This window comes from Herbiconiux sp. VKM Ac-2851 (assembly GCF_013205105.1).
GTDB lineage: Bacteria > Actinomycetota > Actinomycetes > Actinomycetales > Microbacteriaceae > Herbiconiux > Herbiconiux flava.
The window spans coordinates 114,571-170,664 of record NZ_JABMLJ010000004.1; the positions used below are offsets into that span (position 1 = coordinate 114,571).

The following is a 56,094-nucleotide window of genomic DNA, read 5'->3' on the forward strand; positions in this document are numbered from 1 at the left end:
GGCCAGTCCACCGGCGAGACCACCGTGCTCTCGTTCGCGAGCCCCGAGCTCGCGGGCAACGGCGTGATCACCCAGCAGCTCCAGGATGCGGTGGCCGGCGACACCGACGACCAGCAGTACTGGCAGTCGGTGCCGCTGCCCAACCAGACGGGCGGCACCGACCCGGGCATCGTGGTCGGCTCCCCGCTCACCATCCCGGGCGCCGGGCAGTTCGAGCTGTACATCGGCTACAACCTCGCCGAGGCCGAGCAGACCCTCGTGTTCGTGCAGCAGACCCTGCTGCTGTCGAGCCTCGCTCTGATCCTCCTGATCGGACTGATCGCCGGGCTGATCGTGCGGCTCGTCGTGAAGCCCATCCGCACCGCCGCCGAGACGAGCGAGAAGCTCGCCGCGGGGCAGCTCGAGGTGCGCATCCCCGAGCGCGGTCAGGACGTCATCTCGACGCTGGCGCGCTCCTTCAACGGGATGGCCGACAGCATGCAGTCCCAGATCACCCAGCTGGCCGAGCTGTCGCAGGTGCAGCAGCGCTTCGTCTCCGACGTCTCGCACGAGCTGCGCACCCCGCTCACCACCATCCGGCTCGCCGGCGACGTGCTCTACGACCAGCGCGAGAGCTTCCCGCCCGCCACCGGCCGCACCGCCGAGCTGCTGCACACCCAGACCGAGCGCTTCGAGCTGCTGCTCGGAGACCTGCTCGAGATCAGCCGCTTCGACGCGGGCTCCGCCTCGCTCGACACCGAGCCCACCAACCTCGTGCGCCTCGCCGAGGACGCCATCGAGCAGATGGAGTCGCTCGCCGAGCAGGCCGGATCGCCCTTGCGCCTGGTGGCACCCGGCGGCTACTTCGAGGCCGAGGTGGATGCCCGCCGCATCCGCCGGATCGTGCGGAACCTCCTCGGCAACGCCATCGAGCACGGCGAGGGCAAGCCGATCGTGGTGAGCGTCGACAGCGACGAGCGCTTCGTGGCGCTGTCGGTGCGCGACTACGGCAGCGGCATGACCGAGGAGGAGGCCGAGCGGGTCTTCGACCGCTTCTGGCGGGCAGATCCGTCGCGGAAGCGCACAATCGGCGGCACGGGGCTCGGCCTCGCGATCTCGCTCGAGGACGCGACGCTGCACCGCGGCGCGCTCGAGGTGTGGTCGCGGCCGGGTGCGGGCAGCTGCTTCCGGCTGACGCTGCCGCGCGTGCAGGGGCGCGTCAGCACGGTCGCCGCGGGTGGGCAGTCGTCTCCGCTGCCGCTGGTGCCCGGCGACGCGTTCGGCGAGGCTCCGGCGGTGGCCGAGCTGCGCTCGCCCACCGGGTCGACGTCGATGGTGGGGGACGACCGTGGCTGAGCGTCTTCTCGCGGTGGGCGGGTCGCCGCGCATCCGCTCGTTCACCCGGTGGCTCGGTGCTCTGCTCGCCCTCGTGGTGCTGGCCGGGCTGGCCGCGTGCACCGGCATCCCGCGCTCGGGTGAGGTGCAGCCGGGCGACGCGATCGGCACCGATGACGACATCGACGTGGTGTTCCTCGCGGAGGGGCCGACTGCCGGGGCGTCGCAGCAGGCCATCCTGAACGGCTTCATCCAGGCGGCGAAGAGCCCGCAGGACGACTACGCCATCGCGCGCCAGTACCTCACGTCCGCGGCAGCGGCGAGCTGGAAGCCCAACGAGAAGACGCTCGTCGACTCGGGCACCCGGCCGACCAGCCGCGGCGACGACCTGACCCTCGACCTGTCGGCGACGCCGGTGGCGACCGTGGACGCCTCGGGCATCTACGCGGCCAGCCCGTCGAGCGCGCCCACCTCGCTGAGCTTCGGCTTCACGCAGCAGGACGGCGAGTGGCGGATCAGCCGGCTCGACGACGGCACCGTGATCGAGGACGTCTTCTTCGACCAGATCTTCAGCTCGTACGCGCTCTACTACTATGACCCGACGTTCACCTACCTCGTGCCCGACCTGCGCTGGTTCGCGACGTCGTCGGCCGTCGGCACGCGGGTGGTCAAGGCGCTGCTGAAGGGCCCGGTCGCCTGGCTCGGCAACGGCGCCGTCGTGACCGCCTTCCCGGAGGGCACCTCGACGACGTCGGTGGTGACCGCGTCGGGGCAGACCCGGGTGGAGCTGTCGAGCAACGTGCTGCAGGCCGACGAGACCGATCTGCGGCGCATGCAGGCGCAGCTGCGCTCGAGCCTCAGCGGGCTCGCCTCGGCCTCGTCGGTGGTGATCTCGGTCGATCAGAACGTCGTGCCGATCCCCGGCTCCGACTCGAACGTGGCCGACGCCACCCCGCGCGTGAACTCGCTGCCGCTCGTGGTCAGCGAGGGTGAGTTCGGCTACCTCAGCGGGGGCGGTGTGAGCCCGATCGACGGCATCAGCGAGGGTGTGCAGTCGGTGCAGCCGCAATCCGCGGCCTACTCGGCCGTTTCGGGAACGGTGGCGGTGAAGGCCGGAAACGGTGCAGTCGTGGCCGTGCGCGAGACCTCGAACGGTGTGCCGATCGTGCAGCAGGTCGACACCCGGCCGGGGCTGATCGACCCCGCCGTCGACCCCTGGGGCTACGTCTGGTCGATCCCGTCCGGCGACCCGACCGCGGTGGTGGCCGCGGGGGCGTCGAACGACGCTCCCCTCAGCATCCCGACCACGTGGGACGGCGCCTCGAGCATCACGAGCTTCGAGATCTCGCGCGACGGCACCCGGGCGCTCGCCTTCCTCGAGGTCGCGGGGGCGCCGAAGCTCGTGGTGGCCGCGGTGATCCGCGACCAGAACGGGGTTCCGCAGCAGCTCGGCCAGGCCGTCGAGCTCGACACCGGGCCGGGCTCGCCGATCGACGCCACCTGGGTCGACCAGTTCTCGGTCGCCTCGGCCACCGGGCTGCCCGGCGAGGTGCGGGTGGTGGCGCAGCAGCTCGGCGGGCGCACGACGAACCTCGGGGCGCCGGCGTCGGCCGTGTCGCTGTCGGGGTCGAACGACCTCGACGGGCTGCGGGTGCTCGGCACCGACGGCAGCCTGCTGCAGCAGCGGGGGAGTGCGTGGCAGGCGACGACGGGCGGGGTGTCTGAGCTGGGGGTGCAGAACTAGGGTTCTGGTTCTGGTTCTGGTTCTGCACATCTCCTCGGCGGTGTCACTTCTGCACAGAATCGCGGATGCGCGGCTGCGCTGATCTCGTCTGCTGCAGCCTGGGCGCATGACGTCCTCTCCTGCTCTTGGCGGCTGGCTCGCCGAGGCCGCCGCCGTACTGTCGCCTGTGTGCTGTGCCGGATGCGGAGCTGCCGATGTCGGCGTGTGCCCCGAGTGCCGCGTCGCGCTCAGGCCGTCGCTGCAGCGGGTGCGGGCGGGGCCGGTCTCCGTGCTGGTGGCTCTCGAGTACGGGGGCGTCGTCGCGCACGTGCTTGGGGCGGTGAAGGAGCGGGGACGCACGGATGCGCTGGGGGTGCTGGCGGCACCGCTGGGGGTGGCGCTCGCGTCGGCGCTGGCGTCGGCTGGTGGTGCTGCGGTGCTCGTGACGGTGCCGTCGGCGCGGGCGGCGGTGCGGCGGCGCGGGTTCCGGCCCGTCGAGGAGCTGGTGCGGCGATCCGGGGTGGGGCGCGATTCGGTGCGCCCGCGTGGGCGCCCGGTGCGCGGGGGCCTCGTGCTGGTTCGGGAGGTGGCGGATCAGGCGGGGCTGGGGGTCGAGGAGCGTCGGGTGAACCTCGAGGGGGCGCTCCGGGCATCCGCTCGTCTGGCCGGCCGGCACGTGCTGATCGTCGACGACGTGCTGACCACCGGAGCCACGCTGCTCGAGGCGCGGCGGGCCCTCGAGGCCGTCGGCGCGCGGGTCGAGGGGGCCGTCTGCCTGGCCTACACCAGGCGGCGCGACGGCCGCGGCGAACCCCAGGTGACACGGAGGCGACCGGCAGGGAGTTAACCGGTGACTATCCGGAGCGGGCGTACTACGGTGAGGGTCACAAGGCGCGAACGGTCCCGGCTTGTCGGGGCTGCGCCACCCAATATGGCTAGGAGGTCTCCATGGAAGTCAACATCACTGGAAGAAACCTAGGGATCACGGATCGCTTTCGCGAGTACGCGAGCGAGAAGGCGGAGAAGGTCGCGCATCTCGCCGACAAGGCTCTCGCCCTCGAGATCAAAGTGAGCCGCCACAACTCGGCCAACGGCACGCAGAGCGGCGACGATCGGGTGGAGCTCACGCTCATCGGCCCCGGCCCGCTGGTGCGTGCCGAGTGCGCCGCCTCCGACAAGTACGCGGCGTTCGACCTCGCGCTCGCGAAGCTGATGCAGCGGGTGCGCCGGGCGAAGGACCGCAAGAAGGTGCACCGCGGGCAGCACCGGCCCGTGTCGGTGCACGAGGCCACGACGGGGGCGTTCAACGCGCTCGACGTCGAGCCGGCCGGCGCCGACGTGCTCGTCGGGGTGCCGTCGAGTCGCACGGACGACGAGGCCGTGGCGTCGTCTTCTGCGTCATCTGCTGACGCCGAGGACGACTACTGCCCCGTGGTCATCCGCAAGAAGGTCTACGGGGCGGCGCCGATGACGGTCGACGACGCGCTCTACCACATGGAGCTCGTGGGCCACGACTTCTATCTCTTCATCGATTCGGAGACCAACCGGGCCAGTGTCGTCTACCGCCGCAAGGGCTGGGACTACGGCGTGATCGGCCTCGACGAGAACGCCGCCGCGTTCGCCGAGATCACCTCGGAGACCGTCGGAGCCGCCTCCCGCTGAGGTTCGCGCCCCGGCACTGGGGCCACGGAGCACTCACCGAATCTCCCGCCGACGCTCAGGGACGAGCAACTAGTATGGCTATCGCTCATGCGATCCGTACGAGCCCGAAAGCAGTGGGAGAGTCTCCGTGGCCTCAGTTCTCGAAAAGGTCCTTCGTGTCGGCGAGGGCCGCACCCTTCGCAAGCTCCAGGCCTATGCGAAGGCGATCAACGCGCTCGAAGAAGACTTCCAGGCGCTCTCCGACGAGGAGCTCAAGGACGAGACCCCCCGCCTCCGCGAGCGCTACGAGGCCGGCGAGAGCCTCGACCACCTGCTCCCCGAAGCCTTCGCCGCCGTGCGCGAGGCCTCGACCCGCACCCTCGGCCTCCGTCACTTCGACGTGCAGCTGATGGGTGGCGCGGCGCTCCACCTCGGCAACATCGCCGAGATGAAGACCGGTGAGGGCAAGACGCTGGTCGCCACGACCGCCGCCTACCTCAACGCCATCGCCGGCAAGGGCGTGCACGTCATCACGGTGAACGACTACCTCGCCGGCTACCAGAGCGAGCTGATGGGCCGCGTGTTCCGCGCCCTCGGCATGACCACGGGCTGCATCCTCGCCGGCCAGACGCCGGCCGAGCGCCGCGTGCAGTACGAGGCCGACATCACCTACGGCACGAACAACGAGTTCGGCTTCGACTACCTGCGCGACAACATGGCCTGGCAGGCCGCCGACATGGTGCAGCGCGGTCACTTCTTCGCCGTCGTCGACGAGGTCGACTCGATCCTCATCGACGAGGCCCGCACCCCGCTCATCATCTCCGGCCCCGCCTCGGGCGAGGCGAACCGCTGGTTCAACGAGTTCGCGGTCATCGCCACGAAGCTCGTGCCCGACGTCGACTACGAGGTCGACGAGAAGAAGCGCACCGTCGGCGTGCTCGAGCCCGGTATCGAGAAGGTCGAGGACTACCTCGGCATCGACAACCTCTACGAGTCGGCGAACACCCCGCTGATCTCGTTCCTGAACAACGCCATCAAGGCCAAGGCGCTGTTCAAGAAAGACAAGGACTACGTCGTGCTGAACGGCGAGGTGCTCATCGTCGACGAGCACACCGGCCGCATCCTGGCCGGGCGCCGCTACAACGAGGGTATCCACCAGGCCATCGAGGCCAAGGAGGGCGTGGCGGTCAAGGCCGAGAACCAGACCCTCGCCACGGTGACGCTGCAGAACTACTTCCGCCTCTACGAGAAGCTTTCGGGCATGACCGGTACGGCCGAGACCGAGGCCGCCGAGTTCATGAGCACCTACAAGCTCGGCGTGGTCGCCATCCCGACCAACAAGCCGATGCAGCGCATCGACCAGCCCGACCTCGTCTACAAGAACGAGCAGTCGAAGTTCGACCAGGTCGTCGAAGACATCGTCGAGCGCCACGAGAAGGGCCAGCCCGTGCTGGTCGGCACCACGAGCGTCGAGAAGAGCGAGTACCTCTCGCGCCTGCTCGCCAAGCGCGGGGTGCGCCACGAGGTGCTGAACGCGAAGAACCACGCCCGTGAGGCCGCCATCGTCGCGCAGGCCGGCCGCCTGGGCTCGGTCACCGTCGCCACCAACATGGCCGGTCGTGGAACCGACATCATGCTCGGCGGCAACGCCGAGTTCCTCGCCGTCGCCGAGATGAACGCCCGCGGCCTCAGCCCGGTCGAGACTCCCGAGGAGTACGAGGCGGCGTGGGACGACGTGTTCGCCGCGGTCAAGGCCGACGTCGAGACCGAGGCCGACAAGGTCATCGACGCGGGTGGCCTCTACGTGCTCGGCACCGAGCGTCACGAGTCGCGCCGCATCGACAACCAGCTCCGCGGCCGCAGCGGCCGTCAGGGCGACCCGGGCGAGAGCCGCTTCTACCTCTCGCTCACCGACGACCTGATGCGCCTGTTCAACGCCGGCGCCGCCGAGAGCCTGATGGGCCGCAACGGCGTGCCCGACGACCTCGCCATCGAGTCGAAGGTCGTGTCGCGCGCCATCCGCAGCGCCCAGTCGCAGGTCGAGGGCCGCAACGCCGAGATCCGCAAGAACGTGCTGAAGTACGACGACGTGCTGAACCGCCAGCGCGAGGCGATCTACAGCGACCGCCGCCACATCCTCGAGGGCGACAACCTCCAGGACCGCGCGCAGAAGTTCCTCGAGGACGTCATCGAGGCGATCGTCAACGACCACGCCGCCGCCGGCAGCGGGGACGACTGGGACTTCGACGCGCTCTGGGCCGAGCTGAAGACGCTCTACCCGATCTCGATCACCATCGACGAGGTCGTCGCCGAGGCCGGCAACAAGGGCCGCATCAACCGCGACTTCGTGCTGCGCGAGGTGCTCTCGGATGCGAAGCTGGCCTACCAGCGCCGCGAGGAGACCCTGGGCGAGCCCGCCATGCGCGAGCTCGAGCGCCGCGTCGTGCTCTCGGTGATCGACCGCCGCTGGCGCGACCACCTCTACGAGATGGACTACCTGAAGGACGGCATCGGCCTGCGCGCCATGGCGCAGCGCGACCCGCTGGTCGAGTACCAGCGCGAGGGCTTCGCCCTGTTCCAGTCGATGATGGGGCAGATCCGCGAGGAGACTGTCGGCTTCCTGTTCAACCTCGAGGTCGAGGTCAACGCGGCCCCGACCGCCGTCGGTGCCCCCACCGTCGAGGCCAAGGGCCTCGCCCAGCCCACCGCGCCGGCCGAGAAGCTCAGCTTCTCCGCCCCCAGCGACTCGGGCGGCGTCGAGGTGCGCAACCAGCGCGGCCAGATCGAGCAGGCCGCCACGGCGCGGGCGCAGCAGGCGGAGGAGAAGGCGACCCCGCCGGTCGCCAGCGCCTTCGCGCGCGGCGCGGGTTCGGGCTCGGGTGGTGGCGCCTCGGCGTCGTCGGGCGCGTCCTCGTCCGGCTCTTCGTCTTCGTCTTCGTCGAAGGGGTCGAGCTCGGGCTCCGGCTCCGCGGGTGGCGGCCAGAAGTCCTCCTCCGGCGGCCAGAAGTCGTCCGGCCCCTCAGCGGCGAACCGCGCCCAGCGCCGTGCGCAGGGCAAGAAGAAGTAGCCCCGCCCCATCGCACCCCGACGTCCCCACCCGCTCCCGCGGCGTGGGGACGTCGTCGTTCCGCCCCGTCCGGGACGCCGCTCGCCATCGCGCTGAGCCCCGCACCCCGCTTGCCGTCGCGCTGACCCCCGGGCCTCTCTCGCCGTCGTGCTGAGCCTCGGGCCCCGCGCGCCGTCGCGTTGAGCCTCGGGCCCCTCTCGCCGTCGTGCTGAGCCCCAGGCCCCTCTCGCCGTCGTGCTGAGCCCCGGACCCCTCTCGCCGTCGTGCTGAGCCCTGGACTCCACTCGCCGACGCGCTGACCCCCGGACCTCACTCACCGTCGCGCCACTCACCTTCGTGCCACGTGACCACGCGGCGTCGCGCAGGTGGTTGGCGAACGAACACGGGAGACCGACGCTGTAGAGCCACCGGTGGGCGGGATTCGTGCGGATGTCTGCCGCTGATGCGCGCGTTCCCGTCGCCGCTGCCTGCCCGCAAGGGTGGCGAGATGCGTGCGGGCTCGGGGGTGGCTCCCTGATCAGAGGACGTGGACGGCGCTTGCGCGCCAGCGGGGGCCGAGGGCCTCGAGGCGGAGGGCGACAGCGCGGGAGCGGGCTCGGCCGTGCACGATGACGACGGCCTCGACAACGCCGTCGCTCGGTTCGCAGAGCACGGTCGACCCCATGGTGAACGTCAAGCGACCGGGGGACTCGTCGCGGAGAGCGCGGGCCCGACGTGCCAGCACGACGCGCTTCATCAGGTGCGCGTGCACATCCGTCGACAGCCAGCGGGCGATCTGGTCGATGTCGCGAGTGCCGGCCAGCACCTCGACGACGCACCGCGCCAGCGTCTCGGCGAGCGGCCGCGGGTCAGGCAGCAACCCACCCTCGCCGGTACCACGACCCGTATCCGCGCTACGGCTCAGGCCGGCGGTCTCGAGTGGATCGACCTCGTCGTCGAGCAGGGGCGGGGCGGGGGCCGGCGAATCGCGACCCGCTGCGTCGCCCGGCACCAACGCGACGACGGGACTCCCGCCGCCCGGGGGAGCCGGCGCTCCGAACGCGGGCTCCACCCGCACGGCGGTGGCTGGAACCGGCGTCACCACTCTGGTGCGCTCGCGCACCGTCGTGGCGGCGAGGGAGGGAGAGGTCACGGTTGCTCCTTTCGCCCGCATGCTTGAAGTAAGCATTGCTCAACAAGGTGTCGGCGGCTGTACTCAACCAGTGTCGAGATTGCTTGTCCAGATGCGTTTGTGCCCTGTGGAATTCCACCGTCGGGCTTCAGCGCTGAGTGGAAATTGCTCATAACGCCCCCGAAGCTTCCGATGATGGACTGTGTCTCGGAACCACACAGGTTCAGATTTCCGGTCGGGGCGCCCGTTCCCCCCGACTGCCGCAGCCCCGGCCGGAATGAGACTGCTCCCGCGGTCGCTTCGTAGGGAAACGCGGCCGCGGGAGCGCCTTCCTCACCCGGGCCGGTGAGCGGGGCACGGGGTGTGCGGCGGGACCAGGGTGTGCGGCGGGGCACAGGGTGCGCGGCGGGGCACAGGGTGTGCGGAGGGTTCGCAGAGACGGCGCACCGTAGGCTAGAACGCGTGTCAACTCTCAGCGACCTCGTCACCACACACGGCCGTTCCACCGAGGCCGACGTCGAGTGGCTGCACCTGCTCGTCAGCGACTGCCAGCTGCTGGCCGACCTCGCCTTCGCCGACATCGTGCTCTGGGTTCCGACCCACGAGGGCACCTTCGTGGCCGTCGCCCACTCGCGCCCGTCGAGCTCGGCGACGCTGTTCTACCGCGACTTCGTCGGCCAGACCATCAAGCCCGAGTGGCGCAAGCAGGTCACCGACGCCTTCGAGAGTGCCCAGATCGTCGACACCGCCGCCCCCGACTGGTACGAGGAGACGCCCACGCGCGTCCGTGCCGTCCCCGTGCTCCGCCGCCTCTCCGTGAGCGAGCAGACCACGACCGAACGCCCGATCGCCGTCATCACCCGCCACACCAACCTCAGCGAGGCGCGCACCCCCAGCCGACAGGAGCTCACCTTCAACGAGTGCGCGAACGACCTCTTCGCGATGATCTCGGCCGGGGACTTCCCCGACCTCGGCGCACCGACCGGGCCGCGCCGCGGAGCGCCCCGCGCATCCGACGGTCTGATCAGGCTCGACGTCGACGGCATCGTGACCTTCGCCAGCCCGAACGGCCTGTCGGCGTTCAACCGCATGGGCTTCGCCGGGGAGCTCGAGGGGCAGTCGCTCGCCGAGGTCACCACCGGCCTCCTCGCCGGCCGGCTGATCGTCGACGAGTCGCTGCCGCTGGTCGTCACCGGTCGTGCACCGTGGCGCACCGACATCGAGGCGCGCGGCGTGACGGTGTCGCTGCGCGCGATCCCGTTGCGCACCCGCGGGCACCGCTTCGGCGCCATCGTGATGACACGCGATGTCACCGAGCTGCGCCACCAGGAGCGCGAGCTGATCACGAAGGACGCGACGATCCGCGAGATCCACCACCGCGTCAAGAACAATCTCCAGACGGTGGCGTCGCTGCTGCGCATCCAGGCCCGCCGCACCCACTCGGACGAGGCGCGCGACGCCCTCACCCAGGCCATGCGCCGCGTCGCCGCGATCGCCGTCGTGCACGACACCCTCTCGGAGGGCCTGAACCAGCGCGTCGACTTCGACACCGTGTTCGACCGCGTGCTGCTGCTCGTCGCCGAGGTGGCGTCGGCGCACAACACGACGGTGCACCCCAAGTCGACCGGAAGCTTCGGCGTGCTGCCGAGTGAGTACGCCACGCCGCTCGCGCTCGCGCTGACCGAGCTCGTCACGAACGCGGTCGAGCACGGGCTGGCCGGGCAGGAGGGCGAGGTCGAGATCGTCGCGTCGCGCACGGAGGAGACGCTCACGGTCGAGGTGCGCGACAGCGGCACCGGCCTGCCCGAGGGCAAAGTCGGCTCGGGGCTCGGCACGCAGATCGTGCGCACGCTCATCCAGGGTGAGCTCGGCGGCACGATCGACTGGCACACCATGGTGGGCACGGGCACGGTCGTGACGATCGAGATCCCGACGCGCTGGCTGAAGAAGCCGTAGCGGTCTCGCGGCTGCGGGCCGGCAGGCCAGAGCGGCTACGGGTTCAGGATGCGCGGCGGCGCGATCGAGGCCGCCCTGTGGTCGCGATCGTGCCCGCACGGGCAGATCCGCCTCGACGGAGTTCAGGATGCGCGGCTGCGCGGTCGCGAAACCGTCTCATCCCCCGGCACAGCGCTCGACATCGCGTGAGGTGAGCACTGGGGTGGGGTGGCGAAGGGTCGCGGAGATGACGACGCCCGGCCCCGGTGCGAGGTGGGCGACGGAGTGCCGAAGGTTCGCGCAACGAACGACGCCCGGCCTCGGTGCGAGGTGGGCGACGGAGTGCCGAAGGTTCGCGTAACGAACGACGCCCGGCCTCGGTGGTAGGTGGGCGTCGGAGTGCCGAACGGGCGCGGACGCGACGACGCCCGGCCTCTGCGTGAGGCCGGGCGTCGGGGCGACGGTGCGCCGAGTCGGTGTTCGGGAGCTAGGAGGCCCGGCGGGCGCGGGCTGCGCGGCGCTTGAGGGCGCGGCGCTCGTCTTCGCTGAGGCCTCCCCAGACGCCCGAGTCCTGGCCGGTCTCGAGTGCGTACTGCAGGCAGATCTCCGTGACGGAGCAGCGTGCGCACACGGCCTTCGCCTTGTCGATCTGGTCGACGGCCGGCCCGGTGTTCCCGACGGGGAAGAACAGTTCGGGGTCGGCTGTCAGGCAGGCGGCTTTGTCACGCCAATCCATAGCGGGAGCTCCTTTGTTGCAGGGTGCTGCGGTCGAATGACCGAGTGATTCGGGTAGAAGGTCAAAGGCACGGTAGACGTTGCAGTCAGATCAGACTGCACCCGCTCACGTCACTGTGAGCAACATTGACCTCAAATATGGTCGCATACTGGTATTTGCAAATCAAGGGTTTTCTCGGGAGTAACAGGCGTGGTGGACGAGGCGAACGACAGACGAACACCCGATGAACGTCTCTCCGAGGGGGGCGCGGCTCGCCGTCGGCGGCCTCCGCTGCTCACGCTTCTGGCGGTCATCGTGGGTGCTGAGGCCCTCGTCATGGCGGGCGTCGTCGTCTGGCTGTTGATCGAACTGCTGACCGAGCAGCCCGCCTCCTACGAGACCGCCTTGGCGATCGTGGTGCTCGCCGCCACCGCCGCGGTCTTCCTCGCCTTCGCGGCGATCCACACCCTGCGCGCCGCCGCCTGGACCCGCGCGGGCACCCTCACCTGGCAGCTCTTCCAGATCGTGATCGCGATCGGCTGCTTCCAGGGCATCGTGGCGACGCCGGTCGTGGGGTGGTGGCTGCTCGTCCCCGCGCTGCTCGCGCTGGTGCTGCTGTTCACGCCCTCGGTGGTGGCGGCGACCCGCCGCATCTGACGCATCGCCGGCCAGCCCCGCAGAGCAATCGGTCCGCCATGTCGGACGCGCCGACGCCCAGCAGCCGCGGGGCGGCAGGCTGCAGCGCTGCTACGCGTCGATCTTCAGCTTCTTGCGCAGTGACGCGACGTGCCCTGTCGCCTTCACGTTGTAGAGCGCGAGCGTCACGACGCCCTCCTCGTCGAGCACGAAGGTCGACCGCAGCACGCCCGTGACCGTCTTGCCGTAGAGCGACTTCTTGCCCCACGCCCCGTACAGCTCGTGCACGGCCTTGTCGGGGTCGGACAGCAGCGTGAAGTTCAGCCCCTGCTCCTCCTCGAAGCCCTTGAGCTTCGCCGGCTTGTCGCGCGAGATGCCGAGCACCGTGTAGCCGGCGCTCTTCAGCGAGTTCAGGTTGTCGCGGAAGTCGCACGCCTCCGTGGTGCAGCCCGGCGTGCCCGCCTCGGGGTAGAAGTACACGATGACCCGCTGCCCGCGGAAGTCGGAGAGCGAGCGCTCGACCCCGTCGGCGTCGAGCAGGGTGAAGTCGGGCGCGGGCTGTCCGGCGGCGATGCGCGAGGAGATGTCGGTCATGGCTCCAGTATTTCGCATCCCTCCGACACCGGGCCCCCTCGATCCCGTCGGCTGCAGATTGAGTAGCAACTACTCCTCACACCCAGCGGATGCTCGCCCCGACCATGTCTTCATGACCATTCGATCCCTACCTCTCGCCCTGGCCGCCGCAGCGGCAGCCCTCGTGCTCTCCCTCACCGGCTGTGCCGGCGGCGGCGCGTCCGACCCCACCCGCGCCGTCGGCGACCCCGGCGCGTCCCAGGCCGCCGACCCCGGAGTCAAGACCGACGTCTTCACGGTGAAACCCGGCGACTGCGTCGACGACACCGACGACGAGAACGTCACCGAGCTGCCGGTGGTCGACTGTGCCGGCCCGCACGACTTCGAGGCATTCACCTCCTTCGAGATCGACGAGGGGGAGTTTCCGGGCGACGACGAGGTGAACTCGCAGGCGCAAGACGCGTGCATCGTCGCGATGGGGGAGTTCGTAGGCCTCGACTACGCCGAGTCCAAGCTCGACGTGCAGTACCTCACCCCCTCCGAGGACTCCTGGACCAAGCGCGACGACCGCACGGTGGTCTGCCTCGTCTTCGACCCCGCCGGCAAGCTCACCGGCACGGTCGAGAACGCCGCGATCTGATCCCTCAGCGCCCCGTCGAGGGGCTCCCGAACCGTCTCCGGCGGGGTGCGCGACCCTGGTTCGCGAACCTCGCCGGAGCATGCTAATGTTGTCGACTGGCTCACCAAGAGCCACGCACCTCTAGCTCAATTGGCAGAGCAACTGACTCTTAATCAGTGGGTTCTCGGTTCAAGTCCGAGGGGGTGCACCACACCGAAACCGTCCGGCCTCGCGCCGGGCGGTTTCTTCGTTAACCAGGTCGTCGACGGCGTGCGTGACGATGCCGCGCCAGCGTCGTGCACAACGCCGCCCAGGGCGCAGCCCGAGTGCGGCACGGACACCCGTACGGGGGTGACCAGCGCAGGCGACTGCTGAGTAGTGCGGCGGGCACTACGCAACGCGGAGGCGAGCACTACGTAATAGCGGCGAAAGGCCCGCTGCGGGGTCGAGATTGTGAGTAGAACCTACTCAGGTGCACAGCCCATGCGCCTGAGAAGGAGAACCCACCATGGCACCTCGAACCGCCGCGACGCCGACGTCGCGCAGCACCAAGCAGACCCTCTTCGCCCAGGGTGGCCACCGCCTGCACGGCCGCGACCGCGCGTTCGCGCAGACCGTCTCGGCCCTCACCAACCGAGGCCGCCGCTCCGTCGTGCTCGTCACAGGACGGCCGGGCGTCGGCCGAACGGCATTCCTCGACGCGGTCGCCGAGGCCGTCGGGGCGGAGCGCACGGTGCACGTCATCCGCGGGCGCTCCGACCTCCGCGCCGTGCCCCTCGGCGCTCTGGCCCCCGTGCTGGCGGCCCTGCCCGTGAGCGGAGGCGACAGCGCCGCCGTGGTGGAGTTCCATCGCGCGATGAACGAGCCGGGCATCCTGCTGGTCGTCGACGACGCCGACCACCTCGACCCTGCCAGCCGCTGCCTGCTCGAGCAGCTCGTCAACGCCGGGCAGGCCTCGGTGCTGGTCGCCAAGGCGACCCGCGAGCTCCCCGGCGCCACCCGCGGTCGCCGCGGCGGCAGCTCCCGAGCCGGCGCCGCAACGCGGGGCACGAGCGCCCCCACGCCGCCCCCTGCATCCGAAGCGGCCGGGCCGGAGGCGATCGATGCCGTCCGAGCCGCCGAGGCCGCCGAGGCGGGGGAGGACGGCGGCAGCGACGCCGGGTTCTGGCGGCACGCTGGGGTCGTGGTCGATCTGCCACCGCTGTCGGCCGCCGACGCGCACGCGATCGTGAAGGACCGGCTGGGGCGCAGCGTCGGGTCGGCCGCCGCCGACGAGATGGTGCGCCTGTCCGCCGGCAGCACCCGCACGCTCGTCGAGCTGGCCGAGGTCGCAGTCGGCGTCTGCGACCTCGCCGACGACGCGGGCGAGTGGCGCACCGCGTGGACCGTGCTGTCCGAGGGCGTCGTCGCCTCGCTGCCCGTTGATCCGCTGGCCGCCGACGAGTTCGTCGGGGACCTCCTGGCGCTGCTCTCCGTCGCGGGTGAGCTCCCGGTCGAGCAGGGCGGGACGTCGGGCGTGAGTGCCCGGGCCACGCGGCTCGCCGAGGCGCAGGGGTACGTCCGGACGCGCACGGGGGAGGGGCGCGTGTGGGTGGGGCTCGCGCATCCGCTCTTCGCACCCGTGATGCGCAGCACGGTCTCCGAGGCCGAGCTGCCCGGGTTCTCGGCCGCCGGCGCGGACATGCTCGACGGCTACCCCGAGCACGTCGTGCGGCGCTCGCTGCTGCAGCTCGCCGCGGGTCAGCCGGTCGCGGCTCCGACCCTGCTCGAGCTGGCGCGGCGCGAGCTGAGCGAGCAGCGCTACTCCACCGCGATCACGCTGGGGGCGCACGCCGTCGCGGGCGGGGCATCCGAGCCGGTGCTGCGGGCGACCGGAGAGTACGTGCGGGCGCAGGCGCTGTCGCAGATCGGGCGCATCCGTGAGGCGAGCGAGTTCTTCGCCGCCGCCTGGCGGGCCGTCGAGCAGGCCGGGGCCGAGGCACCCGAGCTCTTCCTGGCGCAGCTCGCGCAGGCCGAGGGCAACCACCTCGCGTTCCGCACCCTGCAGCCCGAGCTCGCTGTCGCCCGGGTCGAACCCGTGCTGGCGCACATCGGCGACGCCTCGCTGCGGGCGCTCGTCGAGTCCGACCTCGTGAAGTGGCGGCTGATGGCCGGCCAGGGGCTCTCGGCCGAGCTGGAGTCGATCTCGGTGCTCGGGCCCGTCGAGACCCCCGCCGACCTCAATCTGCTGATCATGACGGCCACGCTGCACACCATGGGCGGCAACCTCACGCTCGCCGGCGAGGCGGTCGAACGCGGGCTGGCCGAGTGCGACCGCTTCCGCGACGTGCTGCCCAACGCCCGTGACCTGCTGCAGCTGAGCGAGGTGCTCGTGCTCTCGTTCACGGCGAGGTTCCCGGATGCTCGGGCCGCCGCTCGCGCCAACCTCGCCCGCGCGGAGGAATCGAACCCCAGCGCTCGCGGCATGTGGAAGTTCGCGCTCGCGATGATCGAGCTGCACACGGGGTCGCCCGCGCGGGCCTGGAAGTACATCCAGGAGGGGCGGCGCGACCTGGTCTGGCGGGACATCGCCGGCCTCCTCCCCACCGCCGACGCGCTGTCGGCGGCCGTCGCGGCGCGCACGGGGCGGTTCGCGATCGCGCGCAGCTGGCTCGATCAGCTCACGCCGGCCGAGGTGCGCGACCCCAAGGTTGAGCTGTACGCGTCGCTGGCTCGCGCCTGGGTGTCGGCGTCGGCGGGGCGGCCGGGGTTCGCCATCCGGAGCCTCGGGCCGGCGCTGCACAAGGCCGCCGACGGCGGGCAGCGGTACCTGGCGGCGCTCGTGGCCTACGAGGCCGTGCGGATCGAGCCGGTGGTCGGGGCGACCGTGATGCTGCCGCACCTGATCGCCGCTCGAAGTGCCTTCCCGATCTGCGAATCGCACGCGCGGGCCGTGATCGCCCGGAACGACGTGCTGCCGATCGCGAAGGAGCTCGCCGAGGCCGGGCTGCTCGGGCCGGCGATCGACGCGGCTCGGTGGGCGGCCGACCACTGCGACGGCGACCTCGTGCGGGCCTCGCGGGCGCACCGGCTGGCCGACTCGTGGACGGTGCGGGCGGGGGTGGCGATGGCGCACCGGCGGCGGCAGACGCATCCGCGGGTCATGCCCCTGACCGATCGGGAGTGGCAGCTGGCCTCGGGAGCGGCGTCGCACCGCACCAGCGCCGAGCTGGCCGCCGAGTACGGCATCTCGGTGCGGACGGTCGACAACCACTTGGCGCGCATCTACAAGAAGCTGGGCATCGCGAGCCGGCGGGAGCTCGCCGCCGAGCTGAGCGCGCTCCAGCTGGAGAACCCGTACGAGGAGTACTCGCTGACGGGGGAGTGAGGAGCGGGTGCCGGCAGGACGGTCGCGAAGTGGAGTAGGGATTACTCATCACACCCCCGACGGGTCGCCGCGCAGAATGACAGAGGCATCACGCCGGGTCATCACCGGCGCGGTCGTCGCCGGCAGAAGTCGGCGTAGCCCCGTTCAATCGTCAGCTCGGGGTGGTGGGCGATCGCGCGATGACCGACGGGTGGGGGCGGCCTTCGGGTGGTCGCCTCCGCCCGTCATCCTCCGCGCGTCATTCTCCGCGACAGCCACCCCGCCCGCGGGACTGGGTGGCTGGTCGTGCGCTGCATCCGGGTGTTGCCGTGGGTGTGCGGGGAGGGCGTTGCGGGAAAGGGGCGGGGCGATACTGTGAGAGCCATGACGCAACGTGTCGACACGCTCCTGATCTTCGGCGCCAGCGGAGACCTCACCGCCCGCCTCCTTCTTCCCGGGCTCGCCCAGCTGCTCACGGCTCAGCCCGATCGCACCCTCACCCTGATCGGGGCCGGCGGCGCCGAGTGGAGCGACGAGGAATGGCGGAAGGTCGTCACCGACTCCTTCGCCCAGGTCGACGCGAAGGGCGCCGCCGTCGAGAAGCTGCTCGCCGGCACCCGCTACGTCAAGGCCGACGTCACCGACGCCGGAGAGCTCACGAAGCTGCTCGGCATGGCGACCGGAACCCCGGCCATCTACTTCGCCCTCCCGCCCGCGGTGGCCGCGAAGGTCGTCACGACGCTGCAGGGCGTGAAGATCCCCGACGGGCTCACCCTCGCACTCGAGAAGCCCTTCGGCATGGACGTGGAGACCGCCGAGGCGCTGAACGGCGAACTCGCGAAGCTGGTGCCCGAGAACCAGGTGCACCGGGTCGACCACTTCCTCGGCCGGTCGACGGTGTTCAACATCCTGGGGCTTCGCTTCGCCAACCGCATCTTCGAGCCGCTCTGGAACTCCGAGCACATCGCGAAGATCGACGTCGTCTACGACGAGCAGCTCGCTCTCGAGGGTCGCGCCGGCTACTACGACACCGCGGGCGCCCTGGTCGACATGATCCAGAGCCACCTGCTGCAGGTCATGGCGGTGCTCGCGATGGAGCCGCCGTCGACACTCGGGCAGGACGACCTCCGCGACGCCAAGGAGCTCGTGCTCCGCGCCACCCGCGTCTGGGGCGACGACCCCGAGGAGTCCAGCCGCCGTGCCCGCTACACCGCCGGCACCATCGACGGCCGCGAGCTGCCGAGCTACGCGGACGAGAAGGGTGTCGACCCGGCCCGCGAGACCGAGACGCTCGCCGAGGTCACCCTCGAGGTGCAGACCTGGCGCTGGAAGGGCGTTCCGATCACCCTCCGCTCGGGCAAGGCCGTCGGAGAGCGCCGCCGGCAGATCGTCATCACCTTCAAGCCGGCCCAGCAGGTGCCGGTCGGGCTGACGGGGGAGAGCCGTCCGACGGTGCTGCGGATCTTCCTGGCTCCCGACGCGATGTCGCTCGAGATCGACATCAACGGTCCGGGCGACCCCTACGAGCTCGAGCGCGCGAGCCTCGAGGCCACGTTCGGCGACGGGCAGCTGCTGGCCTACCGCGAGGTGCTGGCGGGCATCCTCGACGGCGACCCCACGCTCGGGGTGCGCGGCGACTCCGCGGTCGAGGGCTGGCGCATCCTGGCGCCGGTCATCGCGGCGTGGAAGAGCGACGCGGTGCCGCTCGACGAGTACCCCGCGGGCAGCGAGGGCCCGAGCCGCTGGACGCCGCTGGGCTGAGGCGGGCAGGCAGAGGGCAGCCGCCAGAGCGAAAGTCGGAGGCCGAAGCCAGACGCCGAAGCCAGGGACCGAAGCCAGAAGCCGAAGGCTACGCCGTCGTGCGCGCCCCAGCGGTCAGCCGCTTCGCCGCCGCAGCCGCCTCGACCTCGGCGTGGTGCGCCACGAGGGCGCGCAGGGCGTCGTCGTCGCGCGGGTCGAGCGTCGGAGCATCCTGAACCGCACCCACCGACGCGACCATGCCGGCGAGCCGACGGTCGACCTCGACGCGGTCGACGGGAGCGAGCGCCGGCCGCACCGGCTGCGCGATGCGCGCCCGCGGCGTGAAGACGGGAGCGGCGACGGGTGCCGGAGCGGCGACCGCGGTCGTGGTCTTGACCGAGATGCCGTGCTCGGCGAGCGTCGCGACGATGTCGCGGGCGACCGAACGGGCCAGCGCGGTGTGGAAGATGTCGTCGGTGTCCACGGAGCTGCGGCGGGTGATCGCGTACGATCCCAGCGGGCCGAAGTTCTCCATCAGGGTCTGGTTGACGAGTTCGTAGAGGCGTTCCTGACTCACAACACTCTCGCGCTGAGCCTTCGCGCGACGCCTCCAGCCGATCATCGCAACTCCCTTCGCGCCACCCTTGTGTGAACAGTGTGCGGGCTGGGCATCCGGGGGGCCACTCGACACGCCGCACGCACGGTGTCGATGCCCTGATTAGGCTGGAATTCATGGCCATCGAACGAACCTGGACCGCCTTCGCCGTCGCGACCGTCTCCGCCCTCGTCGCGGCGCTCGTCGTGACCGCGCTCGTCGCGCTGATCGTGCGCGCCGCCGGTCGGCGCCGGAGGTGGCCGAACGCCCTGGTGCGCCGGGCGCGCATCCCCTTCCGCATCTTCCTGCTCGTGGTGCTGCTCTGGATCGGCGTCGACCTCACCATCCCCGTCGGCGACTACCAGCCGGTGGTCGACCAGCTCTTCCTGATCGCCACCATCGCCCTCGGCGCGTGGCTCGTCTGCATGCTCGCGATGTTCCTCGAGGACGTCGCGCTCGCCCGGTACACGATCGACCGGCCCGACAACCGCATCGCGCGGCGGCTGCGCACGCAGGTGCTGATCCTGCGCCGGCTCGGCATGGCCGTGGTGATCGTGCTCGCGATCGGCGCCATCCTGCTCACCTTCCCCGGAGCGCAGGCCGTGGGCACGAGCGTGCTCGCCTCGGCCGGGCTGGTCTCGATCATCGCGGGCCTCGCCGCGCAGTCGACGCTGTCGAACGTGTTCGCGGGCATGCAGATCGCCTTCAGCGACGCGGTGCGGGTCGACGACGTCGTGATCGTCGAACAGGAGTGGGGCAGGATCGAGGAGATCACGCTGACCTATGTGGTCGTGCACCTGTGGGACGACCGTCGCCTCGTGCTGCCGAGCACCTACTTCACCTCGCAGCCCTTCCAGAACTGGACCAGGCGCACCTCCGAGCTCCTCGGCGCCGTCGAGTTCGACCTCGACTGGCGGGTCACGCCGCACGAGATGCGCGAGGAGCTCGACCGCATCCTCGCGCGCACCGACCTCTGGGACAAGCGCGTCTCGGTGCTCCAGGTGACGGATGCGGTGGGCGGCTACGTGCGCATCCGCATCCTCGTGACGGCCGTCGATGCGCCCACGCTGTTCGACCTGCGCTGCTTCGTCCGCGAGGAGATGATCGTGTGGCTGCACCGGGAGAGCCCGCAGTCCCTGCCGAAGAGCCGCGTGCGGATGGTCGACGAGGAGCCCGACATCAGCCGCAAGCCGGCCCGGAACGCGAAGCGCGGCCAGGAGGCGTCAGGCCTCTTCCACGGCGACGTGGGCGCCGAGGGTCGGGCGAGCCTGTTCACCGGGCCCATCCAGACCGCCCACGTCGACCCCGACGAGCGGTAGGTTCAGGATGCGCTGGGCGGTGACTTCGGCTTGCGCGGCGTCTTGGGTGCCGCGGGTGCCCCGGGGGCATCCGGTGTCTCGTAGGGGCGGGTCTCGGTGAGGTCGGGCTCATCGGCGACCGGCGCTTCGGCATCTCTCGGCTCCGGCCCGCCGATCCGCGAAAGCGGCCACGTGAACCGCGGCGACTCCCCGTTCTTCGCCAGATACACCTGCGCGGCCCGGGTGCCGAACCACAGGAACCGCACCAGCAGCACGATCAGCGCCAGCACCAAGAGGAACGCGATCGCCCCCGCGACCAGTGAGAACACGCTGCCGATCACGTGCAGCAGAACGGTGAGCACGCCCCCGCCGGGCCCGTAGCTCATCTCAGCGGCCCTCGAGCTCTCGGGCGTCCTCGTCGCTCTGCAGCACGCTGCCGACCGCGAGCGCCAGCGTGATGCCCCAGCTCAGCCACATCAGGATCAGCCGCCAGTCGCGCGGGCCCTTGCGGGTGGTCTGGATCACCGAGAAGCCACCGATGATCGAACTGATGATGCTGCTGTTCAGGATGAATTTGCGCACGGTCTCCCCGTTCTCGGACGTCGTGCTGCCTACGCTACCCCGGGCCGCCCCGAGGTGCCCCTGGTAGGGTGATCGAAGGAGATCCGGCCCGGATCCGTGCGGATCCGCTCGCCTCCCGGACTCGCTGAACGGACACATGCCTTCCTCGACAGAAACCTCCGCCGAATCCTCCGCCGAAAGCCCCGCCGGCTTCCCCTTCGTCGTCGTCTCGAACCGGCTGCCGGTCGACCGGCAGGTGCACGCCGACGGCACCCTCTCGTTCCGCACCTCGCCGGGCGGGCTCGTCACGGCGCTCGAGCCGGTGATGCGCGAGGCCGACGGCGCCTGGATCGGCTGGACCGGCTCCGCCAATGACGAGACCGAGCCGTTCGAGCACGACGGCATCCACCTCATCCCGGTCACGCTCACCGCCGACGACGTCGAGCTCTACTACGAGGGCTTCTCGAATGACACGCTCTGGCCGCTCTACCACGACGTCATCGCGCCTCCGGCCTACCACCGCGAGTGGTGGGAGAGCTACGTCACGGTCAACCAGCGCTTCGCCGATCGCGCGGCCGCGGTCACCTCCGAGGGCGGCACCGTCTGGGTGCAGGACTACCAGCTGCAGCTGGTGCCCAAGATGCTGCGCGAGCAGCGGCCCGACCTCACCATCGGCTTCTTCAACCACATTCCGTTCCCGGCATACGGCATCTACTCGCAGCTGCCCTGGCGCACCCAGATCATCGAGGGCCTGCTCGGCGCCGACGTCATCGGCTTCCAGCGCACGGCGGATGCCGGCAACTTCACGAGGGCCGTGCGACGCCTGCTCGGGCACCAGACCAAGGGCACCGTGATCGACGTGCCGGTCGAGGCCGAGGCCGAGGTGAAGAGCGCGAAGCACCGCATCTCCCGGGTGCGCGACGACAAGCTCGTGCGCACCGTCGTGGCGAAGGCCTTCCCGATCTCGATCGACGCGGCCCGCTACGAGGAGCTCGCCCGCCGCCCCGACATCCAGGAGCGGGCCCGCGAGATCCGCGAGGGACTCGGCAACCCGAAGGTCGTCATGCTCGGCGTCGACCGCCTCGACTACACCAAGGGCATCGGCCACCGTCTGAAGGCCTTCGGCGAGCTCCTGGCCGACGGCACCGTCGAGGTCGAGGACGTCACGCTGGTGCAGGTCGCCAGCCCGAGCCGCGAGCGGGTGACTGCCTACCAGAACCTCCGCGACGAGATCGAGCTCACGGTCGGCCGCATCAACGGCGACTTCGGCACCATCAGCCACACGGCCATCAGCTACCTGCACCACGGCTACCCGCGGGAGGAGATGGTGGCCCTGTACCTCGCCGCCGACGTGATGCTCGTCACCGCGCTCCGCGACGGCATGAACCTCGTCGCCAAGGAGTACGTCGCCTCCCGCTTCGACAACGACGGCGTGCTCGTGCTGAGCGAGTTCGCCGGCGCGAGCGACGAGCTGCGCACCGCCCTCCGGGTCAATCCGCACGACATCGAGGGCCTCAAGGAGGCCATCCTCAAGGCGATCGCCATGCCCAAGGCCGAGCGGGCGAGACGGATGCGCGCCATGCGCAAGCGCGTGCAGGAGAACGACGTGGCGCGGTGGTCGTCGTCGTTCCTCGCCACGCTCACCACGCCCTCCGACGGGCTGGCGCTGCCGAAGGCGAACAAGGCGGCGGCCGCGCCGGTCGTCGATGCGGATACCGAGGCCGACGTGGACGTCGACGTCGACGAGGTCGGCGAGTGACCGGCGTCCCCACGGCCGAGGCCCTGCGGCGCCTCGCCGCGACCCCCGTGCTCCTGGTGGCCCTCGACTTCGACGGCACCCTGGCGCCCATCGTCGACGTGCCGGCGGATGCCCGGGCCCTCCCCGAGGCCCGCGACGCCGTGCTGGCGCTGCTCGATCTCCCCGCCACTCACGTGGCCTACGTCTCAGGCCGGGCGATGGAGAGCCTCGCCGCGGTCAGCGACCTCCCGGACCACGCCCTGCTCGCCGGGTCGCACGGGGTCGAGGTGCGCACGGAGGGCCGGGTGGCGCTCGACCTGAGCGATGCCGAGCAGGCCGAGCGCGACCGCCTCGAGCCGCTGCTGGCCGCCGTCGCCGAGCCGCTCGACGGGGTCTGGATCGAGGAGAAGCCGGCCGGCTTCGCGATGCACACGCGGCTCGCCGACCCTCCGACTACGGCACGCGCAGAAGAGCAGGCGCTCGCCGCCGCCGAGGCCGAGGCACGAGGCGTCACGGTGCGGCACGGCCAGGACATCCTCGAGTTCTCGGTGCGCGGCACCACGAAGGGCGACGCGGTCGACCGGCTGCGCGAGCAGACCGGCGCCACGGCCGTGCTGTTCGCCGGCGACGACGTCACCGACGAGGACGGCTTCGGCGCGCTGGGCGGCGACGACCTGGGCGTGAAGGTGGGCCCGGGGGAGACCCGCGCGGGCTCTCGGGTGGCCGGTCCGGCCGAGATGGCGGAGGTGCTCGCCGAGCTGGGGGAGCTCCGGCGCGGACGGCTCTGACCACTCCTGCACAGCCGGCGGCGGACGCCGATTCGTCACCGGCACGGCACCGGGTGCATGAGCATCCGTTCGGCGGTTCTAAACTACGTAACATGCCCGAAATAGACATGAAGCCTCGCAGCCGCACCGTCACCGATGGGATCGAAGCCCTCACCTCGCGCGGCATGCTGCGCGGCGTCGGCATGGGCGACGGCGACTGGGAGAAGCCCCAGATCGGCATCGCGAGCTCGTGGAACGAGATCACGCCCTGCAACCTCTCGCTCGAGCGCCTCGCCCGCGCCTCGAAGGAGGGCGTGCACGCCGGCGGCGGGTACCCGCTGCAGTTCGGCACCATCTCCGTCAGCGACGGCATCTCGATGGGTCACGAGGGCATGCACTTCTCCCTCGTCTCCCGCGAGGTCATCGCCGACTCGGTCGAGACCGTCATGATGGCCGAACGCCTCGACGGCTCGGTGCTGCTCGCCGGCTGCGACAAGTCGCTGCCCGGCATGCTGATGGCGGCGGCCCGGCTCGACCTCGCCTCGGTCTTCCTCTACGCCGGATCGATCGCGCCCGGCTGGGTGAAGCTCTCCGACGGCACCGAGAAGGACATCACGATCATCGACTCCTTCGAGGCCGTCGGCGCCGTGCGCGCCGGCCGCATGTCGATGGAGGACGCGCACCGCATCGAGTGCGCCTTCGCCCCGGGTGAGGGCTCGTGCGGCGGCATGTACACCGCGAACACCATGGCGAGCGCCGCCGAGGCGATGGGCATGAGCCTGCCCGGCTCGGCGTCTCCGGCCGCCGCCGACCGCCGTCGCGACTACTTCGCGCACCGCTCGGGCGAGGCGGTGGTGAACATGCTGCGCCTCGGCCTCACCGCCCGCGACATCATCACCAAGAAGTCGCTCGAGAACGCGATCGCCGTGGGCATGGCCTTCGGCGGTTCGACCAACCTCGTGCTGCACCTCCTGGCCATCGCCGCCGAGGCCGAGGTCGACCTCACGCTGGCCGACTTCAACCGCGTGGGCGACAAGGTGCCGCACATCGGCGACCTCAAGCCCTTCGGCCGCTTCGTGATGAACGACGTCGACCGCCACGGCGGTGTGCCGGCCGTGATGAAGGCGCTGCTCGACGAGGGCCTGCTGCACGGCGACGCCATGACCGTCACCGGCAAGACCATCGAGGAGAACCTCGCCGAGATGGACATCGCGCCGCTCGACGGCGAGGTGCTCCGCCCCCTGTCGAACCCCATCCACAAGTCGGGCGGCCTGACCGTGCTGCAGGGCTCGTTCGCCCCCGACGGCGCCGTGGTGAAGTCGGCCGGCTTCGACGCCGACGTCTTCGAGGGCCCGGCCCGCGTGTTCGAGCGCGAGCGCGCGGCGATGGATGCGCTGACCGAGGGCCGCATCAACGCCGGCGACGTGGTGGTCATCCGCTACGAGGGCCCCAAGGGCGGCCCGGGAATGCGCGAGATGCTGGCCATCACCGCGGCCATCAAGGGCGCGGGGCTCGGCAAAGATGTACTACTCTTGACAGACGGACGATTCTCAGGCGGCACAACCGGCCTGTGCATCGGCCACATAGCACCCGAAGCGGTCGACGCAGGTCCGATCGCCTTCGTGCGCGATGGTGATCTAATACGGGTCGATATCGCCGCTCGCTCGCTCGACCTACTTGTCGAGCCAGATGAGCTTGCAGCCCGCCGAGACGGCTGGGCTCCACTTCCTCCGCGCTATACCCGTGGCGTTCTCGCGAAGTACTCCAAGCTCGTGCACTCCGCTGCGGAGGGCGCGATCACGGGGTGACCCGCGCATCCATCTACCGTGCACTCTGACTGAGGAAACCACCATGTCCACGGACGCCTTCCCCGTGCCAACCAAGAAGTCACCGCCCAGCGCGGAGTCCTCGCCCGAGATCCTCACCGGATCGGGGGCGGTCCTCCGCACGCTCGAGCACCTCGGCGTCAAAGACGTCTTCGGGCTGCCGGGCGGCGCGATCATCCCGTTCTACGACGAGCTGATGACGCAGGACAAGATCCGCCACATCCTCGTGCGCCACGAGCAGGGCGCCGGCCACGCGGCCGAGGGCTACGCCTCGGCCAGCGGCAAGGTCGGCGTCGCCATCGCGACCTCGGGCCCCGGCGCCACGAACCTCGTCACCGCGATCGCCGACGCCTACATGGACTCGGTGCCGCTGCTCGCGATCACCGGCCAGGTGTTCTCGCACCTGATGGGCACCGACGCGTTCCAGGAGGCCGACATCGTCGGCATCACGATGCCGATCACCAAGCACTCCTTCCTCGTGAAGCGTCCGGAGGACGTTCCGGCGACCCTCGCCGCGGCCTACCAGATCGCCTCGACCGGCCGTCCCGGCCCGGTGCTCGTCGACATCACGAAGGATGCGCAGCAGAACAAGGCGCCCTTCATCTGGCCGCCGAAGATCGACCTGCCGGGCTACCGGCCGATCACGAAGGCGCACGGCAAGCAGATCCAGGCGGCGGCGCAGCTGCTCGCCGAGGCGAAGAAGCCCGTGTTCTACGTGGGTGGCGGCGTCATCCGCTCGGAGGCGTCGGCCGAGCTGCTGCAGCTCGTCGAGGCCACCGGTGCCCCCGTCGTCACCACGCTGATGGCCCGCGGCGCCTTCCCCGACTCGCACCCGCAGCACCTCGGCATGCCCGGCATGCACGGCACGGTGCCGGCGGTGCTGGCGCTCCAGGAGAGCGACCTGCTGATCTCCCTCGGCGCCCGCTTCGACGACCGCGTCACCGGCAAGGCGAGCGAGTTCGCGCCGAACGCGAAGGTCGTGCACGTCGACATCGACCCCGCCGAGATCTCGAAGATCCGCATCGCGGACGTGCCGATCGTGGGTGACGCGAAAGACGTCATCACCGACCTGACCGCGGCCTGGGCCGAGATCTCGGGCGCGCCGCTCGAGCTCGACGAGTGGTGGACCTACCTGCGTGGGCTGCAGGACGAGTTCCCGCTCGGCTACGCCGAGCCGACCGACGGGCTGCTCGCCCCGCAGTACGTGATCAAGCGCATCGGCGAGCTCTCGGGCCCCGAGGCCATCTACGCCTCGGGCGTCGGACAGCACCAGATGTGGGCGGCCCAGTTCATCAAGTACGAGCGCCCGCACGCCTGGCTGAACTCCGGCGGCGCCGGAACGATGGGCTACTCGGTGCCCGCCGCGATGGGCGCCAAGGTCGCCGAGCCGCAGCGCACCGTGTGGGCGATCGACGGCGACGGCTGCTTCCAGATGACCAATCAGGAGCTCGCGACCTGCACGATCAACGACATCCCGATCAAGGTCGCGATCATCAACAACTCCTCGCTCGGCATGGTGCGGCAGTGGCAGACGCTGTTCTACGACGGCCGACACTCGTTCACCGACCTGAACACCGGTCACGAGTCGCGCATGGTGCCCGATTTCGTGAAGCTGGCCGAGGCGTACGGCGCACTGGGCATCCGGGTCACCAAGCTCGAGGAGGTCGATGCGGCCATCAAGCTCGCGCTCGAGACCAACGACCGGCCCGTGGTGATCGACTTCGTCGTCTCGGCCGACGCGATGGTGTGGCCGATGGTGCCGCAGGGTGTCAGCAACAGCTTCGTGCAGTACGCCAAGGAGCACGCTCCGGAATGGGATGAGGAGTAGACCATGAGCACCCACGTCCTGAGCCTCCTCGTGGAGGACAAGCCGGGTCTCCTGACCCGCGTCGCCGGGCTGTTCGCCCGCCGCGCCTTCAACATCGAGTCGCTCGCCGTCGGCCACTCCGAGATCCCGGGCCTGTCCCGCATCACGGTGGTCGTCGACGTCGAGGACCTTCCGCTCGAGCAGGTGACGAAGCAGCTGAACAAGCTGATCAACGTCATCAAGATCGTCGAGCTCGACCCGGCGCAGTCCGTGCAGCGCGAGCACCTGCTCGTCAAGGTGCGCGTCGACAACACCACGCGCTCGCAGGTGCTCGAGGCCGTGAACCTGTTCCGGGCTCGGGTCGTCGACGTGTCGACGGATGCCCTCGTGATCGAGGTCACGGGCGACTCCGGCAAGACGCAGGCCTTCATCAAGGTGATCGAGCCCTACGGCATCAAGGAGATCGCCCAGTCGGGCCTCCTCGCGATCGGCCGCGGCTCGAAGAGCATCACCGAGCGCGTCTTCAAGAACTGACCATCTTCACCACTTCGCACTTCACCCAACACAAGGAGAGAAACACGTGACCGAGATCTTCTACGACCAGGATGCCGACCTGTCCCTGATCCAGGGCAAGAAGGTGGCCGTCGTCGGCTACGGCTCGCAGGGCCACGCCCATGCCCTCAACCTGCGCGACTCGGGCGTCGAGGTCGTCGTGGCGCTCAAGGAGGGGTCGAAGTCGACCCCCAAGGCCGAGGAGGCCGGCTTCAAGGTCGTCTCGGTCGCCGAGGCCACCTCGTGGGCCGACGTCATCGTCATCCTCGCGCCCGACCAGCACCAGCGCGGCATCTACGCCCAGGACATCCAGCCGAACCTCGCCGACGGCAAGACCCTCGTCTTCGGCCACGGCTTCAACATCCGCTTCGGCTACATCGAGGCGCCCGAGGGCGTCGACGTGATCATGGTCGCCCCCAAGGGCCCGGGTCACACCGTGCGCCGCGAGTACGAGGCCGGCCGCGGCGTGCCCGTCATCGTCGCCGTCGAGAAGGACGCGACCGGCTCGGCCTGGGCGCTCGCGTGGAGCTACGCCAAGGGCATCGGCGGCCTGCGCGCCGGCGGCATCAAGACCACCTTCACCGAGGAGACCGAGACCGACCTGTTCGGCGAGCAGGCCGTGCTCTGCGGCGGCGTCTCGCAGCTCGTGCAGTACGGCTTCGAGACCCTGACCGAGGCCGGCTACCAGCCGCAGATCGCCTACTTCGAGGTGCTGCACGAGCTGAAGCTCATCGTCGACCTGATGTGGGAGGGCGGCATCGCCAAGCAGCGCTGGTCGGTCTCCGACACGGCCGAGTACGGCGACTACGTCTCGGGCCCGCGCGTCATCGACCCGCACGTGAAGGAGAACATGCAGGCCGTGCTCGCCGACATCCAGTCGGGCGCGTTCGCCAAGCGCTTCATCGACGACCAGGACGCCGGGGCTCCCGAGTTCCTCGCCCTGCGCGAGAAGGGTGCCGCGCACCCCATCGAGGCCACGGGCAAGGAGCTGCGCGCGCTCTTCGCGTGGAAGCAGCAGGACGCCGACTACACGGACGGCAGCGCTGCGCGCTGACCCGCACCACCCTTGAGGGCCCCGGAGCATCGCTCCGGGGCCCTCTCCCGTTCGCCCGCTGATCGAACCGTCGCAAATCGCCCTCTCATGCCTCTGAGAGGGCGATTTGCGACGGTTCGTCGGGAGCTAGGGGGAGGGGGCGGCGGCGGCCGGGAGGGGCGCGGGGGAGCGGAGGACGAGGCGGGGGCGGACGAGGCGGTGGCGGGGGTCGGTCGTGGGGCCCGCGTCGGGGCGTCCGCGGTGGGCGCCCGTGAGGAGCTCGAGGACGCCGGAGGCGACCTCGTCGAGCGGCTGCTCCACGCTCGAGAGGCCGAGGGCCTGGGCGACAGGGGTGTCGTCGTAGCCGATCACGGGGATCGAGCCCGCCGAGGCGATCAGGGCGCCGAGCGCCAGGGAGTCCGAGGCGCAGACGACGGCGTCGACGGGGGCGACTCCGGGTCGGCCCGCCAGGAGGGCGCGGAGTGCCGCGCCGCCGGGGGTGACGCCGTCGGGGGTCGCGATCGCCAGGGGGGTCAGCTGAGCATCCGTGAGCCCGCCGGCGGCGACCATGGCGTCGTGCCAGCCCCGGCGGCGGTCGTCACCGGTGCCCGAGGGGCTCGGCCAGCCGATGTAGCCGATGCGGCGGTGACCCTGGGCGAGGAGCGCGGTGGTCGCCTCGTGCAGCCCCCACCAGCCGTCGACGTCGACCCAGAGGTGGGCGGGGTCGTTCATGTCGTCGATGCCCCAGGGGCGTCCGAAGGTGACGAAGGACTGGTCGTTGGCGATCAGCCACTCGGTGCGGGGGTCGCCGTGGAAGGTGCTCGTGAGCACGAAGGCGTCGACGTCGGCGCCGTCGCGGAGGCGCGCGAACTGGCGGATCTCGTCGTCGGGGTCGGTGGCCGTGAAGAGCATCACGCGGAGGCCCTGCGCGGCGGCCTGCTCGGTGAGGGCGTGCAGGAAGCGGTCGAGCACGCTGCCCGAGATGCCGTCGGTCATCGGGTCGATGCGGATGCCGATGGTCGAGCTCTTGCGGGTGCGCAGGCGCCGTGCGGACTCGTGCGGTCGGTAGCCGAGCTCCGCGATGGCGGTGGTGACGCGGTCGCGGGTGTCGGGGCGCACGATGCCGGGGGAGTTCAGCACGTTCGAGACGGTCTGGCGCGAGACGCCGGCCACGCGGGCGACGTCGTGGATGGTGGGGAGTGCGCCCATCGGTCCTCCCTCGACTCCGGAGCTTGATCGTTCCAATGAACTTAGCACCGGCAGTTGCCGCACCCGCGGCGGCGAGTTATGGTGGTGACCACTGGTTTGAACGATCAAATCGCGCTGAAGCACTAATTGGATCGATCAAAACACCCCCGCACACAAGGAGAACACCATGCAACGACGCAGCTCCCTCGCCGTCGCGCTCGGCCTCGCCGCCGCGACCGCACTCACCCTCTCGGCCTGCGGCTCGGGCTTCGACGACGCCGGCGAGACCGGCGCCGCCCAGGACGACAGCGCCGGCCTCACCGTGCTGATCGGCTCGAGCGGCGACGCCGAGACCCAGGCCGTCACCGACGCCGTCGCCGCCTGGTCGGAGGAGTCGGGCACGGAGGCCACCCTGAACACCGCCTCCGACCTCAACCAGCAGCTCAGCCAGGGCTTCGCCAGCGGCAAGCCGGCCGACGTCTTCTACGTCTCGACCGACGCGCTGGCCGGCTACGCCGCCAACGGCTCGCTCTACCCCTACGGCGACCAGCTCTCGAACAAGGACGACTTCTACCCGACCCTCGTCGACTCCTTCACCTACGACGGCCAGTTCTACTGCGCCCCGAAGGACTTCTCGACCCTCGCCCTGATCATCAACACCGACCTCTGGACGGCCGCGGGCCTGACCGACGCCGACGTGCCCACCACCTGGGACCAGCTGACCGCCGTCGCCCAGAAGCTCACCACCCCCGAGCACGTGGGCCTGGCGTTCTCGCCCGAGTACGCCCGCGTCGGCGCCTTCATGGCCGAGGCCGGCGGCAGCCTGCTGAACGACGACGGCACCGAGGCCACCGTCGACAGCCCGGAGAACCTGCAGGCGCTCGAGTACGTCAAGTCGCTGTTCAGCGCGGGCGTCGCGAAGTACTCCTCCGACCTCGGCGCCGGCTGGGGCGGCGAGGCCTTCGGCAAGGGCCAGGCCGCGATGACCATCGAGGGCAACTGGATCGCCGGCGGCCTGCAGGCCGACTACCCCGACGTGAAGTACACCGTCGCCGCCCTGCCCGCCGGCCCCGGCGGCGAGGGCACGCTGCAGTTCAGCAACTGCTGGGGCATCGCCGCCGACAGCCCCAATCAGGAGGCCGCTCTCGCCCTGGTCGAGAAGCTGACGAGCACCGACCAGCAGCTCGAGTTCGCCAAGGCCTTCGGCGTGATGCCGTCGGTGCAGTCGGCCGCCGAGCAGTGGAAGACCGAGAACCCCGACAAGGCCGCGTTCCTCGACTCCGCCGACTACGCCCAGGGCGTGCCGACCCTCGAGGGCTCGGCCGACGTGATCAAGGACCTCAACTCGCAGCTCGAGTCGCTGTCCACCGGTGACCCCGCCGCGATCCTCGAGACCGCGCAGAAGAACATGGAGGCGATCGTCCAGTAGGACGATCGGCCCGATGATCACGACGACGAGGTCGAGGAGGATCGCATGACCGCATCCGTGACGGTGCCGCCCACGGCGGCGGCACCCGGAGGGGCCCCGAAGAGCGCCGGGAGGCCGTCGGGCCGCCGGGCGCCGAAGGGCATCCGCAAGTCGGAGGGCATCGCGGGCTGGCTGTTCACGGCCCCGATGCTGATCATCCTCGGCCTCTTCCTCGTCGTGCCCGTGCTGATGGCCCTCTGGGTCAGCTTCTCGGACTGGTCGGGGCGGGGGAGTCCCTTCGCGTCGAGCGTCAACTTCGTCGGGCTCGACAACTACGACGAGCTGCTCGCCGGCGGCGGGCTCGCCGAGCGCGACTTCGGCGTGGCCCTCCGCAACAACGCCTGGTACGTGCTGCTCGTGGTGCCGATCCAGACGGCGCTGTCGCTCTTCCTCGCGGTGCTGGTGAACCGGCAGGTGCTGAAGGGGCGCGGCTTCTTCCGCACGGCGTTCTACTTCCCGAGCGTGACCAGCTCGGTCGCCATCACGGTGCTCTGGCTCTTCCTCTTCGGAGCATCCGGTGCCGTCAACAAGGTGCTCTCGTGGTTCGGGGTGAACGGCCCGAACTGGTTCCAGGACCCCTCGGGCGTCGTGCACAACCTGCTCGCCGCGGTCGGCATCACGCAGGGCCCGGCGTGGATGACCGAGAACACCACCCTCGGCGTCTCGTGGTGGGACTGGTGGGCGGGGCCGAGCGTGGCCATGTCGGCCTTCGTGCTGATGGCCGTGTTCACCACCTCGGGCACCTTCATGCTGCTGTTCATCGCGGCGCTGCAGAACCTCGGCGGCGACGTGCAGGAGGCGGCGATGATCGACGGCGCCAACGGCTGGCAGCGCTTCTGGCGGGTCACCCTGCCGCAGCTGCGGCCGACGCTGTTCACGGTGCTGACCCTCGGGCTCATCGGCACCTGGCAGGTGTTCGACCAGATCTACACCGGCACCCAGGGCGGCCCGGGCAAGACCACGGTCACCCCCGCCTACCTCTCGTACACCTCGGCGTTCGAGAGCCAGGACTGGGGCCGCGGCGCCGCGATCGCGTTCGTGCTGTTCGTGATCATCGTGGTGCTGACGATCATCCAGCGCATCGTGCTGCGCGACCGCCCCGTGTCCAAGCGACGGATGCGGGCGTACAGCATCGCGAGCAGCCAGACCGCGAACAAGGAGGGCCGGGCATGAGCGCCGCCACGAGCACCCTGAGCCCGGCGACGCCGACAGCAGCCGGCGGGGCACCCGAGCAGCCGCGCCGCCGCCGCAGCGGCCGCTTCATCGCGAGCACCTCCGTGCTCTACGCCATCCTCGCCGTCATCGCGATCGTCTACATCTTCCCGTTCCTGATCGACGTCGCCACCTCGTTCAAGTCCGACGCGGAAGCGGCGAGCGACCCGCTCTCGCTGATCCCGCAGACCTGGACGACGGCGGCCTACGAGCGCCTGTTCCTCAACTCCGACTTCCCGACCTGGTTCGCGAACTCGGCGGTCGTCACGGTGTTCGTCACCATCGGCCGCGTGTTCCTCGCCTCCCTCGCCGGGTACGCGCTGGCGCGCCTGGACTTCCGGGGCCGGAACGTGATCTTCGCCGGGCTCGTCGCGGTGATGTCGGTGCCGCTCGTGGTGCTGCTCATCCCGAAGTTCCTCGTGATCAACCAGCTCGGCATCTACGACTCCTACGCGGGCATGATCATCCCGCTGCTGGTCGACGCCGCCGGGGTGTTCATCATGAAGAACTTCTTCGAGTCGATCCCGGCGAGCGTCGAGGAGCAGGCCCGCATCGACGGCGCAGGCACCTTCCGCATCTTCTGGTCGGTGGTGCTGCCGATGGCCCGTCCCGCGCTGATCACCATCGTGATCCTGTCGTTCCAGGGCTCGTGGAACGAGCTCTCGCACTTCATCGTCTCGACCCAGTCGCCTGAGCTGACGACGCTCACCAAGGGCGTCGCCTCGCTCGCCTCCGGGCAGCTCAGCCAGGGTACGCAGTATCCGCTGAAGCTGGCGGCCGCGGCCATCATGACCGTGCCCGTCGCCGTCATGTTCTTCATCTTCCAGCGCCGCATCATGAACGCCAGCGAGGGGGCCGTCAAGGAATGACCGCCGTGCTCCCCTCCCCGTCGACCTCCCAGGAGATCCCCGCCATGTCCCACCCCCTGCAGCCTTTCCTCAACGACGCCACGGTGGTGCTCGCCGCGCCGACCCAGGCCTGGTCGGCGGCCTCGGGCGCGATGACGGAAGCCATCCACGGGGCATACCACTCCGACACGCGGGTGCTGCGCGGGCTCGCGCTCGAGGTGGGCGGGGCGGCACCCGAGACGGTGTCGCAGTCGTCCCGTGGCTCGTCCGACACGGTCTTCACGGCGCTCGTCCGCTCGATCGACGACCGCACGGCCGACCCGCGGGTGCGCCTCGACCGCCGCCGCACGGTGACGTCCGGCGGCTTCGCCGAGGAGCTGCGGTTCACCTCGGCGCTCGGCCACGAGATCGTCACCGAGGTGCGGCTGACGCTGGCGGCCGACTTCGCGCCGATGCAGATCGTCAAGGCGGGGCTCGCCGGCTCGGGGCTCGACGGGGCTCCGGATGCTCGCGCCGCCCTCGAGCCGGTCACCGTCGTCGAGCGCGCCGGCGCCGTGCTCCTCGCGTCCGGCACCTCGACCGGCCGGCTCTACGCCCCCGGCGCGGCGATCGCGGTGGCGGCGCCCGGATCGGCCGCCGCGGACGCGGCCGAGGGGCACGCCTCGACGGGGGGCGGCGCCGAGGCGGACGGCCGCGCATCCGTCGCCGACCCCGCCGCCCGGATCACGCTCACCTGGCCGCTCGTCGTGCCCCCGCATGGCACGGCCACGCTCACCTGGCGACTCGCCCTCGAGGACTCGGCGGCCGTCGTGACGGGCGCATCCGGAACCGCGGAGTGGGCCGACGCCCGCGTCGACGCCGGCGACAGCCGCCTCGCGCACTGGAACCGCCGCGCCCTCGACGACCTCGCCGCCCTGCGGATGGAGACCAGCCGCGCCCCCGGCGAGCCCTTCCTCGCGGCCGGCGCCCCCTGGTTCTTCACCCTCTTCGGCCGCGACTCGCTCTGGGCCGCCCGCCTGCTGCTGCCGCTCGGCACCGAGCTCGCCGCCTCGACCCTGCGCGTGCTCGCCGGGCTGCAGGGCGAGCGGACGGTGGGGGAGACCGCCGAGCAGCCGGGCAAGATCATGCACGAGCTGCGGCCCGGCGAGCTCACCATGCCGGGGGAGGACATCACGCTGCCCCCGCTCTACTACGGCACCGTCGACGCCACCGCGCTCTGGATCGTGCTGCTCGCCGAGGCCCGCCGGTGGGGGCTCTCCGACGACGAGGTGCGGCCGCTGCTGCCGAATCTGAAGCGCGCCCTGGCGTGGATGCGCGACCACGGCGACAGCGACGGCGACGGCTTCCTCGAGTACGCCGACACCACGGGGCACGGTCTCGCGAACCAGGGCTGGAAGGACTCCGGCGACTCGGTGCAGTGGCGCGACGGGCGCCTCGCCGAGGGGCCGATCGCGCTCTGCGAGGTGCAGGGCTACGCCTACCAGGCCGCCCGGGACGGCGCCGAGCTGCTCGACGCGTTCGGCGAGTCGGGCGGCGACGTATGGCGGGCCTGGGCGTCGGCGCTGGCCGAGCGCTTCCGGGCGTCCTTCTGGATCGAGCGGGAGGGCGGCCGCTACCCGGCGATCGCGCTCGACGCGGCGAAGCGACCGGTCGACACGCTGACCAGCAACATCGGGCACCTGCTCGGCACGGGCATCCTGAACGCCGACGAGGCCGCCGACATCGCTCGGCTGCTCGTCGACGAGCGGCTCGACTCGGGCTTCGGGCTGCGGACGATGGCCACCGACTCGGCCGGCTACTGGCCGCTGAGCTACCACGGCGGCTCGGTCTGGGCACACGACACGGCGATCGCGGTGCAGGGGCTCGCGCGGGAGGGCTTCCGCGTAGAGGCCGCCCGGCTCGGGCGGGGGCTGCTGCGCGCGGCCGAGGCCTTCGGGTACCGCATGTCCGAGCTGCACTCGGGCGACTCGGCGGCGGTCACCGCGGTGCCGGCGCCGTACCCCGCGGCGTGCCGGCCGCAGGCGTGGTCGGCGGCGGCCGCCGTGGCGGTGGCGGTGGCGGCGACGGATGCGCGTCCCGCGCCCGACCGCACGACCCTCCTCGTGGCGCCGCTCGCCGACGCCGCCCTCGGGCAGGTGACGCTCGACGGCCTCCGTGTCGCGGGCCGCCCGTTCCGCGTCGTCGCGACCCCGGACGCCGCCACCGCCACCCCTCTCGCCTGACCCGAGCCCCGGTAGGGTGAGGGCATGAGCGACGCGCGCGACGACGAGGCCCTGGGGTGGGCCGGTGACGACGATCCGACCCTCGCGCCCGAGGGGGCGGTGGGCGGCGCGGCCGCTCCGCGCGGGCGGGGCTCGCGCCGGGGCGAGACGGCGCCGGCCGCTGCACCCCGCACCGTGCTCGACGAGGCGGAGGACGCGGAGGACCGCGCGGCGGAGCGCGAGCTCGAGGACGCGGAACGCGCATCCGCTCAGCTGAGCTCGGCCGCGCTGATCGGTCTCGGCGTGCTCGGCGGGGTCTACCTGCTCTACACGATCGGCTGGATCGTTTTCTTCAGCCGCTACGAGATGGCGATCGACGTGACGTTCGGGGTGTTCAGCGACCTGATCGCCCGCACGCTCGCGATCGCCGCGGCGCCGCTGTGGTTCGTGGCGACGCTGCTGATCACCCAGCGGCGCCGGCGCTACCGCTTCCTCTGGCTCGTGATCGGAGTGCTCGTGCTCATCCCCTGGCCGTTCCTGATCGGGGGCACGGCGTGACCGCCGCGACGGCACCGGCCGCTCCCGCCAAGCGCGGGTTCCGCACCTTCGGCAAGGCCGGCTGGGCGGTGGCGCTGATCTTCGCGTTCCTGTACGCGTACCACCTGTGGGGCGGGCTGGCGAACCTGATCGGCGTCGTCTCGCTGCTGAACAGCTACGGCACAGCGCCCGACACCGGCCTCTGGGCGCTGATCATCGGCTACGCCGTCGTGCCGATCGTGGTCTACATCGCGGCGCTCCTCATCGGCCGCACCCTGCGCACCTGGGAGCGGGCGGTGGTCTTCGCCGTGGGATTCGCGGTGGTGTCGGTGGTCTCGCTCAGCCTGGTCTCGCTCTAGCGGGCCTGGCCGGCCGCAGCGGACCTCGTCAGAAGAAGGCCACCAGCAGGATCAGCGCCGCGAGCACGATCTGCGCGATCAGCCGCGGCACGAACGGCACGGCGAGGGCGCCGAAGCGGTCTCGCCGCGTCGCCGCGTACGCGTTCGCCGGGAACACGGCGGCGAGGAAGACCACGAGCGCGATTCCCGCCGCGATCCGCGTCGGCGGGAACACGAGCCCCAGCCCGCCCGCGATCTCGCAGGCCCCTGTGAGGTACACCAGGTTCAGCGGGGCCAGGATGCCCGTCCCGCGCATCCGGGGCGGCATCATCGCGGCCATCGTGCGGGCCGAGCGCGGCACGAAGTGGTTCACGCCCATGAGCACGAACACAGCGGCGATCAGCAGGCGGAGCACGTCGAGGACGACGCCCGACGTCATGAAGTCCATCGGGCCATTCTGCCTGCACTACGCTGGACGGGCTCCCCGCCGATGAACCGAAGGACCCGCCCCGTGTCGAAGCCGGTCGTGCTGATCGCCGAAGAACTGTCCCCCGCCACCGTCGACGCCCTCGGGCCCGACTTCGACGTGCGCTCCGTCGACGGCACCGACCGTCCGGCGCTGCTGGCCGCCCTCGCCGACGCCCACGCGGTGCTCGTGCGCTCGGCCACGAAGGTCGACGCCGAGGCCATCGCCGCCGCACCCGTGCTGAAGGTCGTCGCCCGCGCCGGCGTCGGTCTCGACAACGTCGACATCAAGGCGGCTACGACCGCCGGGGTCATGGTCGTCAACGCGCCCACCTCGAACATCATCTCGGCCGCAGAGCTCACGGTCGGGCACATCCTGAGCCTCGCCCGTCACATCCCCGCCGCGCACGCCGCGCTGGCCCAGGGGCAGTGGAAGCGCTCCGCCTACACTGGCGTCGAGCTGTTCGAGAAGACCGTCGGCATCATCGGCCTCGGCCGCATCGGCGCGCTGATCACCGCGCGCCTGCAGGCCTTCGGCGTCAACGTCATCGCCTACGACCCCTACGTCACGAGCGCCCGCGCCCAGCAGCTCGGCGTCACCCTGGTGACCCTCGACGAGCTGCTCGCGCAGAGCGACTTCATCACCATCCACATGCCGAAGACGCCCGAGACCACGGGCATGATCTCCGACGAGCAGCTGGCGCTGATGAAGCCCACCGCCTTCATCGTGAACGTCGCCCGCGGCGGCCTGATCGACGAGGATGCGCTCTACCGCGCCCTGACCTCGAAGACCATCGCGGGAGCCGGCCTCGACGTGTTCGTCAGCGAGCCGCCGAAGGAGTCGCCGCTGCTCGCCCTGCCGAACGTCGTCGTCACGCCGCACCTCGGCGCCTCGACCGACGAGGCGCAGGAGAAGGCCGGCGTCTCGGTCGCGAAGTCGGTGCGCCTCGCGCTCTCCGGCGAGCTGGTTCCGGATGCGGTGAACGTCGCCGGAGGGGTCATCGACCCGTACGTGCGCCCCGGCATCGCCCTGGTCGAGAAGCTCGGCCAGGTCTTCTCGGGACTCGCCGGCAGCCCGCTCACGAGCGTCGACGTGGTCGTCAAGGGCGAGCTCGCCGACTACGACGTCAGCGTGCTGAAGCTCGCGGCGCTCAAGGGCGTGTTCACCAACGTCGTCAGCGAGACCGTGTCCTACGTCAACGCGCCGCTCCTCGCCGAGCAGCGCGGGGTCGCCGTGCGGCTGATCACCGACCCCGAGTCGGCCGAGTACCGCAACGTCATCACGCTCACCGGCGCCCTCAGCGACGGTTCGCAGGTCTCGGTCTCGGGCACCCTGACGGGCTCGAAGCAGATCGAGAAGATCGTCGAGATCAACGGGTACGACGTCGAGGTGCCCTTCGCGAAGCACCTGATCGTCATGCTCTACACCGACCGGCCCGGCATCGTCGCGGTCTACGGCAAGGAGTTCGGCGAGGCGCAGGTCAACATCGCCGGCATGCAGATCGCCCGGCACGAGGCCGGCGGCAAGGCGCTCAGCGTGCTGACCGTCGACTCGCCCGTGCCCGACGGGCTGCTCGACGCGCTCCGGGTCTCGATCGAGGCCGACGTCATGGTCGAGGTCGACATCACCGCCTGAGTCGCGGCGCCGCCGCTCGGCGCGCTCACCGCCGCTCGGGGCGGTCGCCGCCCTCGCGCGGCAATAAGCTGGGCGCATGGAACGAACCATCAAGCTCGCGCTCATCCCCGGTGACGGCATCGGGCCGGAGGTCGTCGCCGAGGCCGTCAAGGTGCTCGACGCGGTCGCGACCGACGCGGGCGTGGAGTTCGAGAAGACCCACTTCTCGCTGGGGGCCGCCCGCTTCCTCGAGACGGGCGACGTGCTCACCGACGACGACCTGGCCGCCATCGCGGCGCACGACGTCATCCTGCTGGGCGCCGTCGGCGGCGTGCCCGGCGACCCCCGGCTGAAGAACGCGAACATCGAGCGGGGCCTGCTGCTGAAGCTGCGCTTCTCGCTCGACCACTACGTGAACCTCCGACCCACCGTCATCTACCCGGGCGTGCCCTCGCCGCTCGCCGAGCACGGCGACGTCGACTTCGTCGTCGTGCGCGAAGGTACGGAGGGCCCCTACGTCGGGAACGGCGGCGCCATCCGCACCGGCACGCCGCACGAGATCGCCAACGAGGTGTCGATCAACACCGCCTACGGGGTCGAGCGGGTCGTCCGCGACGCGTTCGCGCGAGCATCCGCTCGTCGCAAGAAGCTGACGCTCGTGCACAAGACGAACGTGCTCACCTTCGCGGGCGGGCTCTGGAAGCGCGTCGTCGACGAGGTGGGGGCCACCTTCCCAGAAGTGGCCGTCGACTACCTCCACGTCGACGCCGCGACCATCTTCCTGGTCACCGACCCTGCTAGATTCGATGTCATCGTCACGGACAACCTCTTCGGCGACATCCTCACCGATCTGGCCGGCGCGATCAGCGGCGGCATCGGCCTTGCGGCCTCGGGCAACATCAACCCCGACGGCGCGTTCCCCTCGATGTTCGAGCCGGTCCACGGATCCGCGCCGGACATCGCCGGCCAGCAGAAGGCCGACCCCACCGCCGCGATCCTCTCGGCGGCGCTGCTGCTCGACCACCTCGCTCTGACGGATGCGGCCGACCGCGTGCGCACCGCCGTGGTCGCCGACATCGCCTCGCGAGACGGCCGGCCGGCGCGCACGACCTCCGAGATCGGCGACGCGGTGGTGGCGGCCCTCGGCGCCTGAAGAATCCACTCCGACCCACTGACGAAAGACAGCCCATGACCATCGCAGAGTCCTCCACCTTCCCCCTGACGTTCGAGCTCACGCCCTCGCAGGCGGCTCGGGACGAGGCGGAGCGGGAGGTCATCCTCGCCGACCCCGGGTTCGGCAAGCACTTCACCGACCACATGGTCAAGATCGACTGGACCATCGAGGACGGCTGGCACGACGCCGAGGTCATCCCGTACGGCCCGCTGATGCTCGACCCCTCCGCTGCGGTGCTGCACTACGCGCAGGAGATCTTCGAGGGCCTGAAGGCCTACCGTCACGCCGACGGCTCGATCTGGACGTTCCGGCCGGGCAAGAACGCCGAGCGGCTGCAGCGCTCCGCCCGGCGGCTCGCGCTGCCCGAGCTCGCCACCGAGGACTTCATCGAGTCGCTGAAGCAGCTCGTGGCCGTCGACGGCTCGTGGGTGCCGAGCGCGCCCGAGACGAGCCTGTACATCCGCCCGTTCATGATCGCGAACGAGTCGTTCCTCGGCGTGAGGCCCTCGCAGCGCGTGGCCTACTACGTGATCGCCAGCCCGGCGGGCGCCTACTTCCACGGGGGAGTCGCCCCGGTGTCGATCTGGCTGTCGACCGAGTTCTCGCGCGCCGGCCGCGGCGGCACGGGAGCGGCCAAGTGCGGCGGCAACTACGCCGCCTCGCTTCTGCCCCAGCAGGAGGCCTACGAGAACGGATGTGCGCAGGTGCTCTTCCTCGACGGGGAGACCGGCCAGCACATCGACGAGCTCGGTGGCATGAACATCTTCTTCGTGCACGACGGCGGCACGAAGCTCGTCACCCCGCGCCTGACCGGCACCATCCTCGAGGGCATCACCCGCGACAGCATCATCCAGCTCGCGAAGGACCGCGGGATGACGGTGGAGGAGCGCGACGTGACCGTCGAGGAGTGGCGCCAGGGCGTCGCCGACGGGTCGATCACCGAGGTGTTCGCCTGCGGCACCGCCGCCGTCATCACGCCGATCTCGGCGCTGAAGTCGGCCGACGGCGTGATCGGCGACGAGAGCGCGCCGGCCGGGGAGCTGACCATGTCGATCCGGCGGGAGCTGACCGACATCCAGTACGGTCGCATCGCCGACCGTCACGGGTGGCTGACTAGGCTCGACGCATGAAGATCGCACGGTTCAGCCACCAGGGCGCCATCACCTTCGGCATCCTCGACGAGAGCGACGCGGGGGTGCCCGAGCTCGTCGTGCTGAACGGCGACCCGATGTACGCCGGCTTCGACACCACGGGGGAGCGCGTGCCGCTCGCCGACGCCACGCTGCTGGCCCCGGTCATCCCGCGCTCGAAGGTGATCGGCATCGGCAAGAACTACCTCGACCACGTCGCCGAGATGGGCACCGGCTCGGCGCCGGCCGAGCCGCTGATGTTCCTGAAGCCGAACACCTCGGTGATCGGACCGGGCGACCGCATCGTGCGGCCGGCCCAGTCGAGCCGGGTCGACTTCGAGGGCGAGCTCGCCGTCGTCATCGGCAGCATCGCCAAGAACGTGCGGGTGGCCGATGCCGCGAGCGTGATCTTCGGCTACACGATCGCCAACGACGTGACCGCCCGCGACCTGCAGAAGAGCGACGGGCAGTGGACGCGGGCGAAGGGCTTCGACACCTTCTGCCCGCTCGGGCCCGTGATCGAGACCGAGTTCGACCTCGCCGCGGCGACGGTCGAGACGCGGCTGAACGGGGTGCTGGCGCAGAGCGCGCCGGTGACCGACATGATCCACTCGGTGGCCGAGATCGTCGCCTACGCCTCGTCGGTGTTCACGCTGCTGCCGGGCGACGTCATCCTCACCGGCACGCCGGCGGGGGTCGCGGCGATCGAGGCCGGCGACACCGTCGAGATCGAGATCGCGGGCATCGGGGTGCTGTCGAACCCGGTGCTCTAGGCGGCGGAGGCGTGCGACGGCGGGTGCCGTCCGGCCCCTCCGCGTCGGTCGGCGGCGGGACGCTCTAGTCGGCGGTGGTGCTGTCGGCCACGAGCTCGAGGGCGTCGAGTGCCTCACCCAGGCGCTCGATCTGATCGGTGTCGAGCTCGTCGAACAGCGCGAGCACCCGCTCGGCACGCTGGCGACGGGCGGTGGCGATGGCGACCGTGCCGGCCTCGGTGGCGCTGACGAAGAACGAGCGGCCGTCGTCGGGGTCGGCGCTCCGGGTGATCAGGGCACGGTTCTCCAGCTCGGTGAGCAGCCGCGTGATCGTCGGCGCGGCCACCCGCTCGGCGCGGGCGATGTCGCCGGGCCGGATCGGGCCCTGCCGCACGATGATCGACAGCGCCGAGACCTGGCCGGGCGTGAGCTCGCCGGCGGGGCGGATGCGGCGATTGAGTCGCCCGACGGCGACCGCGAGTCGCGCGGCGATCTCGGCTCGGTCGGAGCCGGCGTGGTTCGTCATTCGGGAGGCCTTCGGTCACCGGTGCAGTACCGGAAGTCTCCCACACGCCTCACCCGATCGCGGTCTGCCGCTCGAGAAAGGCCAGCACCTCGTCGGCGACCGTTCGCCATCCGGAGTCGATGGTGAGCGAGTGGCCGCGGTTCGGGATTTCGATGAACTCGGTCAGCCCCGGGTTCTTCTGCTGCAGCCGGTAGACGGCATCGGTGATGGCGCGGGGCACCGTGTTGTCCTTCTCGCCCGAGACGATCAGCAGCGGGCCGCGGGCCGGGTTCTTCGTGTCGACCTTGGTCTCGGTGAAGGGGTTGACGTTCGCCGTCGCCGCCTGGAAGAGCGGCACGCCCGAGGCGGCGACGTGGTACGTCGTCCAGAGTTCCTCGGCCTCGTCGTCGTCGAGCGCGTTGGCCCAGCCGAAGCGGAACTCCTCCAGGGTGAGCGCGACCGCTCGGCCGAAGTTGAGCGGGTTGCCGAGCACGGCCGAGGCCGACTTCAGCGACGACAGCGGCAGCGGCAGCACGCCCTGGAAGGGCGCGGGGTCGATGGCGACGGTGGCCGTCGACGCCCCGGTGCCGGCGATCTTCTGCGCGATCAGGCCACCGAAGGAGTGGCCGACGACCGCGGGCGCGATGGTGAGCCCGTCGATCGCTTCGAGGTAGTGGTCGGTCACCTGCTTCACCATCTTGTGCGCGAACACCTCGGGGTTCCGGCGGGCCTCCTCGACGCTGCCCGGGTCGTCGGGCCAGCCGGGCGCGATGGTCGTGAACCCCTGGTCCTCGAAGAGCGCGCGCCAGCGGTCCCAGCTGCTGGAGAGCAGCCACAGACCGTGCACGAAGACGACGGGCTGCAGGCCCGAGTCGTTCGCTCGGGAGATCTCGTCGCGTTCCGTGGTGGTGAGGGTGCTCATGGGGCGTCCTTCCGGTCGGTTGGCTGACGGTAGCCCCGATCGGGGCGCCTCGGCACTGGACATCCGTCGGAACATCGCGGCGGCGGGCCGGAATGTGTACACTGTTCACTTAGTCGGCCGCGTCGGGGAATAGAACGAGCGGGGCTCGACGTTACCACCCAAGCGCCCTTCCGCTTTCCGCCTTCCGCACGCCCTTCCGCCTTCCGCATCCAGACGGGATCCCCATGACCGCAACCGCTCCCTCCGAGACGCGCGTCGCTCCCCGCGACCGCCTCGTCATCAACCTCCTGCTCGTCTCGGCCTTCGTCGTCATCCTGAACGAGACGATCATGGGTGTGGCCATCCCGCACCTCGTCGTCGACCTCGGCATCACCGAGGTGGCCGCGCAGTGGCTCTCGACCGCGTTCATGCTCACGATGGCGGTGGTCATCCCGATCACCGGCTTCCTGCTGCAGCGCTTCAACACGCGCCCGATCTTCATCGCCGCCATGTCGCTGTTCTCGCTCGGCACGCTGATCGCCGCGATGGCGCCCGGCTTCGAGGTGCTGCTCGTCGGCCGCGTGGTCCAGGCCAGCGGCACGGCGATCATGATGCCGCTGCTGATGACCACCGTGATGACCCTCGTGCCGCCGGCGGTGCGCGGCCGCACGATGGGCAACATCTCCATCGTCATCTCGGTCGCCCCCGCGATCGGCCCGACCATCTCGGGCATCATCCTGAGCACCCTGTCCTGGCGGTGGATGTTCATCCTCGTGCTGCCGATCGCCCTCGGCGCACTGCTGCTCGGCGCGCTGCGGGTCGTGAACGTGACCGAGCCGCGTCGGGTTCCGATCGACGTCCTGTCGATCATCCTGTCGGCCTTCGGATTCGGCGGTCTGGTCTACGGCCTCAGCACCCTCGGCGGGGCCGGGGCGACCTTCCTGTCGAGCTGGCTGCCGCTGATCGTCGGCGTCGCGGCGCTCGGCACCTTCGTGCTGCGTCAGCTCGCTCTGCAGCGCCGCGACCGGGCGCTGCTCGACCTGCGCACCTTCCGCTCGCGCACCTTCACGGTGTCGATCCTGCTGATGGCCGTGAGCATGATGGCGCTGTTCGGCACCATCATCGTGCTGCCGTTCCTCTTGCAGGGCGTGTTCGGGCTCGACCCGCTCGCCACCGGCCTGCTGCTGCTGCCGGGTGGGCTCGTGATGGGCGTGCTCGCGCCGTTCGTCGGCCGCCTCTACGACCGGGTCGGGCCGCGCCCGCTCGTCATCCCAGGCGCGATCACCGTGAGCCTCGTGCTCTGGGGGCTCACGATGGTCGACCAGAACACCTCGGTCTGGTTCGTGCTCGGAGCGCACATCGCGCTCAGCGCAGGGCTCGCGTTCATGTTCACGCCGCTGTTCACCGCGGGTCTCGGCTCGCTGACGCCGCGGCTGTACTCGCACGGATCGGCCATCATCGGCACCGTTCAGCAGCTGGCCGGTGCGGCCGGAACCGCGCTGTTCGTGGCGCTCATGGCCAGTGTCACGGCCCAGCGCCTGACCGCCGGGGCGACCCAGGTCGCAGCGACGGCCTCCGGCATCCAGGCGGCGTTCCTGTGCGGCGCGATCATCTCGGTGCTCGGGGTGGTGGCGGCGCTGTTCGTGCGGCGTCCGGCCGAGGCGGTCGACGCGGGCGAGCGGATGACCGAGGACGCGCCGGCCGCAGCGCCGATGCACTAGGCGCGGCTCCCGACCGCGCGCGAAAGGGCGCCGAGCGTGAAGCTCGGCGCCCTTCGTCGTGCGCGGGGCCCCGATGCCGTCGCCGTACCGCTAGAACTGCGGCGGCTCGGGCGGGGCAGCTAGAACTGCGGCGGCTCGGGCGGGGCCTGGGGCGGCTCGCCCGGAGCACCGGGCGGGGCGGTGGGAGCGTCGGGCGGAACGTCGGGCGGAGGCATCGTTGACATGCCGCCGACCCTACGACTCCCGGCGGCGCACCGCCACCGTCCGCCCGTGGGGCTGCCCCTCAGTCGTGGCCGCCGAGGGTGTCGGCCTCGCCGCCCTGGCTGTCGCCGCCCTGGCCGGGCGCCGGCTGCGCCTGGTCGGCCTGCTCCTCGCTGCCCTCGGCCTGCGAGGGCTTGTCGACGCCCGCGTCGCCCTCGATCAGGTCGTGGTTCTGCGGGTTGTCCTGCGGTCCGCTGTCGGTCATGGCGTGTCCTTCCTTCGGTGTTCGGGTGGTGGCGATGTGGTGGGTCGTGGGGATGTGGCCGGTCGTGGGGGATATGGCCGGACGGCGGGGGTCAGACCGAGCGCCAGGTGTCGCTCTCGAGGTGCGAGCCGGCCTGGGGGCCCATCTGGAGCATCCCGCCGTCGACGACGATCGAGGTGCCCGTGACGTAGCTCGACCCGGGCGAGGCGAGGAACGCGATCACCGAGGCGATCTCGCGGGCGTCGCCGGGACGGCCGAGGGGGATGCCGGGGCGCGAGGTGCCGTGCGGGTCCTCGTCGGTCTGACCCGTCATCGGGGTGGCGATCTCGCCGGGCGCGACCGTGTTCGCGGTGATGCCGTACGGCGCGAGCTCGAGCGCCGCGGTCTTCACGAGGCCGCCGAGTCCGTGCTTGGCGGCGTCGTAGGCGCTCGAGCCGACCCGCGGCTGGTGCTCGTGCACGCTCGACACGGCGATGATGCGCCCGCCGGTGCCGCCGGCGATCATTCGCCGGGCGGCCCGCTGGATGCCGACGAACGCCCCGTCGAGGTCGGTCGCCACGACCTGCCGCCACTCCTCGAGCGAGAGGTCGACCAGCGGGGTCGAGGCGCCGGTGCCCGAGTTGTTCACGAACACGTCGAGGCCGCCGAGCTCGTCGGCGAGGGAGTCGATCACGTCGCCGGCGGTCTCCAGCGCGCTCGCGTCGAACTGCGCCACTGCCGCCTTCACGCCGAACGCGCGCACCTCCTCAGCGGTCGCCTCGGCGCCCTCGTGGTCGGTGTGCCAGGTGATGCCGACGTCCATCCCGGCCGCCGCCAGCGCGACGGCGGTGGCCCGCCCGATGCCGGAGTCGGAGCCAGTGACGATGGCGCGGCGGGGCGCGAACCCCTGGTCAGCTGAACCCGGGTCGGCGGCAGTGCTCGAATCGCTCATGCCCTCACGCTAGGCACGCCTCCGCGCCCGCCGTCAGGGGGTTGCGGCACCACCCGCCGTGGGCCAGGCTCCACCGAGCGCCAGGCCCGCCCGACCGCCAGGCTCCACCGAGCGCCAGGCCTGCCCGACCGCCACCCCCGCCCGTCCGCCCGACCGCCACCCCCGCCCGTCCGACCGACCGGCCGTGGGCCGGGCTCAGCCGAAGCGCAGCGCCAGCGGCTCGCCCGCCCGCTCCCGCGGGTACCACGCCACCCCGCGCGACGCCAGCGCCGGCAGCGGCCGCGCGGCCGCGCTCGCGGTCAGCGCGTGCCAGCCCGAGCGGTCGTCGGTGTGCGCCATGTACGCGGCGAGCAGCTTCGCGGTGGCGAGCGCGTCGACGGATGCCCGGTGCGCCCCCTCGAGGTCGATGCCGAGCACCTCGCAGCAGCTCGACAGCCCGCGCCGGAGGCCCGGCAGGTAGTGGCGGGCCAGCTGCATCGTGCACAGCGACACCAGCGGATTCTCGAGCCGGTACCCGATCCGCCCCAGCTCGGCGAGCAGGAACCGCTGGTCGAACGAGACGTTGTGCGCCACGAGCACCCGCCCCGACAGCAGCCCGAGCAGCTCGGGCGCGATGTCGCCGAAGGTCGGGGCGCCCGAGAGGTGCTCGGCCGTGATGCGGTGGATGCGCGTGGGGCCCGGCCCGCGCCCCGGGTCGATCAGGGTGTCCCACCGGCCCGTGACCGTGCCGTCGGGGTCGGAGTGCACGACCGCGATCTCGACCGCGCGGTCGTCTCCCGCCGCGAACAGCCCGGTGGTCTCGAAGTCGATGGTCGCGAATCCGGTGCTGCTCATGGTGCTGGCGACACTAGCCCGAGCCGCCGACACCGGAGCCCGCGACACTCCCACGACACTGCCGCGACACTCCCACGACGGTCGCCGGCGCCGTCGTCAAGCCCCTGGCGACCACCGCCACGAAGAGTTCCCTCGGTGGTGGAACACCGGTTCAGAAGAGGAAAGGACGCATCATGCCCGCACTCGACGGCAAGAGGATCGCACTGCTCGTCACGAACTACGGAGTCGAGGAGGCCGAGCTCGCCGACCCCCGGCAGGCGGTGGAGGACGCCGGCGGCGACCCCGTCATCGTCGCGGTGGAGGACTCCCCGGTGCAGACGCTCGTCGGCGACAAGGACCCGGGCCGCACCTTCACACCCGACGCCCTCGTGGGGAAGGTCTCGGCCGACGAGTTCGACGCCCTGATCATCCCGGGCGGCACCATCAACGCCGACAAGCTGCGGCTCGAGGAGGACGGCATCGACCTCGTCGCCGCGTTCATCGACGCCGGCAAGCCGGTCGCGGCCATCTGCCACGGCCCCTGGGCTCTCGTCGAGACGGGCCAGCTCGCCGAGAAGACCCTCACCAGCTACCCTTCGCTGCAGACCGACATCATCAACGCGGGCGCCGACTGGGTCGACGAGTCGGTGCACGTCGACGACGTCGGCGGCTGGACACTCGTCACCTCCCGCACCCCCGACGACATGGCGGACTTCACCCGCGAGCTGGTGCGGGTGTTCGGTGAGGCCGGAAGTTCCGCGGAGGCCGGCGAATGACCCTCGAGACGGCGGCCGTCCCCGCGGCGGTGTATCGCGCATCCGGCCCCTGGTCGCAGGTCTACCTCGACGTCTCGGTCGACACCGCCGACCCGCCGCAGGTCAACGAGGAACGGCGGATCAGCGCCACCGACCGGCTCGCGGCGGCCGGCGCGCCCCAGGCCGACATCGATGCCGTCGCCGAGGCGATGGCCACCGCCGACCCGGCCGGCGGTGAGCGGTGCCTCTTCGTGCTCGTGCACGACGGCGAGGTGGTGGTGCAGACACTGCTGCCCGGCCGCGCGACCGAACCCGAGATCGTCGCGTACCAGCCGGTGCCCGACCTGGTTCCGCTGCTCGAGCACCGGCCGGGCGACTTCGCGCACGTCGTGGTCGAGACGTCGCGCGACGGCGGCGAGATCCGCCTGTACCGGCTCGGCGACACCGAGCCCGTCGTCGACGAGGCGCAGCAGGGGCGCACCGACACGCTGCACAAGATCAAGGGCGGTGGCTGGCGGCACGACCGCCTGCAGAACCACACCGAGGAGATCTGGCGGCGCACCCAGGCCGAGCTCGCGACCACGATCGACCGCGTCGTGCACGAGCACCGGCCGCGGCTGCTCACGATCGCGGGCGACATCCGGGCCAGGCAGCTGCTCGAGGGCGAGCTGTCGGCCGAGTCGCGCGCGATCCTCACGGTCGTGCCCGTCGACACCCACGCCGACGGGGCGAGCAGCGAGGCGCTCGACGAGCATCTCGACAGCGAGATCGCGCGCATCCTGGCCGACGACAAGAAGGCGGTGCTCGACCTCGTGGCCCTGCACGAGGGCCGCGGCGACAACCGGGTCGAGAGCACGCTCGGCGGCGTCGTGCACGCCCTCGCCTCGGCCCAGGTCGACACGCTCGTGATCGACGCCGAGCGCCTGCGCGAGCACGAGCTGCTCGCCCTCGCCACCGAGCCGTGGGTGGCCGCCGCCCCCGAGGACTCCCTCGGCGCCGAGGTGCTCGACCGGGTGCCCGCGCCGATCGCGCTCAGCCGCGCGGCGGTGCTCACCGACGCGACGGTGCTGTTCACCGACAGCCGCGAGGCTCCGGATGCCCAGGACGACGTCTCGGGATCGCTGCCCTCCGGGGTGGCCGCCGTGCTGCGCTGGCGCACCGGGCCGCCCGTGCCCGGGGAGGAATGACGCTCGACTACGTCCTCCCGCTGCGCTGGACGAGCGACGCGGGCCTGCCCGAGCTGACCGGCTACCTGCGCTGGCTGGCCGGGCAGGCCTCGGTGATCGTCGTCGACGGGTCGCCGCCGGCGCTGTTCGAGCGGCACGCCGCCGCCTGGGCCGGACTCTGCCGCCACGTGCCGCCGCAGGCCCGGCCCGGGCGGAACGGCAAAGTCGCGGGGGTGCTGACCGGGCTGGCCCTGGCGAGCGGCGACCGGGTCGTGCTCGCCGACGACGACGTGCGCCACGACGCCGAGTCGCTCCGGGCGATCGAGCGGATGCTCGGCCACGCCGATCTCGTGCGGCCCCAGAACGTCTTCGACCCGCTGCCCTGGCACGCGCGCTGGGACACCGCCCGGTCGCTCGTGAACCGGGCGCTCGGCGCCGACTACCCCGGCACGTTCGGGCTGCGGCGGGCGGCCCTCGTCGGAGGCTACGACGGCGACGTGCTCTTCGAGAACCTGGAGCTGATCCGCACGGTGCACGCCCGCGGCGGCCGCGAGCTCGTCGCGAGCGGGCTCGGCGTCCGCCGCGTGCCGCCGACGGCGGGGCACTTCTGGGGGCAGCGCGTGCGCCAGGCCTACGACGGCTTCGCCCAGCCGGCCCGCTTCGCAGCCGAGCTCGCGGTGCTCCCCGCGGTCGCCGTGCTGCTCGGATGCCGCGCGCGAGGGCTGCTCGCCGGGGTCGCAGCGGGGGTGACGGTGCTGGCCGCGACCGGGCGCCTCCGGGGCGACGGGCGGGCGCTGTTCGGCGCGGGCGCGCCGCTCTGGGCGCCCGTCTGGGCCCTCGAGCGCTCCGTCTGCGCGTGGCTCGCGCTCGGTGCGCGACTGCGCGGCGGCGCCCGCTACGCGGGCACCCGCCTTCCCGTCGCGGCGCACTCCGTGCGCGCGCTGCGCCGCAGCTAGGCCCGGAAGCCGGTCAGCTTGTGGGTGCCGTCGCAGAACGGCTTCACCGTGGACAGGCCGCAGCGGCAGAGCGCGATCGTGCGGCGGCCGCGTTCGACGCCCGGGCCGGTGGCTCCGGCGATGACGACGGGGCCGCGCACGAGCAGCGGCCCGTCGGGGCAGGGCACGATCTCGACCGGGTCGCCGACGGGGGCGCGGAGCGTCCTCTCGTCCTCACTCATCCCGCACCGCCAGCACGGGCACCCGCTCCTCGGAGCGGAGCGAGCTGCGGCCCGACTGCCAGGCCGCGAGGAGGTGCTCGCCCACGAGCTCGTCGAGGTGCAGGCACGCGGCGGCACCGAACAGGATGTCGGTCACGAGCTGCGGCTCCGCCTCGGCGAGGCCGCCGGCGAGGTCGCGGCCGGCGATCTGCTCGTGCACCGCATCCGCCTCGACGTGCTCGTCGAAGTAGAGCGTGACGTCCTCGCCGAAGCCGAGCCGACGGAAGCCGTCGCCGTAGAACCGGCTCGGGATCGACGAGGTCATCTCGAACGCCGCCAGGTGCCCGGTGATCACACCGCGCAGTCGTCGCTGCAGGCCGAACATCGACATCATCGTGAGCGACGCGATCGTGATGGCCGGCAGCCGGTCGAGGTAGTGCCCCGTGCTGTCGTCGAGGCCGAGACCGCGCATGGTCCGGGCGAACAGGGCGCTGTGCATCCGCTCGGGCCGGCCGTTGCCGTACTCGTCGGTCTGGATCTCGACGAGCGCCGCCTTCGCCCGCCCGCTCAGCCGAGGGATCGCCCAGGTGTGCGGGTCGGATTCCTTCAGCTGGTAGAGCGAGCGGTGCATCAGCAGTTCGCGCAGCTGCTCCTCGGTGGCCTTCTTCGCCACGAACCGCGCGACGCTCGGGCCGGGTGTCGGGGCGGTGAGCTCGAACAGGGCGCGGGCCACCTGATCGGCAAGCCCCTCCGCTCCGGGCAGTTCGCCGGGCCGGCCGGTGTCCGCCGTGGGGAGGGCCGGCGTCGGCACGACCCGGCGCAGCTCCTCCTCGAAGCGCGTCTCGATCATCCGTCTGGCCCGGATCAGCCCCGGGTCCCACTCGAAGGCGTCGTCGACGTCGTCGAAGCCGCTGTAGTGCAGCTCCTGCAGCACGTAGAGGGCCAGCTGCAGGTCGTCGTCGGCGATGACGTCGTCGACGAGCACGAGGCGCGCCTCGACGAAGTCGGCGAGCGTCGCCGTGTCGCGCTCGTGGTGGAGGCACTGGAACAGGGCGTCGCCGATGACGCCGCGGGAGTGGGGGAGGTTCATGCACGGTCCTTCGTCAGGCGGGCGGATGCCCGGCTGCGGTGAACGCTACGCGCGACGAGCCCCGCCGCCACGGGCTGGCCGCGCGTGCGGGGAGGTGCTAGGGGAGGGGGAGCGGCTACGGCTGGCGGCCCTCCTCGTGCGCGGCGTACTCCTCGAGCAGCCGCAGCGCCCAGGCGCCCGCGGGCCCCTCGGCCTCGAGGCCCTGTCGCATCGGCTCGAGCTTCGACGCGCCCTGCGGGAACGGCGCCAGCAGCGGCACGTCGGGGTCGGTCAGCACCTCGAGCACCACCGGCCGGTCGGCGGCCAGGGCTTCGCGCCAGGCGTCGTCGAGGCGTGCCGGGTCGTCGACACGGATGCCCCTCAGCCCCAGCAGCTCCCCGTATGCCGCGAACGGGAAGGCGGGCAGCGCCTGGCTGGCGGCGAACCGCGGCGCCGCCTCCATCTCGCGCTGCTCCCAGCTCACCTCGGCGAGGTCGCCGTTGTTCAGCACGAGCACCACGAAGCGCGGATCGCTCCACGTCGGCCAGAGCCGCGCCAGCGTCACGAGCTCCGCGTTGCCGAGCATCTGCATGCCGCCGTCGCCCGCCAGCACGAGCACCGGCCGCTCGGGCCGGTCGAGCTTCGCGGCGATGCCGTAGGGCACGCCGCAGCCCATCGAGGCGAGCGTCCCCGAGACGTGCGCGTCGACGCCCCGGGGCAGCGGCAGCTGCCGGGCGTACCAGTACACGACGCTGCCGACGTCGAGCGCGATGCGGGCGTCGGCGGGCAGCTGCGGGGCGAGGCTCCGCAGCACGAGCTCGGGGTTGACGGGCTCCGCGGCGACGGATGCGCGGGTGGCGCTCACGCGCCGCCACCGGGCGACGACCTCCTCGACCCGCGAACCCCAGGCCGACCTGCCCTCCTCGCTCGCGCCCGCCGCACCGAGCCGCTCCACCAGCGCCCGCAGCGTCACCGCCGCATCCCCCACGAGCCCCACCTCGATCGGGTACCGGTTGCCGATCACCCGCCCGTCGAGATCGATCTGCACCGCTCGCGCCTGCCCCGGCGCCGGGTAGAACTCGGTCCACGGGTCGTCGGATCCGACGATCAGCAGCCCGTCGCATTCCGCCAGCACGGCGGCGCTCGCGGTGGTGCCGAGGTGCCCCATGGTGCCAGCCACGAACGGCAGCGCCTCGTCGACGAAGGGCTTGCCGAGCAGGCTCGTCACCACGGCGGCGCCGAGCCGTTCGGCGATCGCCACGACCTCGTCCCGAGCATCCGCCGCCCCCTGCCCGACGAAGACCACCGGCCGCTCGCAGGCCGTCAGCAGCGCGACCGCCTCGTCGAGGTCGGCGGCCCGCGGCTCGACCACGGGCGCCCGGTACTCGGCGGCGGTCACGACGATGCCGTGCTCGTGCGGCAGCTCGGGCACCTCGGCCTTCTGCACGTCGTGCGGCACGATCACGGCCGTGGGGGAGCGCGTGGCGAGCGCCGTGCGGAAGGCCCGGTCGAGCACCAGCGGAAGCTGCTCGGGCGTCTGCACCGTCTGCACGAACTGCGCGGCGACGTCGGAGAACAGCACCTCGAGGTTGACCTCCTGCATGTACGCCGAGCCGAGCACCGAGCGGTTCTGCTGCCCGACGATCGCCACCACGGGCACCCCGTCGAGCTTGGCGTCGTAGAGCCCGTTCAGGAGGTGCACCGCGCCCGGCCCCTGCGTCGAGACCACGACGCCGACCGAGCCGCGGCCCGCGTACTTCGCGTGACCGACGGCCATGAACGCGGCGGCCTCCTCGTGCCTGGCCTGCACGAACTCGGGCCCGAGGCCATCGTCGGCGGCCCGGGAGAGGGCCTCCATCAGGCCGTTGATGCCGTCACCGCTGTAGCCGAACACCCGCTCGACACCCCAGTCGCGCAGCCGCTCGACGATCGCATCCGACACCGTGGCCATGGGCACTCCTCACCGCGTGAAGCGGGCGGGCGGATGCCCGCGCACCCGTCCGACCGTACGACCGACCGCGGGCGCGGCACCGGGCTTGACAGCCCCGGTCACCCGTCGCGACGACCTCCGGACACCCGTCGATGCGAGCCCCGACGATCGTCCAGTGACGAGCGGATGCCCGTGCCGTAGCGTCGGGCGCACGCCGAACGAAAGCGAGCCGACGATGTCCACCACCCCCGCCTCCCGACACGTGCGCTCCCTCACCGGGGCCGAGCCCCAGCACGACAGCGAGCTCGGGTCGATCACCCGGTTGACGGCCGACACCTTCCCGATCCTTGAGCGCCTGTCGATCAAGCGGCTCCTGCTCGAGCCCGGCAGCATCCGCGAGCCGCACTGGCACGCCAACGCCGACGAGCTCGGCTACTGCCTCTCGGGCACCCTGCTGGTGTCGCTGCTCGAGAACGGCAGCGCCTTCTCGTCGTTCACCATCACCGCGGGCCAGATGTTCACCATCCCCTCGGGCGCGCTGCACCACATCGAGAACATCGGCGACGACACCGGCGAGGTGGTGGTCGCGTTCTCCCACGAGCGCCCCGAAGACTTCTCGCTGCACGCGGCCTTCGGCACGATGACGGATGCGGTGCTCGGCAACACCTACGACCTCCCGGCCTCGGCCTTCCGCCCCCTGGTGCGCGACACCGGCTCCGCCGACCTCGTGAAGCGCCAGGGCCCGCCCGTCGTGCCCGACACGGCGGGGTTCGGCAACCCGCACAAGTACGACCTCGGCGCCCAGAACCCGCCGCTCGACCCGCCGTTCGCCTGGGTGAAGACCGCCCGCACCCAGTTCTGGCCGGCCCTGGAGAACCTGTCGATGTACTCGCTCACGATCCAGGACGACGGGATGCGCGAGCCGCACTGGCACCCGAGGACCGCCGAGATGGGCTACGTGCACGAGGGACGGGCGCGGATGTCGATCCTCGACCCCGACGGCTCCGTCGACACCTATCTGCTCGGCCCGGGCGACGTGTACTTCATCCCGCGCGCCTACCCGCACCAGATCGAGGTGATCGGCGACGACGAGATCCACTTCCTGATCTTCTTCGACCAGCCGACGCCGGGCGACATCGGCTACCGCGCCTCGGCCTCGGCCTTCTCGCGGCCGGTGCTCGCCGCGACCTTCGGAGTTCCGGTCGACGAGCTGCCCGACTTCCCGTTCACGCCGAGCGACCCGCTGCTGGTGGGCAAGGCGAACCCGACGGACCCGGTGAGCAGCGACCCGGTGCGCTGACCCTGAGGGCCCGATCGTCCTGATCAGGCCGGGCGGATGCGCAGCATCACGCGCGGCTTCTGCCGCTTCGCCGCGATGCGCTCGACGAGCATGAACACCCGGTACTCCAGCGGGTGCTTCCGCTGGAACAGCCCGCCGCCGCGCTTCACCGAGGGCTCGTCGCGCTCGATCTCCGCGAGCCCGAGGCGCGCCGGCTCGCCCTCCTTCACGGCGCCCATCCGGCTGCAGGGCCGGAGCTCCACGCGCGGGTCGTTGCGCAGGCGCTTGACCTTGCCCGTGTCGTCGGGCGTGGTGACCAGCAGGGTGTCGCCGTCGCGCACGATCCAGACCGGCGTCGACACGGCCTCGCCACTCTTCCGGAACGTCGTCAGCGAGACGAAGTGCTCGTCGCCGAGCGCGAGCAGCGGGGGAGCGGTGGCCTCCCCGGTCACCGCCGGTCCTCGCCGACGGCGCGGATGCTCCGCAGCTCGGCGGCCAGCTCGCCCTGCGCCGGCGAGGCCTCGGCGGCCTGCTCCTCGCCGGCGGCTTCCGGATGCTCGTGCTCGTGTTCGGCCACCCAGTCACGCTTCTCGTCGCTCATGCTCGTGACCCTACTCCGCCCCGGCCGCGCATCGGGCCGGGGCGGAGCGCGGCCGCGTCAGCGGGTGGTCGTCGGACGGGCGCCCGTCCCGGCCCCGGCGGGGCGGGTGGCGGCGTCGTCGCGGAGCGGCAGGAACGCGCCGACGAGCGCCAGCACACCGGCGACCAGGTGGAACCCGATGTCGAAGCCGGTGAAGCCCGTGGGCAGCACGCCGAACAGGGTCGAGTCGACGAACGCCAGCACCGCCATCAGCACGTAGGCGGCGCCCACGACACCGAGCACCGTGGCCAGGGCGGCCCGGCTGACCCGGCCGAAGCCGACCCAGAGCAGCGCGGCCGCGATCACGATGCGCGCGATGTCGAGGGTCAGGTCGACGTTGGCGAAGCCGCCGAGGTGCTCGCCCTCGATGAACAGTCCGATGATCGCCAGCAGGGCGACGACGATGCCGAGAATCCGTGCGATCCATTTGGCAGCCATGTGGGGTCCTCCAGACAGGTGGGGAGACGGTCGTCTCCGATACGGCCGACGCTAGATCGGCCGCCCGGGCGCGGCAGGAGGATTGACAGCGGCGGGAAGCACGTGGCAGGGCGCGTCAGCGCGCGGCGGCCCGGTACTCCACCTCGGGGCGGCCGGGGGCGCCGTAGCGCTGGCCGCGCACGGCGGCGCCCGTGTCGGTGAGGTGCTCGAGGTAGCGCCGGGCCGTCACGCGGGAGAGGGACAGCCGCGCTCCGAGCTCGGTCGCCGACAGGCCCGCCGGGGCCGCGCCCCGCAGCACCTCGCGCACCTGCCCGAGCGTCGCGGCGGTGAGACCCTTGGGGAGGTCGCCGCCGGAGGAGCTGCGGAGCGCGGCGAACGACGAGTCGATCTCCGACTGGTCGGTGACGACCGAGTCGGCGAGGCGGGAGTGGTAGTCGCGGTAGGCGCCGAGCTTCTCGGCGAACGACGCGAAGGTGAAGGGCTTGATCAGGTACTGCACGATGCCGAGCGACACCGCCGAACGCACCACGGCCGCGTCGCGCACCGCGGTCACCGCGATGACGTCGGTCTCGATGCCCGAGGCGCGCAGGTGCCGGCAGAGCTCGATCCCGGTCGTGTCGGGCAGGTTCACGTCGAGCAGGATCAGGTCGATGCCCGGCTGCGCGGCACCTGCCGCCCCGCGGAGCGCCCGGATCGCGGCCGAGCCCGTGTGCGCCACCCCGGCCAGCTCGAAGCCCTCGAGGCGCCCGACGTAGGCGGCGTGCGCCTCGGCGGTGAGCGGCTCGTCATCGACGACCAG

General features: G+C 71.4%; 52 protein-coding genes and 1 tRNA gene (2 of these 53 cut by a window edge). 33 read left to right on the forward strand and 20 right to left on the reverse strand.

Annotated elements, in window-relative coordinates; all coding sequences use genetic code 11:
• From mtrB to secA, 5 genes are all read left to right on the forward strand, one after another.
• Positions 1–1,335 carry the 3' portion of an MtrAB system histidine kinase MtrB gene (mtrB, locus tag HQQ85_RS18720; protein WP_371741964.1) on the forward strand. The gene continues 369 nt to the left of window position 1, outside the view, so only the last 1,335 of its 1,704 coding nucleotides appear in the window; the start codon falls outside the window, past its left edge; its stop codon occupies positions 1,333–1,335.
• Entirely contained in the window at positions 1,328–3,058 is a 1,731-nt protein-coding gene (locus HQQ85_RS21210; RefSeq protein ID WP_173184071.1) for a GerMN domain-containing protein, read from the forward strand. Before mtrB ends, HQQ85_RS21210 begins: the two co-directional genes overlap by 8 nt.
• A gap of 106 nt (positions 3,059–3,164) precedes the next feature.
• Positions 3,165–3,884 (forward strand): ComF family protein, encoded by a 720-nt coding sequence (locus tag HQQ85_RS18730; protein ID WP_173184072.1) that lies wholly within the window; start codon positions 3,165–3,167, stop codon positions 3,882–3,884.
• A gap of 101 nt (positions 3,885–3,985) precedes the next feature.
• The gene (gene hpf / locus HQQ85_RS18735) at positions 3,986–4,699 is read left to right on the forward strand and encodes a ribosome hibernation-promoting factor, HPF/YfiA family (RefSeq protein WP_173184073.1); all 714 of its coding nucleotides are present in this window, start codon (positions 3,986–3,988) and stop codon (positions 4,697–4,699) included.
• A gap of 127 nt (positions 4,700–4,826) precedes the next feature.
• The gene (secA, locus tag HQQ85_RS18740) at positions 4,827–7,745 is read left to right on the forward strand and encodes a preprotein translocase subunit SecA (RefSeq protein WP_173184074.1); all 2,919 of its coding nucleotides are present in this window, start codon (positions 4,827–4,829) and stop codon (positions 7,743–7,745) included.
• A 517-nt stretch (positions 7,746–8,262) separates the two neighbouring features.
• On the opposite strand, the gene HQQ85_RS18745 is transcribed toward secA, so the two are convergent.
• The gene (locus HQQ85_RS18745) at positions 8,263–8,877 is read right to left on the reverse strand and encodes an Rv3235 family protein (RefSeq protein ID WP_371741965.1); all 615 of its coding nucleotides are present in this window, start codon (positions 8,875–8,877) and stop codon (positions 8,263–8,265) included.
• A gap of 441 nt (positions 8,878–9,318) precedes the next feature.
• Here HQQ85_RS18745 and HQQ85_RS18750 point away from each other — a divergent pair, with 441 nt between their 5' ends.
• Complete coding sequence (locus HQQ85_RS18750; protein ID WP_173184075.1) at positions 9,319–10,812, forward strand: sensor histidine kinase; 1,494 nt, start codon at positions 9,319–9,321, stop codon at positions 10,810–10,812.
• 466 nt (positions 10,813–11,278) lie between these two features.
• Here HQQ85_RS18750 and HQQ85_RS18755 read toward each other — a convergent pair whose 3' ends face one another.
• Positions 11,279–11,527 carry a WhiB family transcriptional regulator gene (locus HQQ85_RS18755; protein ID WP_137835978.1) on the reverse strand — a complete coding sequence of 83 codons (249 nt, stop codon included), beginning with the start codon at positions 11,525–11,527 and terminating at the stop codon, positions 11,279–11,281.
• Positions 11,528–11,821: 294 nt separating this feature from the next.
• On the opposite strand from HQQ85_RS18755, the gene HQQ85_RS18760 reads away from it, so the two are divergent.
• Positions 11,822–12,163: a hypothetical protein gene (locus tag HQQ85_RS18760; RefSeq protein ID WP_371741966.1), complete on the forward strand. Its 342-nt coding sequence runs from the start codon at positions 11,822–11,824 to the stop codon at positions 12,161–12,163.
• Between the two features lie 90 nt (positions 12,164–12,253).
• On the opposite strand, the gene bcp is transcribed toward HQQ85_RS18760, so the two are convergent.
• Positions 12,254–12,736 carry a thioredoxin-dependent thiol peroxidase gene (bcp, locus tag HQQ85_RS18765; RefSeq protein WP_173184076.1) on the reverse strand — a complete coding sequence of 161 codons (483 nt, stop codon included), beginning with the start codon at positions 12,734–12,736 and terminating at the stop codon, positions 12,254–12,256.
• 112 nt (positions 12,737–12,848) lie between these two features.
• On the opposite strand from bcp, the gene HQQ85_RS18770 reads away from it, so the two are divergent.
• From HQQ85_RS18770 to HQQ85_RS18785, 4 genes are all read left to right on the forward strand, one after another.
• Complete coding sequence (locus HQQ85_RS18770; protein ID WP_173184077.1) at positions 12,849–13,355, forward strand: septum formation family protein; 507 nt, start codon at positions 12,849–12,851, stop codon at positions 13,353–13,355.
• Between the two features lie 114 nt (positions 13,356–13,469).
• A tRNA-Lys gene (locus tag HQQ85_RS18775) sits at positions 13,470–13,545 on the forward strand.
• A gap of 297 nt (positions 13,546–13,842) precedes the next feature.
• Positions 13,843–16,701, forward strand: coding sequence for a LuxR family transcriptional regulator (locus HQQ85_RS18780; protein WP_173184078.1), 2,859 nt, complete (start codon positions 13,843–13,845; stop codon positions 16,699–16,701).
• A 363-nt stretch (positions 16,702–17,064) separates the two neighbouring features.
• The gene (locus HQQ85_RS18785; RefSeq protein ID WP_173184079.1) at positions 17,065–18,441 is read left to right on the forward strand and encodes a glucose-6-phosphate dehydrogenase; all 1,377 of its coding nucleotides are present in this window, start codon (positions 17,065–17,067) and stop codon (positions 18,439–18,441) included.
• Between the two features lie 88 nt (positions 18,442–18,529).
• Here HQQ85_RS18785 and HQQ85_RS18790 read toward each other — a convergent pair whose 3' ends face one another.
• A complete protein-coding gene (locus HQQ85_RS18790; protein WP_173184080.1) occupies positions 18,530–18,997 on the reverse strand; it encodes a hypothetical protein in 468 nt (155 codons plus the stop codon).
• Positions 18,998–19,152: 155 nt separating this feature from the next.
• Here HQQ85_RS18790 and HQQ85_RS18795 point away from each other — a divergent pair, with 155 nt between their 5' ends.
• Positions 19,153–20,334 (forward strand): mechanosensitive ion channel family protein, encoded by a 1,182-nt coding sequence (locus HQQ85_RS18795; protein ID WP_173184081.1) that lies wholly within the window; start codon positions 19,153–19,155, stop codon positions 20,332–20,334.
• Between the two features lie 2 nt (positions 20,335–20,336).
• Here HQQ85_RS18795 and HQQ85_RS18800 read toward each other — a convergent pair whose 3' ends face one another.
• On the reverse strand, positions 20,337–20,699 hold the full coding sequence (locus HQQ85_RS18800; RefSeq protein WP_173184082.1) for a hypothetical protein: 363 nt from the start codon (positions 20,697–20,699) through the stop codon (positions 20,337–20,339).
• Position 20,700: 1 nt separating this feature from the next.
• A complete protein-coding gene (locus HQQ85_RS18805) occupies positions 20,701–20,895 on the reverse strand; it encodes a hypothetical protein (protein ID WP_173184083.1) in 195 nt (64 codons plus the stop codon).
• A 136-nt stretch (positions 20,896–21,031) separates the two neighbouring features.
• On the opposite strand from HQQ85_RS18805, the gene otsA reads away from it, so the two are divergent.
• The 6 genes from otsA (at position 21,032) to ilvC (ending at position 28,618) form a co-directional block, all read left to right on the forward strand.
• Positions 21,032–22,633 carry an alpha,alpha-trehalose-phosphate synthase (UDP-forming) gene (otsA, locus tag HQQ85_RS18810; RefSeq protein WP_173184084.1) on the forward strand — a complete coding sequence of 534 codons (1,602 nt, stop codon included), beginning with the start codon at positions 21,032–21,034 and terminating at the stop codon, positions 22,631–22,633.
• Positions 22,630–23,400, forward strand: a complete 771-nt coding sequence (gene otsB, locus HQQ85_RS18815; RefSeq protein ID WP_173184085.1) for a trehalose-phosphatase — start codon at positions 22,630–22,632, stop codon at positions 23,398–23,400. Before otsA ends, otsB begins: the two co-directional genes overlap by 4 nt.
• A gap of 92 nt (positions 23,401–23,492) precedes the next feature.
• Complete coding sequence (gene ilvD / locus HQQ85_RS18820; protein WP_173184086.1) at positions 23,493–25,187, forward strand: dihydroxy-acid dehydratase; 1,695 nt, start codon at positions 23,493–23,495, stop codon at positions 25,185–25,187.
• A gap of 43 nt (positions 25,188–25,230) precedes the next feature.
• Positions 25,231–27,033 carry an acetolactate synthase large subunit gene (locus HQQ85_RS18825; protein ID WP_173184087.1) on the forward strand — a complete coding sequence of 601 codons (1,803 nt, stop codon included), beginning with the start codon at positions 25,231–25,233 and terminating at the stop codon, positions 27,031–27,033.
• 3 nt (positions 27,034–27,036) lie between these two features.
• Positions 27,037–27,546, forward strand: a complete 510-nt coding sequence (ilvN, locus tag HQQ85_RS18830) for an acetolactate synthase small subunit (RefSeq protein WP_173184088.1) — start codon at positions 27,037–27,039, stop codon at positions 27,544–27,546.
• A gap of 46 nt (positions 27,547–27,592) precedes the next feature.
• On the forward strand, positions 27,593–28,618 hold the full coding sequence (gene ilvC / locus HQQ85_RS18835) for a ketol-acid reductoisomerase (RefSeq protein WP_173184089.1): 1,026 nt from the start codon (positions 27,593–27,595) through the stop codon (positions 28,616–28,618).
• 126 nt (positions 28,619–28,744) lie between these two features.
• Here ilvC and HQQ85_RS18840 read toward each other — a convergent pair whose 3' ends face one another.
• Entirely contained in the window at positions 28,745–29,806 is a 1,062-nt protein-coding gene (locus HQQ85_RS18840) for a LacI family DNA-binding transcriptional regulator (protein ID WP_173184090.1), read from the reverse strand.
• A 166-nt stretch (positions 29,807–29,972) separates the two neighbouring features.
• Between HQQ85_RS18840 and HQQ85_RS18845 the strand changes: the two genes are divergently transcribed.
• From HQQ85_RS18845 to HQQ85_RS18870, 6 genes are read left to right on the forward strand one after another with little or no spacing between them, the layout of a single operon-like run.
• Entirely contained in the window at positions 29,973–31,214 is a 1,242-nt protein-coding gene (locus HQQ85_RS18845; protein WP_173184091.1) for an ABC transporter substrate-binding protein, read from the forward strand.
• A gap of 45 nt (positions 31,215–31,259) precedes the next feature.
• Positions 31,260–32,426: a carbohydrate ABC transporter permease gene (locus HQQ85_RS18850; RefSeq protein ID WP_173184092.1), complete on the forward strand. Its 1,167-nt coding sequence runs from the start codon at positions 31,260–31,262 to the stop codon at positions 32,424–32,426.
• Positions 32,423–33,334 (forward strand): carbohydrate ABC transporter permease, encoded by a 912-nt coding sequence (locus HQQ85_RS18855; protein WP_173184093.1) that lies wholly within the window; start codon positions 32,423–32,425, stop codon positions 33,332–33,334. The genes HQQ85_RS18850 and HQQ85_RS18855 overlap by 4 nt, the downstream gene beginning before the upstream one ends.
• Entirely contained in the window at positions 33,331–35,535 is a 2,205-nt protein-coding gene (locus HQQ85_RS18860) for a glycogen debranching N-terminal domain-containing protein (RefSeq protein ID WP_254069587.1), read from the forward strand. Before HQQ85_RS18855 ends, HQQ85_RS18860 begins: the two co-directional genes overlap by 4 nt.
• Positions 35,536–35,559: 24 nt before the next feature.
• Positions 35,560–36,072 carry a hypothetical protein gene (locus HQQ85_RS18865; protein WP_173184094.1) on the forward strand — a complete coding sequence of 171 codons (513 nt, stop codon included), beginning with the start codon at positions 35,560–35,562 and terminating at the stop codon, positions 36,070–36,072.
• The gene (locus HQQ85_RS18870) at positions 36,069–36,410 is read left to right on the forward strand and encodes a hypothetical protein (protein WP_173184095.1); all 342 of its coding nucleotides are present in this window, start codon (positions 36,069–36,071) and stop codon (positions 36,408–36,410) included. The genes HQQ85_RS18865 and HQQ85_RS18870 overlap by 4 nt, the downstream gene beginning before the upstream one ends.
• Before the next feature lie 28 nt (positions 36,411–36,438).
• Here the strand turns inward: HQQ85_RS18870 and HQQ85_RS18875 are convergent, their stop codons facing one another.
• Positions 36,439–36,837: a DoxX family membrane protein gene (locus tag HQQ85_RS18875; RefSeq protein WP_246306484.1), complete on the reverse strand. Its 399-nt coding sequence runs from the start codon at positions 36,835–36,837 to the stop codon at positions 36,439–36,441.
• A 63-nt stretch (positions 36,838–36,900) separates the two neighbouring features.
• Here HQQ85_RS18875 and serA point away from each other — a divergent pair, with 63 nt between their 5' ends.
• The 4 genes from serA (at position 36,901) to HQQ85_RS18895 (ending at position 41,546) form a co-directional block, all read left to right on the forward strand.
• A complete protein-coding gene (serA, locus tag HQQ85_RS18880) occupies positions 36,901–38,490 on the forward strand; it encodes a phosphoglycerate dehydrogenase (RefSeq protein ID WP_173184096.1) in 1,590 nt (529 codons plus the stop codon).
• A gap of 76 nt (positions 38,491–38,566) precedes the next feature.
• Positions 38,567–39,622 (forward strand): 3-isopropylmalate dehydrogenase, encoded by a 1,056-nt coding sequence (locus HQQ85_RS18885; protein WP_173184097.1) that lies wholly within the window; start codon positions 38,567–38,569, stop codon positions 39,620–39,622.
• Positions 39,623–39,657: 35 nt separating this feature from the next.
• A complete protein-coding gene (locus HQQ85_RS18890; RefSeq protein ID WP_173184098.1) occupies positions 39,658–40,773 on the forward strand; it encodes a branched-chain amino acid aminotransferase in 1,116 nt (371 codons plus the stop codon).
• Positions 40,770–41,546, forward strand: coding sequence for a fumarylacetoacetate hydrolase family protein (locus tag HQQ85_RS18895; RefSeq protein WP_173184099.1), 777 nt, complete (start codon positions 40,770–40,772; stop codon positions 41,544–41,546). Before HQQ85_RS18890 ends, HQQ85_RS18895 begins: the two co-directional genes overlap by 4 nt.
• Before the next feature lie 64 nt (positions 41,547–41,610).
• Here HQQ85_RS18895 and HQQ85_RS18900 read toward each other — a convergent pair whose 3' ends face one another.
• Both HQQ85_RS18900 and HQQ85_RS18905 read right to left on the reverse strand, forming a co-directional pair.
• Entirely contained in the window at positions 41,611–42,051 is a 441-nt protein-coding gene (locus HQQ85_RS18900; RefSeq protein ID WP_173184100.1) for a MarR family winged helix-turn-helix transcriptional regulator, read from the reverse strand.
• Between the two features lie 49 nt (positions 42,052–42,100).
• Entirely contained in the window at positions 42,101–42,952 is an 852-nt protein-coding gene (locus HQQ85_RS18905; protein ID WP_173184101.1) for an alpha/beta hydrolase, read from the reverse strand.
• 224 nt (positions 42,953–43,176) lie between these two features.
• Here HQQ85_RS18905 and HQQ85_RS18910 point away from each other — a divergent pair, with 224 nt between their 5' ends.
• Positions 43,177–44,652, forward strand: coding sequence for an MDR family MFS transporter (locus HQQ85_RS18910; protein ID WP_173184102.1), 1,476 nt, complete (start codon positions 43,177–43,179; stop codon positions 44,650–44,652).
• 283 nt (positions 44,653–44,935) lie between these two features.
• On the opposite strand, the gene HQQ85_RS18915 is transcribed toward HQQ85_RS18910, so the two are convergent.
• The 3 genes from HQQ85_RS18915 to HQQ85_RS18925 all read right to left on the reverse strand — a co-directional run bounded on the left by HQQ85_RS18915 (position 44,936) and on the right by HQQ85_RS18925 (position 46,883).
• Positions 44,936–45,118: a hypothetical protein gene (locus HQQ85_RS18915; protein ID WP_173184103.1), complete on the reverse strand. Its 183-nt coding sequence runs from the start codon at positions 45,116–45,118 to the stop codon at positions 44,936–44,938.
• A gap of 91 nt (positions 45,119–45,209) precedes the next feature.
• A complete protein-coding gene (locus tag HQQ85_RS18920) occupies positions 45,210–46,049 on the reverse strand; it encodes an SDR family oxidoreductase (RefSeq protein WP_173184104.1) in 840 nt (279 codons plus the stop codon).
• A 195-nt stretch (positions 46,050–46,244) separates the two neighbouring features.
• Positions 46,245–46,883, reverse strand: coding sequence for a 3'-5' exonuclease (locus HQQ85_RS18925; RefSeq protein WP_173184105.1), 639 nt, complete (start codon positions 46,881–46,883; stop codon positions 46,245–46,247).
• Positions 46,884–47,056: 173 nt separating this feature from the next.
• Here HQQ85_RS18925 and HQQ85_RS18930 point away from each other — a divergent pair, with 173 nt between their 5' ends.
• Genes HQQ85_RS18930 through HQQ85_RS18940 form a run of 3 tightly spaced genes read left to right on the forward strand, consistent with a single transcriptional unit; the run spans position 47,057 to position 49,739 of the window.
• Positions 47,057–47,638: a DJ-1/PfpI family protein gene (locus tag HQQ85_RS18930; RefSeq protein WP_173184106.1), complete on the forward strand. Its 582-nt coding sequence runs from the start codon at positions 47,057–47,059 to the stop codon at positions 47,636–47,638.
• On the forward strand, positions 47,635–48,804 hold the full coding sequence (locus tag HQQ85_RS18935) for a Vms1/Ankzf1 family peptidyl-tRNA hydrolase (protein WP_173184107.1): 1,170 nt from the start codon (positions 47,635–47,637) through the stop codon (positions 48,802–48,804). Before HQQ85_RS18930 ends, HQQ85_RS18935 begins: the two co-directional genes overlap by 4 nt.
• A complete protein-coding gene (locus tag HQQ85_RS18940) occupies positions 48,801–49,739 on the forward strand; it encodes a glycosyltransferase family 2 protein (protein ID WP_173184108.1) in 939 nt (312 codons plus the stop codon). The genes HQQ85_RS18935 and HQQ85_RS18940 overlap by 4 nt, the downstream gene beginning before the upstream one ends.
• Here the strand turns inward: HQQ85_RS18940 and HQQ85_RS18945 are convergent.
• The 3 genes from HQQ85_RS18945 to HQQ85_RS18955 all read right to left on the reverse strand — a co-directional run bounded on the left by HQQ85_RS18945 (position 49,736) and on the right by HQQ85_RS18955 (position 52,959).
• On the reverse strand, positions 49,736–49,960 hold the full coding sequence (locus HQQ85_RS18945; protein WP_173184109.1) for a CDGSH iron-sulfur domain-containing protein: 225 nt from the start codon (positions 49,958–49,960) through the stop codon (positions 49,736–49,738). The two genes, HQQ85_RS18940 and HQQ85_RS18945, sit on opposite strands and share 4 nt — an antisense overlap.
• Positions 49,953–51,029 (reverse strand): iron-containing redox enzyme family protein, encoded by a 1,077-nt coding sequence (locus tag HQQ85_RS18950; RefSeq protein ID WP_173184110.1) that lies wholly within the window; start codon positions 51,027–51,029, stop codon positions 49,953–49,955. The genes HQQ85_RS18945 and HQQ85_RS18950 overlap by 8 nt, the downstream gene beginning before the upstream one ends.
• Positions 51,030–51,144: 115 nt before the next feature.
• Entirely contained in the window at positions 51,145–52,959 is a 1,815-nt protein-coding gene (locus HQQ85_RS18955; protein WP_216851894.1) for a thiamine pyrophosphate-requiring protein, read from the reverse strand.
• A 214-nt stretch (positions 52,960–53,173) separates the two neighbouring features.
• Here HQQ85_RS18955 and HQQ85_RS18960 point away from each other — a divergent pair, with 214 nt between their 5' ends.
• Complete coding sequence (locus HQQ85_RS18960; RefSeq protein WP_173184112.1) at positions 53,174–54,238, forward strand: cupin domain-containing protein; 1,065 nt, start codon at positions 53,174–53,176, stop codon at positions 54,236–54,238.
• A gap of 23 nt (positions 54,239–54,261) precedes the next feature.
• On the opposite strand, the gene HQQ85_RS18965 is transcribed toward HQQ85_RS18960, so the two are convergent.
• The 4 genes from HQQ85_RS18965 to HQQ85_RS18980 form a co-directional block, all read right to left on the reverse strand.
• Positions 54,262–54,669, reverse strand: coding sequence for a PPOX class F420-dependent oxidoreductase (locus HQQ85_RS18965; protein WP_216851895.1), 408 nt, complete (start codon positions 54,667–54,669; stop codon positions 54,262–54,264).
• The gene (locus tag HQQ85_RS18970; RefSeq protein ID WP_173184113.1) at positions 54,666–54,818 is read right to left on the reverse strand and encodes a hypothetical protein; all 153 of its coding nucleotides are present in this window, start codon (positions 54,816–54,818) and stop codon (positions 54,666–54,668) included. Before HQQ85_RS18970 ends, HQQ85_RS18965 begins: the two co-directional genes overlap by 4 nt.
• A gap of 57 nt (positions 54,819–54,875) precedes the next feature.
• On the reverse strand, positions 54,876–55,295 hold the full coding sequence (locus HQQ85_RS18975) for a hypothetical protein (RefSeq protein WP_173184114.1): 420 nt from the start codon (positions 55,293–55,295) through the stop codon (positions 54,876–54,878).
• A gap of 115 nt (positions 55,296–55,410) precedes the next feature.
• Positions 55,411–56,094, reverse strand: partial view of a response regulator gene (locus tag HQQ85_RS18980; protein ID WP_173184115.1) — the 3' portion only. The gene runs 18 nt beyond the window's last position; 684 of the gene's 702 nt are visible here — the last part of the coding sequence; its start codon lies off the right edge, out of view; the stop codon is at positions 55,411–55,413.

Bases quoted from the DNA above. Each gene is read 5' to 3' on its own strand.
- HQQ85_RS18865 (WP_173184094.1), top strand. From the start codon at position 35,560: ATGAGCGACGCGCGCGACGACGAGGCCCTGGGGTGGGCCGGTGACGAC.
- HQQ85_RS18850 (WP_173184092.1), top strand. From the start codon at position 31,260: ATGACCGCATCCGTGACGGTGCCGCCCACGGCGGCGGCACCCGGAGGG.
- HQQ85_RS18955 (WP_216851894.1), bottom strand. From the start codon at position 52,959: ATGGCCACGGTGTCGGATGCGATCGTCGAGCGGCTGCGCGACTGGGGT.
- HQQ85_RS18950 (WP_173184110.1), bottom strand. From the start codon at position 51,029: ATGAACCTCCCCCACTCCCGCGGCGTCATCGGCGACGCCCTGTTCCAG.
- HQQ85_RS18935 (WP_173184107.1), top strand. From the start codon at position 47,635: ATGACCCTCGAGACGGCGGCCGTCCCCGCGGCGGTGTATCGCGCATCC.
- HQQ85_RS18925 (WP_173184105.1), bottom strand. From the start codon at position 46,883: ATGAGCAGCACCGGATTCGCGACCATCGACTTCGAGACCACCGGGCTG.
- HQQ85_RS18755 (WP_137835978.1), bottom strand. From the start codon at position 11,527: ATGGATTGGCGTGACAAAGCCGCCTGCCTGACAGCCGACCCCGAACTG.
- HQQ85_RS18930 (WP_173184106.1), top strand. From the start codon at position 47,057: ATGCCCGCACTCGACGGCAAGAGGATCGCACTGCTCGTCACGAACTAC.
- HQQ85_RS18770 (WP_173184077.1), top strand. From the start codon at position 12,849: ATGACCATTCGATCCCTACCTCTCGCCCTGGCCGCCGCAGCGGCAGCC.
- hpf (WP_173184073.1), top strand. From the start codon at position 3,986: ATGGAAGTCAACATCACTGGAAGAAACCTAGGGATCACGGATCGCTTT.
- HQQ85_RS18780 (WP_173184078.1), top strand. From the start codon at position 13,843: ATGGCACCTCGAACCGCCGCGACGCCGACGTCGCGCAGCACCAAGCAG.
- HQQ85_RS18825 (WP_173184087.1), top strand. From the start codon at position 25,231: ATGTCCACGGACGCCTTCCCCGTGCCAACCAAGAAGTCACCGCCCAGC.
- HQQ85_RS18730 (WP_173184072.1), top strand. From the start codon at position 3,165: ATGACGTCCTCTCCTGCTCTTGGCGGCTGGCTCGCCGAGGCCGCCGCC.
- HQQ85_RS18910 (WP_173184102.1), top strand. From the start codon at position 43,177: ATGACCGCAACCGCTCCCTCCGAGACGCGCGTCGCTCCCCGCGACCGC.
- HQQ85_RS18975 (WP_173184114.1), bottom strand. From the start codon at position 55,295: ATGGCTGCCAAATGGATCGCACGGATTCTCGGCATCGTCGTCGCCCTG.
- HQQ85_RS18905 (WP_173184101.1), bottom strand. From the start codon at position 42,952: ATGAGCACCCTCACCACCACGGAACGCGACGAGATCTCCCGAGCGAAC.
- HQQ85_RS18945 (WP_173184109.1), bottom strand. From the start codon at position 49,960: ATGAGTGAGGACGAGAGGACGCTCCGCGCCCCCGTCGGCGACCCGGTC.
- HQQ85_RS18920 (WP_173184104.1), bottom strand. From the start codon at position 46,049: ATGAGCGATTCGAGCACTGCCGCCGACCCGGGTTCAGCTGACCAGGGG.
- HQQ85_RS18915 (WP_173184103.1), bottom strand. From the start codon at position 45,118: ATGACCGACAGCGGACCGCAGGACAACCCGCAGAACCACGACCTGATC.
- HQQ85_RS18785 (WP_173184079.1), top strand. From the start codon at position 17,065: ATGACGCAACGTGTCGACACGCTCCTGATCTTCGGCGCCAGCGGAGAC.
- HQQ85_RS18795 (WP_173184081.1), top strand. From the start codon at position 19,153: ATGGCCATCGAACGAACCTGGACCGCCTTCGCCGTCGCGACCGTCTCC.
- ilvD (WP_173184086.1), top strand. From the start codon at position 23,493: ATGCCCGAAATAGACATGAAGCCTCGCAGCCGCACCGTCACCGATGGG.
- HQQ85_RS18970 (WP_173184113.1), bottom strand. From the start codon at position 54,818: ATGAGCGACGAGAAGCGTGACTGGGTGGCCGAACACGAGCACGAGCAT.
- HQQ85_RS18855 (WP_173184093.1), top strand. From the start codon at position 32,423: ATGAGCGCCGCCACGAGCACCCTGAGCCCGGCGACGCCGACAGCAGCC.
- ilvN (WP_173184088.1), top strand. From the start codon at position 27,037: ATGAGCACCCACGTCCTGAGCCTCCTCGTGGAGGACAAGCCGGGTCTC.
- HQQ85_RS18940 (WP_173184108.1), top strand. From the start codon at position 48,801: ATGACGCTCGACTACGTCCTCCCGCTGCGCTGGACGAGCGACGCGGGC.
- HQQ85_RS18895 (WP_173184099.1), top strand. From the start codon at position 40,770: ATGAAGATCGCACGGTTCAGCCACCAGGGCGCCATCACCTTCGGCATC.
- bcp (WP_173184076.1), bottom strand. From the start codon at position 12,736: ATGACCGACATCTCCTCGCGCATCGCCGCCGGACAGCCCGCGCCCGAC.
- HQQ85_RS18890 (WP_173184098.1), top strand. From the start codon at position 39,658: ATGACCATCGCAGAGTCCTCCACCTTCCCCCTGACGTTCGAGCTCACG.
- HQQ85_RS18800 (WP_173184082.1), bottom strand. From the start codon at position 20,699: ATGAGCTACGGGCCCGGCGGGGGCGTGCTCACCGTTCTGCTGCACGTG.
- HQQ85_RS18875 (WP_246306484.1), bottom strand. From the start codon at position 36,837: ATGGACTTCATGACGTCGGGCGTCGTCCTCGACGTGCTCCGCCTGCTG.
- HQQ85_RS18840 (WP_173184090.1), bottom strand. From the start codon at position 29,806: ATGGGCGCACTCCCCACCATCCACGACGTCGCCCGCGTGGCCGGCGTC.
- HQQ85_RS18885 (WP_173184097.1), top strand. From the start codon at position 38,567: ATGGAACGAACCATCAAGCTCGCGCTCATCCCCGGTGACGGCATCGGG.
- HQQ85_RS18960 (WP_173184112.1), top strand. From the start codon at position 53,174: ATGTCCACCACCCCCGCCTCCCGACACGTGCGCTCCCTCACCGGGGCC.
- otsA (WP_173184084.1), top strand. From the start codon at position 21,032: ATGCCTTCCTCGACAGAAACCTCCGCCGAATCCTCCGCCGAAAGCCCC.
- HQQ85_RS18900 (WP_173184100.1), bottom strand. From the start codon at position 42,051: ATGACGAACCACGCCGGCTCCGACCGAGCCGAGATCGCCGCGCGACTC.
- HQQ85_RS18860 (WP_254069587.1), top strand. From the start codon at position 33,331: ATGACCGCCGTGCTCCCCTCCCCGTCGACCTCCCAGGAGATCCCCGCC.
- HQQ85_RS18845 (WP_173184091.1), top strand. From the start codon at position 29,973: ATGCAACGACGCAGCTCCCTCGCCGTCGCGCTCGGCCTCGCCGCCGCG.